General features: G+C 64.7%; 45 protein-coding genes and 2 pseudogenes. 22 read left to right on the top strand and 25 right to left on the bottom strand.

Going from position 1 to position 44,661, the window contains the following annotated elements; genetic code table 11:
• The 6 genes from K0M74_RS03135 to K0M74_RS03160 form a co-directional block, all read right to left on the bottom strand.
• The coding region (locus K0M74_RS03135) for a UTP--glucose-1-phosphate uridylyltransferase (protein ID WP_293967861.1) at nucleotides 1-743 on the bottom strand (743 nt) is incomplete at its 3' end.
• 67 nt (nucleotides 744-810) lie between these two features.
• Nucleotides 811-1,308: an OmpA family protein gene (locus K0M74_RS03140; RefSeq protein ID WP_293967864.1), complete on the bottom strand. Its 498-nt coding sequence runs from the start codon at nucleotides 1,306-1,308 to the stop codon at nucleotides 811-813.
• Between the two features lie 16 nt (nucleotides 1,309-1,324).
• Nucleotides 1,325-2,542, bottom strand: a complete 1,218-nt coding sequence (locus K0M74_RS03145) for a diguanylate cyclase (RefSeq protein ID WP_293967867.1) — start codon at nucleotides 2,540-2,542, stop codon at nucleotides 1,325-1,327.
• Complete coding sequence (locus tag K0M74_RS03150) at nucleotides 2,539-3,084, bottom strand: YfiR family protein (protein WP_293967870.1); 546 nt, start codon at nucleotides 3,082-3,084, stop codon at nucleotides 2,539-2,541. The genes K0M74_RS03145 and K0M74_RS03150 overlap by 4 nt, the downstream gene beginning before the upstream one ends.
• Before the next feature lie 178 nt (nucleotides 3,085-3,262).
• Nucleotides 3,263-3,796, bottom strand: coding sequence for a peptide-methionine (S)-S-oxide reductase MsrA (msrA, locus tag K0M74_RS03155; protein ID WP_293967873.1), 534 nt, complete (start codon nucleotides 3,794-3,796; stop codon nucleotides 3,263-3,265).
• Nucleotides 3,797-3,852: 56 nt separating this feature from the next.
• On the bottom strand, nucleotides 3,853-4,845 hold the full coding sequence (locus K0M74_RS03160; RefSeq protein ID WP_293967876.1) for a M48 family metallopeptidase: 993 nt from the start codon (nucleotides 4,843-4,845) through the stop codon (nucleotides 3,853-3,855).
• Between the two features lie 104 nt (nucleotides 4,846-4,949).
• Here K0M74_RS03160 and K0M74_RS03165 point away from each other — a divergent pair, with 104 nt between their 5' ends.
• Nucleotides 4,950-5,999, top strand: coding sequence for a COX15/CtaA family protein (locus K0M74_RS03165; protein WP_293967879.1), 1,050 nt, complete (start codon nucleotides 4,950-4,952; stop codon nucleotides 5,997-5,999).
• A 40-nt stretch (nucleotides 6,000-6,039) separates the two neighbouring features.
• Here the strand turns inward: K0M74_RS03165 and K0M74_RS03170 are convergent, their stop codons facing one another.
• Nucleotides 6,040-6,405: a hypothetical protein gene (locus tag K0M74_RS03170; protein WP_293967882.1), complete on the bottom strand. Its 366-nt coding sequence runs from the start codon at nucleotides 6,403-6,405 to the stop codon at nucleotides 6,040-6,042.
• A gap of 310 nt (nucleotides 6,406-6,715) precedes the next feature.
• On the opposite strand from K0M74_RS03170, the gene rplM reads away from it, so the two are divergent.
• The 3 genes from rplM (at nucleotide 6,716) to K0M74_RS03185 (ending at nucleotide 8,400) form a co-directional block, all read left to right on the top strand.
• A complete protein-coding gene (gene rplM, locus K0M74_RS03175; protein WP_293967975.1) occupies nucleotides 6,716-7,195 on the top strand; it encodes a 50S ribosomal protein L13 in 480 nt (159 codons plus the stop codon).
• Entirely contained in the window at nucleotides 7,195-7,692 is a 498-nt protein-coding gene (gene rpsI, locus K0M74_RS03180) for a 30S ribosomal protein S9 (protein ID WP_088440281.1), read from the top strand. Before rplM ends, rpsI begins: the two co-directional genes overlap by 1 nt.
• A gap of 147 nt (nucleotides 7,693-7,839) precedes the next feature.
• On the top strand, nucleotides 7,840-8,400 hold the full coding sequence (locus K0M74_RS03185) for a type 1 glutamine amidotransferase domain-containing protein (RefSeq protein WP_293967886.1): 561 nt from the start codon (nucleotides 7,840-7,842) through the stop codon (nucleotides 8,398-8,400).
• 11 nt (nucleotides 8,401-8,411) lie between these two features.
• Here the strand turns inward: K0M74_RS03185 and K0M74_RS03190 are convergent, their stop codons facing one another.
• The 4 genes from K0M74_RS03190 to K0M74_RS03205 form a co-directional block, all read right to left on the bottom strand.
• Nucleotides 8,412-9,452, bottom strand: a complete 1,041-nt coding sequence (locus tag K0M74_RS03190; protein WP_293967889.1) for an aminoglycoside phosphotransferase family protein — start codon at nucleotides 9,450-9,452, stop codon at nucleotides 8,412-8,414.
• Nucleotides 9,449-10,537 carry a hypothetical protein gene (locus K0M74_RS03195; protein WP_293967893.1) on the bottom strand — a complete coding sequence of 363 codons (1,089 nt, stop codon included), beginning with the start codon at nucleotides 10,535-10,537 and terminating at the stop codon, nucleotides 9,449-9,451. Before K0M74_RS03195 ends, K0M74_RS03190 begins: the two co-directional genes overlap by 4 nt.
• A gap of 65 nt (nucleotides 10,538-10,602) precedes the next feature.
• On the bottom strand, nucleotides 10,603-11,451 hold the full coding sequence (locus K0M74_RS03200) for a metallophosphoesterase (protein ID WP_293967895.1): 849 nt from the start codon (nucleotides 11,449-11,451) through the stop codon (nucleotides 10,603-10,605).
• A complete protein-coding gene (locus K0M74_RS03205) occupies nucleotides 11,448-12,278 on the bottom strand; it encodes a diacylglycerol kinase family protein (RefSeq protein ID WP_293967898.1) in 831 nt (276 codons plus the stop codon). Before K0M74_RS03205 ends, K0M74_RS03200 begins: the two co-directional genes overlap by 4 nt.
• A 123-nt stretch (nucleotides 12,279-12,401) precedes the next feature.
• Here K0M74_RS03205 and K0M74_RS03210 point away from each other — a divergent pair, with 123 nt between their 5' ends.
• From K0M74_RS03210 to K0M74_RS03220, 3 genes are read left to right on the top strand one after another with little or no spacing between them, the layout of a single operon-like run.
• Complete coding sequence (locus K0M74_RS03210) at nucleotides 12,402-13,355, top strand: alpha/beta hydrolase (RefSeq protein WP_293967901.1); 954 nt, start codon at nucleotides 12,402-12,404, stop codon at nucleotides 13,353-13,355.
• Nucleotides 13,352-14,137: a nucleotidyltransferase family protein gene (locus tag K0M74_RS03215; protein ID WP_293967904.1), complete on the top strand. Its 786-nt coding sequence runs from the start codon at nucleotides 13,352-13,354 to the stop codon at nucleotides 14,135-14,137. Before K0M74_RS03210 ends, K0M74_RS03215 begins: the two co-directional genes overlap by 4 nt.
• The gene (locus tag K0M74_RS03220) at nucleotides 14,134-14,898 is read left to right on the top strand and encodes a phosphocholine cytidylyltransferase family protein (protein WP_293967907.1); all 765 of its coding nucleotides are present in this window, start codon (nucleotides 14,134-14,136) and stop codon (nucleotides 14,896-14,898) included. Before K0M74_RS03215 ends, K0M74_RS03220 begins: the two co-directional genes overlap by 4 nt.
• On the opposite strand, the gene K0M74_RS03225 is transcribed toward K0M74_RS03220, so the two are convergent.
• From K0M74_RS03225 to K0M74_RS03240, 4 genes are all read right to left on the bottom strand, one after another.
• A complete protein-coding gene (locus tag K0M74_RS03225) occupies nucleotides 14,886-15,314 on the bottom strand; it encodes an HIT family protein (RefSeq protein ID WP_293967910.1) in 429 nt (142 codons plus the stop codon). The genes K0M74_RS03220 and K0M74_RS03225 overlap by 13 nt on opposite strands.
• Nucleotides 15,311-16,399: a CDP-alcohol phosphatidyltransferase family protein gene (locus tag K0M74_RS03230; RefSeq protein WP_293967913.1), complete on the bottom strand. Its 1,089-nt coding sequence runs from the start codon at nucleotides 16,397-16,399 to the stop codon at nucleotides 15,311-15,313. The genes K0M74_RS03225 and K0M74_RS03230 overlap by 4 nt, the downstream gene beginning before the upstream one ends.
• Nucleotides 16,400-16,527: 128 nt before the next feature.
• Nucleotides 16,528-17,241 carry an HAD-IB family phosphatase gene (locus K0M74_RS03235; RefSeq protein WP_293967916.1) on the bottom strand — a complete coding sequence of 238 codons (714 nt, stop codon included), beginning with the start codon at nucleotides 17,239-17,241 and terminating at the stop codon, nucleotides 16,528-16,530.
• Nucleotides 17,238-18,782, bottom strand: a complete 1,545-nt coding sequence (locus K0M74_RS03240; RefSeq protein ID WP_293967918.1) for an oligosaccharide flippase family protein — start codon at nucleotides 18,780-18,782, stop codon at nucleotides 17,238-17,240. Before K0M74_RS03240 ends, K0M74_RS03235 begins: the two co-directional genes overlap by 4 nt.
• Before the next feature lie 128 nt (nucleotides 18,783-18,910).
• Between K0M74_RS03240 and K0M74_RS03245 the strand changes: the two genes are divergently transcribed.
• From K0M74_RS03245 to zapE, 3 genes are read left to right on the top strand one after another with little or no spacing between them, the layout of a single operon-like run.
• Entirely contained in the window at nucleotides 18,911-19,693 is a 783-nt protein-coding gene (locus tag K0M74_RS03245; RefSeq protein ID WP_293967921.1) for a succinate dehydrogenase iron-sulfur subunit, read from the top strand.
• Entirely contained in the window at nucleotides 19,690-20,187 is a 498-nt protein-coding gene (locus tag K0M74_RS03250; RefSeq protein WP_293967924.1) for a PaaI family thioesterase, read from the top strand. Before K0M74_RS03245 ends, K0M74_RS03250 begins: the two co-directional genes overlap by 4 nt.
• Nucleotides 20,184-21,323, top strand: coding sequence for a cell division protein ZapE (gene zapE / locus K0M74_RS03255; RefSeq protein ID WP_293967978.1), 1,140 nt, complete (start codon nucleotides 20,184-20,186; stop codon nucleotides 21,321-21,323). Before K0M74_RS03250 ends, zapE begins: the two co-directional genes overlap by 4 nt.
• On the opposite strand, the gene K0M74_RS03260 is transcribed toward zapE, so the two are convergent.
• Nucleotides 21,276-22,319 (bottom strand): hypothetical protein, encoded by a 1,044-nt coding sequence (locus K0M74_RS03260; RefSeq protein ID WP_293967927.1) that lies wholly within the window; start codon nucleotides 22,317-22,319, stop codon nucleotides 21,276-21,278. The genes zapE and K0M74_RS03260 overlap by 48 nt on opposite strands.
• Nucleotides 22,320-22,630: 311 nt before the next feature.
• Here K0M74_RS03260 and mdh point away from each other — a divergent pair, with 311 nt between their 5' ends.
• The 8 genes from mdh (at nucleotide 22,631) to K0M74_RS03300 (ending at nucleotide 33,213) form a co-directional block, all read left to right on the top strand.
• Nucleotides 22,631-23,593: a malate dehydrogenase gene (mdh, locus tag K0M74_RS03265; protein WP_293967929.1), complete on the top strand. Its 963-nt coding sequence runs from the start codon at nucleotides 22,631-22,633 to the stop codon at nucleotides 23,591-23,593.
• A 62-nt stretch (nucleotides 23,594-23,655) separates the two neighbouring features.
• Complete coding sequence (gene sucD / locus K0M74_RS03270) at nucleotides 23,656-24,546, top strand: succinate--CoA ligase subunit alpha (protein WP_293967932.1); 891 nt, start codon at nucleotides 23,656-23,658, stop codon at nucleotides 24,544-24,546.
• Nucleotides 24,547-24,637: 91 nt separating this feature from the next.
• A complete protein-coding gene (locus K0M74_RS03275) occupies nucleotides 24,638-27,460 on the top strand; it encodes a 2-oxoglutarate dehydrogenase E1 component (RefSeq protein WP_293967935.1) in 2,823 nt (940 codons plus the stop codon).
• A gap of 32 nt (nucleotides 27,461-27,492) precedes the next feature.
• Nucleotides 27,493-28,734 carry a 2-oxoglutarate dehydrogenase complex dihydrolipoyllysine-residue succinyltransferase gene (gene odhB, locus K0M74_RS03280; RefSeq protein WP_293967938.1) on the top strand — a complete coding sequence of 414 codons (1,242 nt, stop codon included), beginning with the start codon at nucleotides 27,493-27,495 and terminating at the stop codon, nucleotides 28,732-28,734.
• A gap of 98 nt (nucleotides 28,735-28,832) precedes the next feature.
• Complete coding sequence (lpdA, locus tag K0M74_RS03285) at nucleotides 28,833-30,242, top strand: dihydrolipoyl dehydrogenase (RefSeq protein ID WP_293967941.1); 1,410 nt, start codon at nucleotides 28,833-28,835, stop codon at nucleotides 30,240-30,242.
• A 24-nt stretch (nucleotides 30,243-30,266) separates the two neighbouring features.
• Nucleotides 30,267-31,604 (top strand): amidohydrolase, encoded by a 1,338-nt coding sequence (locus tag K0M74_RS03290; RefSeq protein WP_293967944.1) that lies wholly within the window; start codon nucleotides 30,267-30,269, stop codon nucleotides 31,602-31,604.
• Nucleotides 31,605-31,610: 6 nt separating this feature from the next.
• On the top strand, nucleotides 31,611-32,243 hold the full coding sequence (locus K0M74_RS03295; protein ID WP_293967947.1) for a trimeric intracellular cation channel family protein: 633 nt from the start codon (nucleotides 31,611-31,613) through the stop codon (nucleotides 32,241-32,243).
• A gap of 67 nt (nucleotides 32,244-32,310) precedes the next feature.
• Entirely contained in the window at nucleotides 32,311-33,213 is a 903-nt protein-coding gene (locus tag K0M74_RS03300) for an alpha/beta fold hydrolase (RefSeq protein WP_293967949.1), read from the top strand.
• Between the two features lie 129 nt (nucleotides 33,214-33,342).
• Here the strand turns inward: K0M74_RS03300 and sppA are convergent, their stop codons facing one another.
• The 6 genes and pseudogenes from sppA to obgE form a co-directional block, all read right to left on the bottom strand.
• Nucleotides 33,343-35,325 carry a signal peptide peptidase SppA gene (gene sppA, locus K0M74_RS03305; protein ID WP_293967952.1) on the bottom strand — a complete coding sequence of 661 codons (1,983 nt, stop codon included), beginning with the start codon at nucleotides 35,323-35,325 and terminating at the stop codon, nucleotides 33,343-33,345.
• Between the two features lie 77 nt (nucleotides 35,326-35,402).
• Nucleotides 35,403-36,302, bottom strand: a complete 900-nt coding sequence (locus tag K0M74_RS03310; RefSeq protein WP_293967980.1) for an NAD(P)-dependent oxidoreductase — start codon at nucleotides 36,300-36,302, stop codon at nucleotides 35,403-35,405.
• A 178-nt stretch (nucleotides 36,303-36,480) separates the two neighbouring features.
• The gene (gene proB, locus K0M74_RS03315; RefSeq protein ID WP_293967983.1) at nucleotides 36,481-37,587 is read right to left on the bottom strand and encodes a glutamate 5-kinase; all 1,107 of its coding nucleotides are present in this window, start codon (nucleotides 37,585-37,587) and stop codon (nucleotides 36,481-36,483) included.
• A gap of 256 nt (nucleotides 37,588-37,843) precedes the next feature.
• Nucleotides 37,844-38,038: pseudogene (locus tag K0M74_RS19795) on the bottom strand (DUF2059 domain-containing protein); the annotation flags it as partial.
• Between the two features lie 408 nt (nucleotides 38,039-38,446).
• On the bottom strand, nucleotides 38,447-39,253 hold the full coding sequence (locus K0M74_RS03320) for a MipA/OmpV family protein (RefSeq protein WP_293967954.1): 807 nt from the start codon (nucleotides 39,251-39,253) through the stop codon (nucleotides 38,447-38,449).
• 50 nt (nucleotides 39,254-39,303) lie between these two features.
• On the bottom strand, nucleotides 39,304-40,353 hold the full coding sequence (obgE, locus tag K0M74_RS03325) for a GTPase ObgE (protein WP_088444065.1): 1,050 nt from the start codon (nucleotides 40,351-40,353) through the stop codon (nucleotides 39,304-39,306).
• Between the two features lie 299 nt (nucleotides 40,354-40,652).
• On the opposite strand from obgE, the gene K0M74_RS03330 reads away from it, so the two are divergent.
• Nucleotides 40,653-41,108, top strand: coding sequence for a PA2169 family four-helix-bundle protein (locus tag K0M74_RS03330; protein ID WP_293967958.1), 456 nt, complete (start codon nucleotides 40,653-40,655; stop codon nucleotides 41,106-41,108).
• 64 nt (nucleotides 41,109-41,172) lie between these two features.
• Here K0M74_RS03330 and K0M74_RS03335 read toward each other — a convergent pair whose 3' ends face one another.
• Entirely contained in the window at nucleotides 41,173-41,772 is a 600-nt protein-coding gene (locus K0M74_RS03335; protein ID WP_293967961.1) for a TetR family transcriptional regulator, read from the bottom strand.
• Nucleotides 41,773-41,829: 57 nt separating this feature from the next.
• On the opposite strand from K0M74_RS03335, the gene K0M74_RS03340 reads away from it, so the two are divergent.
• Complete coding sequence (locus K0M74_RS03340) at nucleotides 41,830-42,720, top strand: metal-dependent hydrolase (RefSeq protein ID WP_293967964.1); 891 nt, start codon at nucleotides 41,830-41,832, stop codon at nucleotides 42,718-42,720.
• A 3-nt stretch (nucleotides 42,721-42,723) separates the two neighbouring features.
• Here K0M74_RS03340 and K0M74_RS03345 read toward each other — a convergent pair whose 3' ends face one another.
• A complete protein-coding gene (locus K0M74_RS03345) occupies nucleotides 42,724-43,119 on the bottom strand; it encodes a hypothetical protein (protein ID WP_293967966.1) in 396 nt (131 codons plus the stop codon).
• 103 nt (nucleotides 43,120-43,222) lie between these two features.
• Between K0M74_RS03345 and K0M74_RS03350 the strand changes: the two genes are divergently transcribed.
• Together K0M74_RS03350 and K0M74_RS03355 are read left to right on the top strand one after the other, a co-directional pair.
• Nucleotides 43,223-43,771 (top strand): hypothetical protein, encoded by a 549-nt coding sequence (locus K0M74_RS03350; RefSeq protein WP_293967969.1) that lies wholly within the window; start codon nucleotides 43,223-43,225, stop codon nucleotides 43,769-43,771.
• A gap of 31 nt (nucleotides 43,772-43,802) precedes the next feature.
• Nucleotides 43,803-44,339, top strand: coding sequence for a GNAT family N-acetyltransferase (locus K0M74_RS03355; RefSeq protein ID WP_293967972.1), 537 nt, complete (start codon nucleotides 43,803-43,805; stop codon nucleotides 44,337-44,339).
• Nucleotides 44,340-44,387: 48 nt separating this feature from the next.
• On the opposite strand, the pseudogene K0M74_RS03360 reads toward K0M74_RS03355, so the two are convergent.
• Nucleotides 44,388-44,661 (bottom strand): annotated as a pseudogene (locus tag K0M74_RS03360) (3-dehydroquinate synthase); the annotation flags it as partial.

Consider the following 44,661-nt stretch of genomic DNA (forward strand, 5'->3'; position numbering starts at 1 on the left):
TCAAAGGTCACCGCGTGGAACGGCTGGGTGCCGATCATCGTCGCCATCGCGTCGGTCAGCTGGATCTCGCCGCCCGCACCCTTCTCCTGCCCTTCGAGCACGCGCATCACTTCGGGCTGGAGGATATAGCGGCCCGAGATGATCAGGTTCGACGGCGCATCGGCAACCGAGGGCTTCTCGACCAGCCCCGTGACTTCGGTCAGCGAGCCGTCGCGCGCGCCGGGCGCAATCACGCCATAGGAGGACACCTGGTCGCGCGGCACTTCGAGCACCGAGATCAGATTGCCGCCGACCTGGTTGTAGGCATCGACCATCTGCTTCATGCAGCCGGGCGATCCGTGCATGAACTCGTCGGGCAGGAAGATCGCAAAGGGTTCGTCACCGACGATCGCGCGCGCACACCAGATCGCGTGGCCGAGGCCCAGCGGCTCCTGCTGGCGGACATAGGCGCAGTTGCCAGGGCCAAGCCGTGTCGGCTCGAGCACCGACAGATCCTTGCCGCGTTCGGACATCGTCTTTTCCAGCTCGAACGCGATGTCGAAATGATCCTCGATCGCGCTCTTGCCGCGGCCGGTGACAAAGATCATCTGCTCGATCCCCGCCTCGCGCGCCTCGTCGACAGCGTACTGGATCAGCGGGCGATCGACGATCGGCAGCATCTCCTTCGGGATCGCCTTGGTCGCCGGCAAAAAGCGGGTGCCGAGACCGGCGACGGGAAAGACGGCTTTGCGGATCGGTTTCATGGGCGGGGGCATAGCCGCGATGAGCGCACAAGAAAAGCGGCGCGGCTGAGTTGATTCATCGGGTCTATTACGGTGTCACGATCACCACGACCCGGCGATTGTCCTGGCGGCCTGCTTCGGTGTCGTTGCTGGACATCGGCACGGCTTCGCCGCGGCCGATTATCTGGTCGGGGGTGAGCTGCATCCCACCCGCTTGCATAGGCGCGGCGACGGCCTGCGCGCGCGCCTCAGACAGCGTGAGGTTATAGACGGCGGTTCCCGTTGAATCGGTATGGCCTTCGACGCGCGCAGTCGTGATGCCGACCGAGACAAGTTTGCTCGCGATGTCGGTGATCCGCGCCTGTTGCTCGGCCGGAACGCTGCTTTCATTGGTCGAAAACAGCAGCCGTTCGGGCATGCTCAGTGCCCAGCCGGGGCCATCTTCGACAAAGCCTTCGGCCTTCAGGACGGCGACTTGTTCGGCGGTGAATCCCCTCTGCTGCGGCACGCTCTGGCAGGCGGCGAGCAGCGACGCGCAGACGATAAGAAGCAGGCTTCTGATGGGGTGGGGGACAGGCTGTGTCACGGCGATACTCCGATGGTCATACGCGGGAACGGTTGCTCAATTTGTCGGCGTACATGGCGGCGTCGGCGGCGGTGAGCAGCGCTGTCGCATCGCTTCCGTCGTCGGGATAAACGGCGCCGCCAACGCTGACCGACGCACGATAGGTTTCGCCGCCGGGCAGCACGACGGGTTGCGCCACGCAGGCCCGGATTTGCTGCGCCAGATCGCCGGGGACGGTGTCGGGGTCGAGCGGATCGACGATGACGATGAATTCGTCGCCGCCGATGCGCGCCGCGAAGTCGCTTTTGCGCAGCGTGTCCTTGATGCATGCCGACAGCGCGACCAGCACCGCGTCGCCCGCAGCGTGACCGAAACTGTCGTTCGCCACCTTGAAATTGTCCGCGTCGATAAACAGCAGGGCAAAGCGCTGGCCGCGTGCGTCGGCGGCGGCGATGCGCTGTGCGAGCTGCTCGTCAAAGGCATCGCGGTTCGGCATGGCGGTCAGCGTATCGTGCGAGGCGCGGTGAGCCAGCAGCGCTCGCTCGCTTTCCATGTTTCCTTGCCAGCCCTGCAATTCGTCGAGCAACGCATTGATGTCGCCGCCCAGCCGGTCGAGCTCGGCAATCCCCAAAGGTTTGACGCGCTTGTCGAACCGGCGATGCAGGCGGACGTCATGCGCGACGGTGGCAATCTCGTTGAGTGGCTTGACCAGCTCATATTCGAACCGCCGCGCCAGAAAGATCGTGCCGAGCGCGGTGATGAGCAGGCAACCGAGTCCGGCGAGAAACCCGATGCGGACATAGTCGATCAACGTCGAGCTATCGCCCCACACCTCGATCGTGCCGATCCCGGATCCGTTGCGCTGAATGGTCACCGCGAAGGGGCGCGGGAAAAACATGCGGGTCAGCAGTGGGGCGGGGTCGGCCATCGGCGAGGTCCATTGGGTGAGCTTCTGGCCGCGATCATTGAGCACGCGCAGCCGGGCGATCCCGGGAATGCGGGTCAGCGGCTCCAACCCTTCGCGCGCCGCCTGCGGGTCATTGAACACTAGCGCGGGTTCGACGCCATAGGCGCCGAGTTGCGCGGCCAGTTCCATATTGCGATCGGCATAACCGCGAAGCGCCGACACGCCGGCGAGCAAAATGGTCAGGCCCGACAGCGCGACCGCGAACAGGGTGATGCCGAAATGAAAGCGCGACAGAAGCTTTTGCAGCGTCGTGCGCGCGCCGATCCGTTCGGTGGTCTGGCCCGTCATGTGGGGCCTCCGGCGCTGCGGCCGATGCTCAGCACCCGCGGGTCGATCCGCAGCGGACCGCGCCCGATGGCGTCGAGATTGACCGAAAAGCTGAGGCTCGCCGCGCGATTGCTCAGGCAGAACATGGCGCCATAGATACACGCCGCATCGTCGTCGGTGATCGTCAGGATCGGACGGCCGCGAACCCACGCGATCAGTTGCCGCCGGTCGGCCATCGCCATGCGACCGAGGAACAGGATGTCGCAGTCGGAGCGGCCAGTCACCGTAGCTGCGTTCAACCGGCGCACCAGCACCGATGTGGCGCCGGGGCCGTCGGGTGCCATGCGATTGGTCAGCCGCGGAGTGCCGATCACGCACATCACGCGCGTTGCATCGGGCGATCCGTCGGGCCAGCGCGCATAGCTGACGATGCCGCCGACCATCCGGTTGACCGCGCGCGCCATGCCGTCGTCGCTGTCTTCAACAATCGTCTGGCTTGCGGCCTGAGCCGACATCTGGGGCGTCGTCAGCGACGCGCCAATCAGAAACAGCGATGCCAGCACTTTGCAGCGACCCCCCACCTGCGCCTGACGTTAGCTTGCTCCAGCGCGGGGGCGTCCGCTAGTCAAAAGGATTGGAAAGTCAATGAAAAGTGACGTCATGCGGCCATTTGGCAAACGTCGACCCGACCCGAAGGGCGAGCCATCACACTCTACTTCGCCGGGATGACGACCCGATAACTCAGGTGCGCAACCGGTCGGCAAATCCCTTGCGCAGTTTCGCCAGCTTTGGCGGAATAACCGCCATGCAGTACGGATTGCGCTGGCCTTCGCCGTCCCAATAGGATTGGTGATAATCCTCGGCCGGGTACCAGTCGGACACCGGCTCGATCGTGGTGACGACCGGCGTCGGCCAGTCGCCCTCGGCCCGTTCGATGCCCGCCCGTGCCGCGTCGCCCTGCGCGGCGTTGAGCGGGAACAGTGCGCTGCGATATTGGGTGCCGACGTCGTTACCCTGGCGGTTGAGCGTCGTCGGGTCATGGGTGGCAAAATGGACGTCGAGCAGGTCGTCATAGCTGATGACCGCTGGATCGAAGGTGATGCGGATCGCCTCAGCATGGCCGGTTTCGCCGCCGCACACCTGCTTGTAGGTCGGATCGGCGACATGGCCGCCGATATAACCGCTTTCGACTGTCTCGACGCCGGCGAGCGATTGGAACACCGCTTCGGTACACCAGAAGCAGCCTCCGGCAAAAATGGCGGTTTCTTGGGTCATGGCGTCGATCCTTGGACTGGAGAAGCAGGTGCCCCCAAAATAGGAGGAGCGCGGCGCTATTCCAAGGGCGCCGGAGCGTCGATCAGCGGTGGGTGCAGCGGCTGGCCCGCTGCGCGCGCCGCAGCGATCAGCGCGGCTTCGGCTTCGAGCGCAGCGACACGGTCGCGCCAACCCGGATGGGATGCCGCCTGAAACATCGGGCGGCCCTTGCGCTGACCGAACTTCTGCCAGAAACGGGCGGCGGCGCCGGGATCATAGTCGGCCCCCGCAAGCAGCCACACCGACAGCCGGTCGGCCTCGACCTCGGTCTGCTTGAACAGCCGCGCGCTGCGCCCAAACTGTTTACCCAACCCGCGATCGACCCCCACAGCATCAAGGCGCGCCCGGTGGCGCAGGATATTGTGCGCCAGCTCGTGCGCGATTGCCGCGGCCAACTCATCATCGTCCTGCGCAAATTGGGCCAACCCCTGATTCACCAGCACCATCCGCCCATCGGCGACGGCCCCCGCTTTCTCGCTCGCCTCGACGCGAAAATCGCTGACGCAGCCAGCGATGGGGGTGAGGGTCAGCGCGCGCGCATCGCCGGTGTCGAGCCTGAGCGGAGCAGTGTGCGGGAGCGCCGCGAGCGATGTCTCAATTGCGGTAATCCGCGCAAAAGGATGAGCATCCGCCCCATCGGGCACGGCGCCGCCTTGCATCCCGATGACAGCGACGCCGACGCGCATCCCGACCGTAGCTGCAGGCGAGGTCGGCGCAATCGCCGCAATAAACGGGTCGTCGCGGTCCACCGCGCCATAGGCGGCGAGTGCTTCGGGCCGTCGTTCCGCATCATAAAGGCGCGGGTCGCCCCAGATCCAGCCGAACTGCGGCTGCTGCACCGGGCACCATGCGGCATTGGCGGTGGTCAGGCGAAATCCGATCGCCGCAACGCGTGCCTCCAGCGCCGCAAACGACACATAGGGCGACCGATCGGGGGGCGTCGCGGCACCCGCTGGCACGGCGACCAGCAGCGACAGAGCGACAACAAGGGCGGAAGCAGAATGCAGCATCGGTCCCGCTTATCAACGCGCGCCTGTCGCGGCCATGAATTTCCTATTGTTCGCATTTGCCCAGCGCTTGCCTATCGACGGCCAAGCGGCGATAGGGCGGAGCGATGACGCACGCCTCAACCTTGTCCTCGCCCGCCGCCCACCAACCCCGCCCCGCCGCGCTTGCGCGCTGGCTGTGGGCAGTCGCTTTGTTGGTGGTCATCGTGGTCGGGGTCGGCGGGATCACGCGTCTGACCGAATCAGGGCTGTCGATTACGGAATGGCGGCCGGTCTCGGGCGTGCTGCCGCCGCTCAACGAGGCCGACTGGATCGCGGAATTCGAGAAATACAAGCAGATCCCCGAATATAAAGAGATCAACCTCGGCATGACGCTGGCGGGGTTCAAGGCGATCTTTTTCTGGGAATGGCTGCACCGCATCCTGGGGCGCGTGGTCGGCATGGCGATGGTCGTGCCGCTGGCCTGGTACGCTTGGCGCCGCGCGATCCCGGCGGGTTATGGCGTGCGCCTGTTCGCGCTGACGTCGATCGTCGGACTACAAGGCGCGCTCGGGTGGTGGATGGTCGCGTCGGGACTGGAGTATCGCACCGATGTCAGCCATTTCCGTCTTGCAGCGCATTTGTTAACCGCATTGTTCTTGCTTGCGGGTCTGGTCTGGACCGCGCGCGACCTTGATGCGCTGGCACGGGATCCGGGCGCGCGGCCCGCGCGGCTCACCGGGGGTGGCATCGCGGTCATCGCCATCCTGTTCATCCAGCTGTTGCTTGGCGCTTGGGTTGCCGGACTGAACGCCGGGTTCGTCGCCAGCAGCTGGCCATTGATGAACGATCATTTCGTCCCCGAAGGCATCGACTTGGCGGGCGGCCCATGGTTGGCGCTGACCAATGATCCCTTCTTGATCCACTTCTTGCATCGCTGGTGGTCGTGGATTGCGGCGCTGGCGCTGTTGCTGCTCGCGCGCAGCGTGTCGCGGTTCGGGGCCAAACGTGAGGCCGGGCTGCTGGTCGCGGTGGTTGCGGTGCAGATGCTGCTGGGGATCTGGACCGTGGTGTCGGGCGTATCGATGTGGGTCGCCGTCGCGCATCAGGTGGTGGGGGCCATCCTCGTTGCTATCGCCGCCGCGTCGCTGCACCGGCTGGGCCGCACCGCCGCATGATGCTGCTCGGCGGTTTCGGCAGCGCGCTGCTGTTGGTCGCTCAGCCCTTGCCCGCGTAAGGCGATGTCCTCGGAACAGGCAGCGGCAGCCGCATCGACTTGGTCGATCCAGACGGCCTGTGGGAAGGGGCGACGGCGCGGATCGAGACGACGGGCGCCAGGGTGACCGCGCCGAGGCCAAACAGCTGGCGCAGATAATTGCCGCACTGCCAGCGGCCGAACCCGACCGGCTGGCGGCCGCTGATGCGCGCGCGCTGGTAGCGGCGGCAAATGATGCGATCGTCGCAGCCGCTGCGGCCGATGGCGCCGGCGTTTCCATGCTGCACGGCGGAACGCTCCGGACGGTCGCGAACGTCGAACAGGATTCGGGGGCCGGCGAGGGCGCCCCGCCGTTCCAGATAGACCATCTGTGCACCGTCGCTACCGCCACCGGGCTGGTGATGCGGGAACGGGGACAGACATGGATTGTCGAGCCCAAAGGCGCGGGACGGACGCGCGTCGAAGAGCGTGTACGGGCGCTCGTGCCTGCTCCGTGAAGCATAGGGTATCATAATACCTGTCAGCAAAGCCGCGATCTGCTTGACTTTCCGCCCGCTTGACGTCATTGGCCCGCTCCGAAGCGCCGCTGCGTCCATCATGGATCAGGCGGCGCGGTTTGTTTCGGGCCTTGGAGCATCGCTCCATCGCCCAGTCCCATCTGTCAAGGAGCGTGCCATGATGAAGGCGCTGACCAAGACGACCGTATCGGCGAACGCTGCCACGGTCGAAAAGAAATGGGTGCTGATCGACGCCGAGGGTCTCGTTGTGGGCCGCGTTGCATCGATCATCGCCAACATCCTGCGCGGCAAGCACAAGCCGTCGTTCACCCCCCACGTCGATTGCGGTGACAATGTCATCGTCATCAACGCGGAGAAGGTGGCGTTCACCGGCAAGAAATTGCAGGACAAGCGTTACTATAAGCACACCGGCTATGCCGGCGGCATCAAGGAAACCAGCCCGGCGAAGATCCTCGAAGGCCGTTTCCCCGAGCGCGTGCTCGAAAAGGCCATCGAACGCATGATCCCGCGTGGCCCGCTCGGCCGGCAGCAGATGCGCAACCTGCGCATTTTCGCCGGCAGCGAACATCCGCATGAAGGGCAGAGCCCCGAAGTGATCGACGTCGCGTCGATGAACCGCAAGAACAAGGTGGGTGCATAATGGCTGACGAACAGACCATGACCGATCTCAAGGATCTCGGCGGCGCCGTTGAAGGCACTGTCGCAGCTCCGGTCTCGACCACGCCGCTGCGTGAGAAGATCGTCGACAAGCAGGGCCGCGCTTATGCGACCGGCCGCCGCAAGGACGCCGTTGCCCGCGTGTGGCTGAAGCCCGGCACGGGCAAGATCACGATCAACGGCCGCGACCAGGAAGTGTATTTTGCACGGCCGACGCTGCGCCTCGTGATCAACCAGCCTTTCGGTCTGACCGATCGCATCGGCAGCTATGACATTGTCGCCACCGTCAAGGGCGGCGGCCTGTCGGGTCAGGCGGGCGCCGTGTTGCACGGTATCTCGCAGGCGCTGACCCGTTTCGAACCCGCGCTGCGCGGCGTGGTGAAGTCGGCCGGCTTCCTGACCCGTGACAGCCGCACCGTCGAGCGTAAGAAGTACGGCAAGGCCAAGGCCCGCCGCAGCTTCCAGTTCTCGAAGCGTTAAACGACTTTCCTCGATCGACGGATCGGGAAACGGGAAGGGCGGTCCAGCGATGGGCCGCCCTTTTTGCATGGCGCGGCGATGGCGGCAGGATGCAACATCCGGGTCGCGGGCGGCGTTGAGGATACTCCAGTATGAAAGGATTATCCCATGGCAAACGCCGAGCCGCTCGCCTCGCACCGCATTCTCATCATGGCCACCGACGGCTTCGAGCAATCCGAACTTGAGGTGCCGCTTGAACGACTCCAGGCGGCCGGTGCAGAGGTCGACATCGCGTCGCTCAAATCGGATGACATTACCGGCTGGGACGGCGATGATTGGGGCGACGACGTCGAGGTCGATCTGAAGATCGCCGACGTCAATATCGCTGATTATGCTGCGCTTGTTCTGCCCGGCGGCCAGATCAACCCCGATTTATTGCGCGTCGATGATGCCGCGGTGGCGCTGATCCGCGACTTCGACCACGCTGGAAAACCAATTGCGGCGATCTGTCATGCTCCGTGGCTCTTGATCGAGGCGGGGCTTGCCAAGAGCAAGCGGCTGACCAGTTACAAGTCCATCCGTATCGACGTGATCAATGCGGGCGCCGAATATGTCGATGAGGCAGTCGTGGTTGACGGCAATATCATCACCAGCCGCTGTCCCGACGACCTGCCCGCCTTTTGCGATGCGATTATCGAGGCTGTGGCTGAGAGCCGGGTCGAGGCCTAGTTACGCAATCGTCAAAGCAAATCCAAACTTCCGAGCGCCAGCGCCTGCCGCGCCGGGCGCTCGGCCATGACCGCGAACATTTCGTCGCCGCGGTCAGTGCGTTCGACATTCATCGACGCAAAAACAGCCATGAAATAGCCGCTGAGCGCCCCGATGCGGTAATCGTCCCACAGCGCCCGCGGGTCGGGAGCAATGCCTCGCGCGCGCAACGCCGCGATCCAATGGTCGAAGGCCGGGCGGTCGGCGGCGGCGCGGTCCAACGGGTCGGCGATGCTGGTGCCGACCAGATAGGCGAGATCGGCGGCGCCGCTGCCGCGCCCCAGCGTCTGCCAGTCGACAAGCCAGCAGGCGTTGCCGTCGGGCGCGAACAGGATGTTGTCGATGCGAAGGTCGCCATGGACGAGCGTCCGTGCAGCGGGCTCGCGCGACAGATAAGCGTCGAGCTGCGCGACGATGCCCGCGCCAACGTCGAGGATTTCGGGCGCCAGGCGGGCGGCATATCGCTCGCGAAATCCCAGATAAAGCTGCGGGAACAGCACCCTGACCAGATCACCATTGTCGCGGGCAAGCCACGGCATTTGCGCGAGGCGCGGATCGTTCCAGAGGTAGGCGTGGAGGCTGGCCGCAGCGTCGATGCACGGCACGAGGCCGTTGAGGCCAAGTCCTGCCAGCTGATCGCCCTGCCGCGCCGGGGCGAGGTCGGAGAGGATGAGGATGAAGCCGACCTCATCGTCGGCAATCTCCGAATGATGGCAGCGCGGCGCCGGAACGCCGCTCGCGGCAGCGAGCTCGCGATACCAGCTGACTTCTTTGACATAAGTGCCAGTGAGCTTTGCGATATTGCGGCTCGCGTCGTCATGGCTCGGGCATTTTGCGACCACGGTCGCGGGGGCTTCGGTGTTGTCCTGCCAGTCGAGCGTAAGGCGATAGCTGTCGCACATTTGCCCGGTGCCAACTTTGGTCGCGGTGAAACCTTTAAGCCTTCCTTGCTGCCCGAGCACCACGCCGAGCCAATCGGCAGACATCGCCTCGGGCGACGTCGGAAAGGTCATGCGGCTGGATCCATCAGCCCGGAGAGGCCAGTAGGTGCGTGCGGGCCGACAAACAATTGTTCGAGCACCCCCACCCCGACATCGGTCCGGTCGCCATCGGTCAGCTCGGCGCTAACCAGTGCCTGGACGTGCATTGCGAGCGGATTGCCCCACTGCCGCTTGGCCTCAGCGAGGCTGTCATGCGCGACTTCCAGCTCACCATGATCGAAGCCGTGGCCCCAGACGGGATGGGTGTACCCGAGCCCGCTCATCGCGAACAATGGTCCGCTGGGGGTGAGGGTCAGACGCGTGCTCCCGTCGAAATCGGCGGTCAATTTGTTCAGGCGCCGCGTTCCCGGCTGCCATTCGGCGGCAAAGGCCGGATCGGCGAAATGGCGTTCAGCGCCCGTGCCGATCACCACCACCGCTCGCCGGTTCCACGGGCTGCCCTCGCCATCGTCGTTGCTGTGAAAGAACAACGAGCGATCGGCGAAATTGCACGGCGTCCACAGCCAGAAGAATTGGTGAAAATTGCCCTGCGGCGGCGGTTGCGGTTCGGCGGCCCCGACGGGGCGGATGCCCCAGCTGCGGTCGCGTGTCCCGGCCCAGTCGGACCCGACATCAACGCGCGCGCCATCGACCGCCAGCCAGCCCGACCAATGGCCGTTCTGGGTCATGCGGGTATAGTCCATGAAGAGGCGGGTGCCGGTGCGGCGCGTGAAGCGCGGTTCCTCGATCGGGAAATGGCGCGCCGTGAAATGCAGCTCGCCGGTGAGCGGGCCGTCGTTGGCGGAGACGGTCAGCGTCAGCCGCTCCAGCGGCTCGTCGATGCGGATCACGATCGGACCGACCGCCAAGTTCAGCCGCTCCCCCCCCGAGCGGCGGCTGGCGCGCAAGTTATACTGCACCCCGTCGATAAGGATGCAAAAGGCAGCATCGACGATCCCGAGCTGCGGATAAAATCCCATCGCGGCGGCAAAGAACACCGATCCGTCGGGCGCATAACCGTTGAAGAAATAGCGGTCGTAAAAATTGCGATCGGTGCCCGCAAAGGCGATCGGCTCGGCGCTCTGGTGCAGCGGGAAATCGTCGCCCTTGGTCAGCATTGTCGTTCCTCATCCCGTTTTTTCTTGCAACCTAACGGGATGGCCAAGGGCGTCAATGGGCGGCGTCAATGCACCGGCGGATCAACCGGCGGGACGGCGTGGATGGGTGCCACCGGTTCGCCGGGGTCGCGCGGCGGCAGGGCGTCGGTAGGAATATCGGTGATCTGCATGTCGGGGGTGGGGACGGCCGCGACATTGCGGACGCGGACTTCGACCTCGCCATCCTTGATCCGCAGTTCGTTGAAGCTGGGCGGGGTCGAACGGATGCGCTGCGACAAGGTACCAGCGCCAATCATGCGGATGAGACCCGCGGTGGTGGGCGCGACCAGGTCGAACGCGTCATGGACGTGGCCGGTCAGCACCGCCGCTACACCGCGCGATGCCAGCGCCTCAAGCGCCCGCGCGCCGCCGCGGGTCAGCGCGCGTCCTTTTGTTCCGGCTTCGACCAGCGGATGATGGGCGGTGACGAGCGCGGTGACCCCGCTCGGCAGCGCGTCGATCGCGGTCAGCGTCTTGGCGAGCGCATCGCGCGTCACCCAGCCTTTCGACCAGTCCAGCCGCCACTGCGCGCGTGCGGTGGTCTTGAGCGGCACCACCGCGACATGGGTAAAATCAAGCTCGCGTTCAACCAGCCGCTCGATTCGCCGGATGCGGCGATAGGGCCAGAAAAAGCGCGCGAACGGGTTGAAATAGGGCAGGTCGTGGTTGCCGACTTCGACCGTGACCGGCACGTCGAGCGCCTCGATCCAATCGCACGCGGCGGCAAATTCATGGCTACGCGCGCGCATCGTCAGGTCGCCGGTGATCAGCACCGCGTCGGGTTGTTCGCGGCGGACGCATTCGCGGAACCAGTCAAGCGCGGCGCGATCCTCCAACCCGAAATGCAGATCGCTGATATGGAACAGCCGCGTCATGCCGTCGCGACGAAATCGACCGCGCTGGTGCCGATCGAAAAGCGGGCCGGCGACGCCATCTCTCCGAGCTCGCCGTCGAACTCGAGACAGATGGTCTCGTCGCTTTCGAGAGCGAGCGTCACGCCGGTTGCGATCGGCTCGCTCGGCCCGTCGCGGAAGTCGCCGCCGAGCCACGCGAGGCCGTGACGCAGCACATCACCGGTGCCTTCGGTCAATATGCCATCGGCGCGGATGCCGGTTGGCGTCGGGGTCAGGATCACTGCCGGATAGGTTTTGCCGTCGGCACCTACGCGGACGCCCGGGGCGTTCATCATCTCGTCGAGCGCCTCGGGCGCGGCGCGGCTTGCCTCGATGATCCCGTCCTGCCGCATCGTCTCGCGCACCTCGGCCCAGCGCGTTGCCGGACCAGCGACGACGGTGATGAAGGCGGTGCCGGTGTCGGACCGGATCGTCGGGATCGCGCTGCGCCGCATTTTGCCTTGCAGCGCATCGGTCAGGATTTCGGGTGCCGACCGGTCGCCGTGCAGCGCCTTCGACAACAGGTTGAGCGTCCCGCCGGGCAACACCAGGATTGCGCCATCCCAACCCGCCGCCTGCGTCGCCGCGGCGTTGATTGTGCCGTCGCCGGTCCATACCAGCAGCAGGTCGATGCGTTGCAGCTTCAATTGGGTCGCATCGGGAATGTCGCCCTCGGGCAAGGCAAAGGTCGCGACCAGCGGCGTCCCGTGGTCGCGGCAGAGCATTTCGATCTGTTCGCGCACAGCCTCGTCGTGGCCGCCGCTCTGGGTGTTGCAGATCAGGGCCGGGCGGGAGAAATGGCTGGTCATTGTCCTGTTCTACGCACGAGCGCGAAAAAGGTGGCGGATATCATCGCGGCTCTTTCGCCATACCGATCGGACCGGGCGGGGCGGCGTCTTGTCGCACCCCGCGCTGCCATGTAGGGCGCAATCATGGCAGCAGAGATTTCCAAGGGACGGCGATTGATCAAATATCTGGTGGTGGCCGTCCTGCTCGTGCTGCTGTTCGGTGGTGCGGCGCGGATGATCGTCGCGGGCGGCGCTAAATCGCTGAATTTTGGCGACCGGTTTCTGGGTGATAGTGACGGCGCGACGTTGCTGGTCGCGGGGCAGCCCTATGGCGAAGGGCCGCGCAACAAACTCAACATCTGGGTACCGACGGGGACCAAGAAGACCGACAAGTTGCCGGTGCTCGTCTTCCACTATGGTGGCGGCTGGTACAGCGGCGCGCGCGACGATTATGGCTTTGCCGGGCGCGCCTTTGCCAAGCAGGGCTTTGTCGTCGTCATCCCCGATTATCGTATTGTGCCCGAAGGTCATTGGCCTGATTTCCTGCACGACAGCGCCGCCGCGGTGGCGTGGACCGACGCGCATATCGCGAATTATGGCGGCGACCGCGATCGCATCGCGCTGTCGGGCCATTCGGCGGGTGCCTATAACGCGGTGATGCTGGCGCTCGACCCACAGTGGATGAAGGCGGCAGGCAGTGACGCGTCGGTGATCCGCGGCGTCGCGGCGCTCGCCGGGCCCTATGACTTCTACCCCTTCGAAAAGGGTGGCCGCGCCGATGTCGCGATGGGCGATATCCGCCCGGTTGAGAAGACACAGCCGATCACTTTCGTGAGCTCCGATGCGCCGCCGCTGTGGTTGGGTCACGGCACCGCCGACACCGTGGTGCGAGTCCGCAACAGCCGCCGACTGGCGGCAGCGATGCACAAGGTCGGCGGTTCGGCGACGCTGCGCGAATATGACGGGCTGAGCCACAATGACCTGGTCATGGCCCTGACCAAACCACTTGCGTACAAAGGGCCGATCCTGCCCGAGATGACCGATTTCCTGCGCGGCGTCACCGCGCGCCCCGTTGCCCCCGCGCCTCGTCCCGAATGATCCCGGCGATCGTCCTCGCGGGTAGCCGCCCCGGCCCCGACCCGCTGCTGACCGGCAGCGGAGCATCTACCAAGGCGTTGCTGCCGATCACGGGGCAGCCGATGCTTGTCCACGTGGTGCGCGCCCTTCGGGCATCGCCGCTCGTCGGGCCGATCACGGTGCTGGCGCAAAACAGCGCCGAACTGGCGGCGAAACCGGAACTCGCCGCGTTCGCCGAGCTGCACTTTGCCGACTCTGGTCAGGGGATCAGCAGCTCGCTCGCCGCCGCGCTACCGCCGGGTGATGCGCCCGTGCTGGTCACGACCGCCGACAATGTCCTGCTGACGCCGTCAATGATTGCCGAATTTCTGGCGGGAGCCGAAGCCAGCGATGTTGCAGTGGCCATGGTCGAACGTGATGTGCTGTTTTCGCGTTACCCGCAGTCGAAACGTACCTGGCTTAAATTCCGCGGCGGTTGGTGGTCGGGGGCCAATATGTTTCGGCTGCGCGGGCGGCGGGTGCTGCCGCTGCTCGATTTCTGGGGCCGGATCGAGCGTGATCGCAAAAAGGGGTTGAAGATCGTTGCCGCGTTCGGCCCGTGGTTGCTGATCGGGGCGTTGCTTCGTCTATTCACGATCCAGCAGGGTGTTGCACGCGCCGGGCTGCGCTTCGGGCTGAAAGCGAGGATCGTGCCGATGTCCGAAGCCGAGGCGTGCATCGACGCCGATAAGCCATCCGACATTGAGCTGATCGAGCGGATATTTGCCGCGCGGCGGCAAGCCGCTATAGGGCAGCCGCTATGACCATCGAAAAAGCCATCATCCTGTCGGCCGGGCAGGGTTCGCGCCTGCTGCCGCTGACCCGCGACATTCCCAAATGCCTGATCGACCTCAACGGTCGCACGCTGATCGGTTGGCAGGTCGCGGCGCTCGCCGCGAACGGCATCAAGGACATCGTCGTCGTCACCGGGTTTCGCACCGAGCGTGTCGAGGATCATGCGCTGCAGCTCTATCGCGACACCGGGGTGCGCATTCGCACGCTGTTCAATCCTTTCTTTCAGGTCGCCGACAATCTCGGCACCTGCTGGATCGCGCGCGAGGAGATGGACCGCGATTTCATCATTCTCAACGGTGACACCATCATTTCGGACGACATCGTCGCGAAGCTGATCGCGGGCGCCAACGAGCCGATTACCGTCACCGTCGACGTCAAGACCGACTATGACGACGACGATATGAAGGTGAACCGCGACGCCGAAGGGCGTCTGCATCACATCGGCAAACGCTTGCTGCCCCCCGACACCAACGCCGAATCGATCGGGATGCTGGCGTTTGTCGGCGACGGTCCGTCGATCTTTCGCAACCAGGTCGACCAGATGATGCGCACCCCCGAAGGGGTCGAACGCTGGTATCTGCGCGCGATCGACGTGATCGCCAAGGGCAACCGCGTCGGCACGGTGTCGATCGAGGGGCTGGAGTGGCAGGAAGTCGATTTCCCGCAGGATGTCGAAGCCGCCGATACGCTCACCGCCAAATGGGCGGCGGAAGGGCTTTACGCGAAATAGGGCTTGAGCCAGCCGGTCAGCGCCGCGATCTGCGCCTCGTCCAGCTTCACCGCCTGCGCCAGATTGGGCTGCCCCGGCCAACCGGCGTCGGCAACCGTCAGGCCCGCCCCCGACCGTTCGCCGTCGTAGCGCGGCAGGACGTGAAAATGGACGTGCGGGTCGACCATCATCAGCATCAGATAGTTGATCTTTGCATAGCCGACCGCGCCGGTCAGCGCCGCCTCGATCGCGGCCGTCGCGACCTTGAGTTCGGTGTGCGCCGCGGCAGGCAAATCGCCGAATGCCGTCGCGTCGGATTTCGCCGCCAGCACCAGCGCGCCGAGCGTCGACTGTGCGGGGCGGATCAGCACGACCCAATGATCATATTCGGCAATCAGCGTCGCGGGGTGGCCGAATTTGGTGATGGTTTCGTTCATGCGGCTTCCATCCAGCTGACGATGAGATGCCCTGCGCGCTTGGTCGCGTAGGCCTGTACGAGTCGAACGGTATGGACGATCAGCGAGATCAAAATCCATCCAGCGAGCGCGATCAGCCCGATGTCGGGGCGTCCGGCGAGCAGCGCAACGAACAGGATGACCATATTCGGATTGCGCCGCGCGGTGATCAGGCGGAAGCGGCTGTCGAAGGGTTGCCAAGTATGCATGTCGATGCCGAAGTAACGGATATAGACGCCCTCGATCACCCGTTGCAGGATATAGCCGACGACTACGACGATCATCACTGCTGCGAAGACTTCACTGGAGAGCGCAAGCCCCCAGGTACCGAGCCCGACGCCCCAGAAATACCACCAGAACGGCGGGTGGATCAGATCGACGCCATGGTCGGCGACATTGCCCCATTTCGATGAGGTGATGGTGCAGCGCGCCAGTTTTCCATCGACCGTGTCGAGCACCATGAAGGTGAATCCCGCGAGCATACCCGCCCAATAATGGCCGTGGGCGAAGAGATAGGTGGCATAAACGCAGGCCGCAGCGCCAATTGCCGTCACCATGTTTGGCGTCATGCCGATGCTGGCGGCGATCCGCGTCAGCCAGAGTGCCAGTTCGGGCCACAGATATTTGGTCAGCAGATCGGTGACACCCTTATAGGCACCGAAATAGCTTTTGCGCTCGATCTCGCGCCGGGTGGCGGGGGTCAGCTCCCTGACGAACGGTTGGTCGAGCTTGCGAAGCTGGCGATTGTACAATTTGCGCCCATCGGCCAGGTCGGTGACAGCAGCGGCCATCGGATCGCTGCCGGCCGGGATTTGCCCGACGACGGGGACGCCGTTCCAAGCAAAGACGCTGGCTGGTGTTTCGAGCACCACGCGCAGCAACATCGGGTCAAAGGCAAAGGCCAGGTTGACGACAAGTTCCTGGCCATCCGCCAGCCGGCTGCCATCTTTTGCCGCGCTTTCTGCCAAGCGACGGCAACGCTCTGAATTGGCCATGCCCCAAATAGGGGTCTCATTGTCGCCGAGCAGCCGGACCGGCCCCAGGGCGGTTGGGATTGTTTGGGTCATGCATAGCCCCGGACAAAACAGGCAATTGGGCGTGCGGCGCGTCGGGCGGCGAATGTCGATAATCGGTCGAGGGAGGTCAACATGGCCGCCTCTTGAGCATCAACAGGATGCGGTTGCAACCCCGGTGCTCAGTCAACCGGCGGATCTTCGACTTCAAAGTCGATCATCCGCCAGCCGCTCCGCGCTGCGAGATCGGCCAGTTTGCGGCTACGCCCAACCAGCCAAGCCTCGTCCGCGATGGCAAACAGCGGTGCGTCGCTGGCATGGTCGGAATAGGCGCGGACGTGGCGCGTCGTGCCCGGCATGTGGGTATCCAGCCATGCGCTGACCCGGCGCGCCTTTTCCACACCATAGCAGTTCACGCCGTCGATGGCGGGTAGCCAGTTGGCGTCGGCATCGCGATGATGGCGCGTTGCGACAAGGTCGTGAAAGTCGAGCGCGTCGGCGATTGCCCCTGCGTAAAATTCGGGTGCTGCGGTTGCCATGACCAGGCGATAGCCTTGCGCGCGATCGCGCGCGATACTGGCACGCGCACCCTGCGGCACGTCGCCGGACACGCGCCAGAAAGCAAACCGCTTGGCGAGATCATTCATCAAGTTGCGCGGTATGGTGGCGCCCAGCATCAGGCGGATGGCGAAAGGCTTGAACCGGTCACGCCCATAAAAATTGAGGCCATGCCCGATCGCCAGGCCAGCCAGCAGCGGCAGCAAGAGCAGCCGCCACGGCGCGGCGCGCCACGTCGCCCAAAGCAGAAACAGCGTGAAGGTCGGCGTCCGCAACACGGTGCGGTCCAGATCGTAGATCGCCACCCGATTGCATGACAGCGCCGCATTTTGGTTCATGGCGGCGCTCGTTTATAGAGCCGCAATCGTCGGCCCGTCTTGCCCAGCGACGCTCGGTCGGCGATGGGCAGCGCAAAGCGCATCGATAGCCATATCGCGACGACGGCGACCAGGATGATGGTTGGCAGGGCAATAGGGTCGGCAAGGCGGCTTGCCAGCAGAGCGACACCCCCCGCCGCCAGCATGATACTGATCCCGCGCAGCGCGACGATTGGAAACTGGTGGTCAAACGGGTGAAGTTTTTCGTTGGCCGCGAGTTGGATCATCGGGACCGCCGCCATCACGACAATGCCGATCGCCGTGGCGAGCGTCACCCCGGTAAGTGCATCCAAACGCCCGACGATCAGCCAGCCGGCGACGACCGCCACGGCGACGCCAAAGATGCTTGCGGTCAATTGGTGGCGAAAGGCCGAGACGACTTGCAGCACCGGCGAAGAAATACCAAGCACGGCTTCGGCGGCGCGCGCGAACAGCAAGATGACCAGCGCCGCCTTTGCCGCCTGGGCCTGCGCGCCGAACAGGCTGAGCAGCGAAGCGCTGCCTGCCGCCAGCACCGCGGCGAGCGGCAGCGCGATTGCCGAGATCAGGCGCGTCGCATAGGCGTAGATGTCGGCAACCTGCGCTCGATCTTCGCGCTCGGCGCTGGCGGCGAGCGGTGCCATCACATAGACGAATGCGATGCGGACGAGTTGGACTACGCTCGACAGCTTGCGCGCGATGGTGAACAGCCCCGCTGCCGCGGCGCCCGCGGCGCCCGGCAGCAACAGGTTGAGTATCAACGCCGGAGCGTCACCGAACAGCCGCGCGATGATGTTCGACGGCAGGATCGACAGCCCGGCCCAGAAAGTGTTGCCCGTCGTTTCAGTGGACCCGGAGCCTCGCCAGAATTCCGCTAGGTCATAATGTTGAGCAAGCAAGCGGACGCACAGGAATGCAGTGATCGCCAGCGAGCAGAGATGCGCGATGAACAGGCCTTTGAGTCCCAGTCCGCCGGCAAAGAACAGCCCCGCGAACACCAGCCGCAACACCTGTTCCCACACGATCCGCAGCCGGATTTCGGCGCCGAACACCATGCGCGCGCGCAGCGCCGAGGTCGCAATCTCGACAAAAGCCCAGAGCGGTAGCGCCCAGACGAAGACGCGGATCGCCGGGGTTACGAGGGCGCGGTCCTGCGCCGCAACATTGAGCAGCGAGCCAAGGTCGGCGGCGAAGGCCGCGATCAGCGCCGCGACGATGATGCACGGCCCGACGCCAAAAATCATCGCGGTGCGCAGCGCCGCCGCCGCCTCGGCATCGCTCGCCGATTGCGGTACGGTGCGCTGCATCGCGCTGGTCATGCCAAGGTCGAAGATGTTTTCGAGCAGGTTGATCGTCGCCCACAGCACTGCGTAAAGGCCATAGCCTGCGAGGCCGAACATCAGCACATAGAGCGGCTGCGCAACGATTTCGACGACCGCGCCCAGCCGCGCGAGCACCGTGGTGCCAAGCCCGCGGGCGACGCTGCGGCTCGTGACGGCGGGTTGGGCGGCGCTTTCGCTCATCGCTGCCGCCCTAGCGCCTTGCCCGCGCGGCTGCCAGCGGCTTTCGCGCTTTCAACCCCCCATCACCCCCTTGTCGTGTCTGTCAATCGGGTCTAGTCAGCCCGCAATCGCTAAGGGAGCCTCGCGACATGGCCGAATTCCGCCTGCCCAAGAACAGCCGCCCGCAAAAGACCGGCAAGGTCCACAAGGCCGAGGGGGCGGCTGCGGTCAAGACGTTCAAAGTCTATCGCTATGATCCCGATAGCGGCCAGAATCCGCGCTTCGATACCTTCGAGGTCGACACCGAAAAATGCGGCCCGATGGTACTCGACGCGCTGATCAAGATGAAGAGCGAGCAGGACAGCTCGCTGACCTTCCGCCGGTCGTGCCGCGAGGGCATTTGCGGCAGCTGTTCGATGAACATGAACGGCAAGAACGGCCTCGCCTGCACCACAGCGATCGAGGATCTGAAGGGCGACATCACGATCACCCCGCTGCCCGCGATGGATGTCATCAAGGACCTGGTCCCCGACTTCACCCATTTCTACGCGCAATATGCGTCGATCGAACCGTGGCTGAAGACGAAGACGACGACGCCGAGCGGCAAGGAACGCCTCCAGTCGCCTGCCGAGCGCGAAAAGCTCGACGGACTGTATGAGTGCATCCTGTGCGCCTGCTGCTCGACCAGCTGCCCCAGTTACTGGTGGAACAGCGACAAGTTCCTCGGTCCGGCGATCCTGCTTCAGGCGTATCGCTGGCTCGCCGACAGCCGCGACGAGATGACCGGCGAGCGGCTCGATGAGCTCGAGGATCCCTTCCGCCTCTATCGCTGCCACACGATCATGAATTGCGCCAACGCCTGCCCGAAGGGGCTCAACCCGGCGCGCGCGATCGCCGAGATCAAGAAGCTCGAGGCCGAGCGGCAGGTGTGAACGACGGGATCGAGGAGCCGCGCCGCGCCGACCATTTTAGCGCCGAAGAAACGGGCGATGGCTGGCTCAGCTGGGATCTGAAAGACGCTACGCGGTTCAACAGCTTCATCGAGCCGCTGACGGTCCGGGTCGAGCCACCCACCGCGGATGGCCGCCCCTGTGCTCGGGTCCGGATGATCCCAGAGCGCAAGCACAGCAACCTGGGCAACAACGTCCATGGCGCGGTGACACTGGCACTGGTCGATATCGCGCTGTTCGCGGCGTCGCATCAGTTCGGTTCGCTCAACGCCGGCCATTCGGTGACGCTCGATCTGTCGACGCAATTTGTCGGCGCGGGGCGGGTCGGCGAGCCGCTTGATGCGGTCGTGGAGCTGGTGCGCGAGACGGGCCGCCTGATCTTCCTGCGCGGGCTGGTGGTGCAGGGCGAAGACGACAACCATATCGTGCTGAGCTTCGCCGGCACCATTCGCAAGGCGAGCAAGGATCGCGGCTGATGTCGGTGCTGGCGGCCTATGACGCGCTCGTCGCGGGCGGCGAGCTCCGCCCTGATCCCGAACAGCGTGTCGCCGCCGAGCGGTTGAACGCAGTGCAGGCCGAACTCGAGACGGTGCCGCCGCGCGGCAGCCTGCTGTGGCGGCTGACCGGGCGCAAGCCCGACGCGCCGCGCGGCGTCTATCTGTGGGGCGCGGTCGGGCGCGGCAAGTCGATGCTGATGGACCTGTTCTACGACCAGCTGCACATCCAGCGCAAACGGCGGGTGCATTTCCATGCCTTCATGCTCGACGTCCATGCGCGGATGCGCGAGGTGCGCAAAAGCGAGGCGGGCGACCCGATCCCGCTGGTTGCCGATGCACTGGTTGCGGACATTCGCTGTCTGGCTTTCGATGAGATGGTGGTGAACAACAGCGCTGATGCGATGATCCTCTCGCGCCTGTTCACCGCGCTGATCGATCGCGGGGTGACGGTGGTTGCGACCTCGAACCGTCCGCCGTCGGATCTGTACAAGGACGGGCTCAACCGCGAGCATTTCCTGCCCTTCATCGCGCTGGTCGAGGCGAAGCTAGACGTCATGGGACTGAACGGCCCCACCGACTATCGCCGCGACCGGCTGGGTGACGGGGCGCGCTGGTTCGTCCCCGCCGACGGGGCGGCGAGCGCGGCGCTGTCGGCGGCCTTCTTCCGCCTGACCGATTACCCGCCCGAGGATCGCGCGCATGTGCCAACACTCGATCTCGATCTGGGCGGAGGGCGGACGTTGCATGTCCCGAAAGCGCTGAAAGGCGTTGCGGTTTTTTCGTTCAAGCGGCTGTGCGCTGCAGCGCGCGGGGCGTCCGACTATCTGGCGGTGGCGCGCCATTTCCACAGCGTTATCATCGTCGGTATCCCGCGCATGGGGCCGGAGAACCGCAACGAAGCGGCGCGCTTCGTGACGCTGATCGACGCGCTCTACGAATATAAGGTCAAGCTACTCGCGAGCGCCGCTGCGATGCCTGACCAGTTGTATATAGCGGGCGACGGCGCATTCGAATTCGAGCGCACCGCGAGCCGCCTCGCCGAAATGCAGTCGGACGATTACCTCAGCCTAGGCCATGGCCAGCAGGACGCCGCTGGCAATCTTTCCCCAGCGTGACGAGTTGATCGTCACCGCAATCAAGTTGCGAACATAGCGCACCTCATGGGCAAGATGCCCGAACCCCTGTTGAATGACCCGGCGCAGCGTGCGCAGCGGACGCGGGGCGGGAACATGGATTCGCGCCGGACGCGCCGGCGGCGCAGGCATGGTGGCTAGTCCGCCGCTGGTCACCCGCGGGTCGTCGGCAACGGCGCGGCACAGCGCCTCCATCCGCGAAATCGCGAGCCGGTTGGCGACCTTGCGATCACGGCTGAGCAACTCAAAGCTATGGCTGAACGCCGAAAACTGTATCGAGCCGCTGGCCGCCGCATGATCCAGCGCATCGCGCATCTCCTCTTCGGACATCGCGCATAGCTGTGCGGGGCGGAAGCGGCTGGCGCGGTCCATCAGCCCGCTGACCGGCACTTCGGCCACGCCATGATGCTCGCGCATGCCGAGATTGCCCGCGTCGAGCGAGATCGAGCAGCCGCGGCCCAGATACGCCCCGTTGAAACTACAGTCGAAGCGGAAGCCGAGCGACGCCAGCGCGCGCAGCGTGTCGTCGTTGGCGCCGAAATTGCCGGCGCGAAAGGCGGTTGGTCTCGGCGCTCCTGCGCCAACCAGGATCTCTCGCGCAAGTGAGATGAGCTTTTTTTGCGCCGCCAGCGGAAAGTCGCCGATGTTGCGCCCGGTCAGGCGGCCGACCGGGCTAAAGCGCGCAAAGGCCAGCCATTCAGTATGGATATGCACCTGAACCTCGTGACCGCGTTCGACGACGGGGCGCACGATCGCATCGATGACCTCGGGGCCATATACCAGCGCCGGCATCGGATCGATAAAGAACACCCCGGTCAGGCCGTGGCGTTCGAGCATGTCCATCTGGAAATGGATGCCGAAATCGCCGTCGCGGCAGCGGCCGAGGATCGAGCTTTCGAAATTCGCGCGCACATCGGCGCCGCGCTGGTAGAGCCCAGCCGACAATTCGGTGTCGAAACTGATGATCGCCCTCGTCATCCCCTCGCGCCTACCACCCCAGCGATAAGGGAGGGTTAACTCATCGATTCGGGGCTGCCCTCCGGGAAAAACCTGTCATGCCCTTGCGACATTGTCCACCAATTCCCAATTCAAGCTGTGCGTCGGCGGGGCTTATTGGTATTGCGAACTAATTGCAAAAAAAGGCGGATTTTCCAGCTTTTCGCGGTTGTTTCGTTAAGGGAATCGGCGTAGGGGCGACCCCAGTCTTGGGATCGGCATGGCACTTTAGCCCGTGTGCCGCCGGTCTGTGAAGCATTGCCGGGCTTGCCAGGAAGGGAGTGCCGCGCGCCATGGGACGCAAGAAGATCGCATTGATCGGAGCCGGAAATATCGGCGGGACGCTGGCGCTGCTCGCCGCGCAAAAGGAACTCGGGGATGTCGTCCTGTTCGACGTGGTCGAAGGCGTGCCGCAAGGCAAGGCACTCGATCTCTCGCAGGTTGGTCCGATCGCGGGCTTCGACGCGAAGATCACCGGCTCGAACGACTATAAGGAAATCGCGGGCGCCGACGTCATCATCGTCACCGCCGGGGTCGCCCGCAAGCCGGGGATGAGCCGCGACGACCTGCTCGGCATCAACCTGAAGGTCATGAAGGCCGTCGGCGAAGGTATCAAGGCCAACGCTCCCGACGCCTTCGTCATCTGCATCACCAATCCCTTGGACGCGATGGTGTGGGCGCTGCGCGAATTTTCGGGCCTGCCGCACAACAAGGTCGTGGGCATGGCCGGCGTGCTCGACTCGGCGCGCTTCAGCCACTTCGTCGCCGACGAATTCGACGTGTCGGTCAAGGATGTGAACACCTTCGTGCTCGGCGGCCACGGCGACACGATGGTTCCTGTCGTTCGCTACTCGACCGTCAATGGCATCCCCGTCCCCGACCTCGTCAAGATGGGCCTGTCGTCGCAGGACAAGATCGACGCGATCGTCAAGCGTACCCGCGGCGGCGGCGGCGAAATCGTCGCGCTGCTTGGCACCGGTTCGGCCTTCTATGCGCCCGCAGCCTCGGGCATCGCGATGGCGGAAGCTTATCTGGGCGATCAGAAGCGCATCCTGCCCTGCGCCGCTTTTGTCGATGGCCAGTATGGCCTCGACGGCCTGTACGTCGGCGTGCCGGTGATGATCGGCGCCGGCGGGGTCGAGAAGATCGTCGAGATCGAACTCGACGATGCCGACAAGGCGGGCCTGCAGGTTTCGGTCGACGCGGTCAAGGAACTGCTCGACGCGTGCAAGGCGCTGGATTCGAGCCTCGCTTGATTTTTTTGGCTGCGCCCGGTGCTTGCGCCGGGCGGGCTGACTCTCCCCAGGAGAATTAGAATATGTCCATTCTCATCGACAAAAACACCAAAGTCATCACGCAAGGGATGACCGGTGCGACCGGCACCTTTCACACCGAACAAGCGCTGGCTTACGGCACGCAAATGGTCGGCGGCGTGACGCCGGGCAAGGGCGGCACGACGCATATTGGCCTGCCGAACTTCAACACCGTCGAGGAGGCCAAGGCGGCGACTGGCGCGACCGCGAGCTGCATCTATGTGCCGCCCCCCTTCGCTGCTGACTCGATCCTTGAGGCGATCGATGCCGAGATGGAGCTGATCGTCTGTATCACTGAGGGCATTCCGGTGCTCGACATGGTCAAGGTGAAGCGCGCCCTCAGCGGTTCGAAATCGCGCTTGATTGGCCCGAACTGCCCCGGCGTTCTGACCCCCGGCGAATGCAAGATCGGCATCATGCCGGGCAGCATCTTTTCAAAGGGCAGTGTCGGCGTCGTCTCGCGCTCGGGCACGCTGACCTATGAAGCGGTGTTCCAGACGACCAATGCAGGCCTGGGCCAGACGACCGCGGTCGGCATCGGCGGCGATCCGGTCAACGGCACCAACTTCATCGACGTGCTCGAACTGTTCCTCGCCGACGAAGCGACCAAATCGATCATCATGATCGGCGAAATCGGCGGCGACGCCGAAGAGCAGGCAGCGCAGTTCCTGATCGACGAAGCCAAGCGCGGCCGCAAAAAGCCGATGGCGGGCTTCATCGCGGGCCGTACCGCGCCGCCGGGGCGCCGCATGGGACATGCCGGCGCGATCGTGTCCGGCGGCAAGGGCGATGCCGAAAGCAAGATTGCGGCGATGGAAGCTGCGGGCATCACGATGTCGGCCAGCCCCTCCGAACTCGGCACGACCCTGGTCGAAGTGCTGAAAGAACGCGTGTGATTTAAGCGCCCGCTGGCAACAGTCGTTGTCAGCGGGCGTTGCTCCCCATATCCTCCCCGGAGCCATTTCTCTTTCGAGAATGGAAATGACAATGAACCTCGAACGACAAAGCTTTGACATCGATGAGCCGCAGGCCGGTCCCAGCTGGGCGCCGAAAAACTGGCCGCCGGTCGACAGCGACGACCTGACCGCCGCGCTCGACCCGCAGCAGATGCAGGTCGCCGTCAAGGCCGCCGCCGCGAAGGGCGGTGCGCCGCTGTCGAACGCCGAAGTCGAACGTGCGGCGAATGATTCGATCCGCGCCATGATGCTGATCCGCACCTATCGCGTGCGCGGGCACCTCGCCGCTAATCTCGACCCGCTGGGGCTGAGCCAGCGCGAGTTGCCGGCAGACCTGACCCCCGAATATCATGGCTTTGTCGGTGCCGATCAGGACCGGCCGGTCTGGCTCGGCGGCACTTTGGGTTTTGAGCGTGCGACGGTGCGGGAGCTCGTAACTGTCCTACGCGCCAATTATTGCGGCAATGTCGGCCTCGAATATATGCACATCGCTGACCTGAAGGAGCGCCAGTTCCTGCAGGAACGGATGGAAGGCGCCGACAAGATCATCGAATTTTCGGTCGAGGGCAAACGCGCCATCCTGAACAAGGTGATCGAGGCGGAGGAGTGGGAGAAATTCCTCGCCAAAAAATATGTCGGGACCAAGCGTTTCGGCCTCGACGGCGGCGAATCCATGATCCCCGCGATGGAAGCCATCATCAAATATGGCGGCCAGTACGGGGTCAAGGAAATCGTCTATGGCATGGCGCACCGCGGGCGTCTGAACATGCTCGCGAACGTGATGGCGAAGCCGTATAAGATCATCTTCCACGAATTTGCCGGCGGATCGGCGAACCCCGATGACATCGGCGGTTCGGGCGACGTCAAATATCACCTCGGCACCTCGACCGACCGCGAGTTTGGCGGCGCTTCGGTGCATATGTCGCTGGTCCCCAACCCTTCGCACCTCGAAGCCGTCGATCCCGTCGTGCTCGGCAAGGTGCGCGCGCAGCAGGTGGTGCGCGACGATTTGACCAAGCATGAGCAGGTGCTGCCGGTGCTGATTCACGGCGATGCGGCGTTTGCGGGCCAGGGGATCGTCTGGGAATGCCTCGGCTTCTCCGGCATCCGCGGATACAATACCGGCGGTTGCATCCACTTCATCGTCAACAACCAGATCGGCTTTACCACCAGCCCGCAGTTCGCGCGCTCGTCGCCCTATCCTTCCGACGTTGCAAAGGGCGTGATGGCGCCGATCCTCCACGTCAACGGCGACGATCCCGAAGCGGTGACCTTTGCGTGCAAGCTCGCGATCGATTTCCGCCAGCAGTTCAAGCGCGACGTAGTCATCGATATGTGGTGCTATCGCCGCTTCGGTCACAACGAAGGCGACGAGCCCTCGTTCACCCAGCCCCTGATGTACGCGCGCATCCGCCAGCATCCGCCGGTGTCGCAGCTATGCGCCGCGAAGCTGGAAAGCGAAGGCGTGATCGACGCCGGGTGGGCCGATGCCCGCCGCGCCGAGTTCATCGCGCGGCTCGAAGATGATTTCGAGGGCGCCAAGAGCTACAAGCCGAACAAGGCGGACTGGTTTGCCGGGCGCTGGTCGGGGTTGCACGCCCCCGCCGACCCCGAAAATTCGCGGCGCAATATCGCGACCGGGGTCAGCGAGAAGCTGTTCGACTCAATCGGCCGGATCATGACGACGGTTCCCGACGACCTCGACATCCACAAGACGCTGCGCCGCGTCATCGACGCGCGCGGTGCGATGTTCGCCGACAAGAGCGACAAGGAAGTATTCGACTGGGCGACTGCCGAAAGCCTCGCCTTCGGTACCTTGCTCAGCGAGGGCTATCAGGTCCGTCTATCTGGGCAGGATTCGGGGCGCGGCACCTTCAGCCAGCGCCACGCCGTCTGGGTCGATCAAAAAGACGAGCGCAAATATGTGCCGCTGACCACCGTCCCGCATGGCCGGTTCGAAGTGCTCGACAGCCCGCTGTCCGAATATGGCGTGCTCGGGTTCGAATATGGCTATGCGATGGCCGACCCGAAGTCACTGGTTCTTTGGGAAGCGCAATTCGGCGATTTCGCCAATGGTGCGCAGATCATGATCGACCAGTTCATCGCATCGGGCGAGGCCAAATGGCTGCGCGCCAACGGGCTCGTGATGCTGTTGCCGCATGGGTACGAAGGGCAGGGGCCCGAGCATAGCTCGGCGCGCCTCGAACGCTTCCTGCAACTGTGCGCGGGCGACAATATCCAGGTGTGCAATATTTCGACCCCGTCGAACTATTTCCACGTCCTGCGCCGCCAGATGCTGCGTCCATTCCGCAAGCCGCTGGTCCTCATGACTCCCAAGTCGCTGCTCCGCCACAAGCTGGCGGTGTCACAGCGGAGCGACTTCATCGGCGAGGCGCATTTCCGCCGCATCATGTCCGACCGCGCCGTGCTCGAAGATAAGGACGTCAAGCGCGTCGTGCTCTGTTCGGGCAAGGTCGGCTATGACCTGATGGAAGCGCGCGACGCCGCGGGGCTGACCGACACGACGGTCATCCGCATCGAACAGCTTTATCCCTTCCCAGGCGAAGCACTGAGCGTGCGGCTGAAGCGTATGCCGAAGCTGGAAGACGTGGTGTGGGCGCAGGAAGAACCGCGCAACAACGGCGGTTGGTCCTTCGTCGAACCCTTTATCGAGGACGCGCTGACCGATGCCGGAAAAAAGGGCATGCGCCCGCGCTACGCCGGCCGCACCGCCGCGGCATCGCCCGCGACGGGCCTGATGAGCCGTCACCAGACCGAGCAGGCGGCGCTTGTCGCCGACGCGCTCGGCCTGAGCGTCCGCGCCGAAATCCGCCGCAGCAAGAACAAAGCCTGATCCAAGCTTAAGCCCCCCAAGGAACTGCACTTATGAGCACCGAAGTCAAAGTCCCCACGCTGGGCGAAAGCGTCACCGAAGCGACGATCGGCGAATGGCTGAAACAGCCGGGTGACGCGGTCGCGCTCGACGAGCCGATCGCCAGCCTTGAGACCGACAAGGTCGCGGTCGAAGTTCCGTCGCCCGTCGCCGGGGTGATGGGCCAGCAGGTCGCCGCGGTCGGCGACACCGTCAATGTCGGCGCGACGATCGCAACGATCGAAGCGGGTGACGGCAAGGCCGCCGCGCCCGCGACTGCTCCCGCCGCAAAAGCCGAAGCAGCCGCTCCGGCTCCCGCCGCGACCGCTCCAGCGCCCGCAACCGAGGACAGCGGCGACGGCGTCACCACCCTGTCGCCCGCGGTGCGCCGTCTCGTGCTCGAGCATGGTCTCGACCCGAGCCGGATCAAAGGCACTGGCAAGGATGGCCGCCTGACGAAGGAAGACGTCCTTGCGGCCGCCAATGCGGCGCCCGAAGCAGCGCCCGCCGTTGCGGCTGCGCCGGCGGCAACGCCCGCCGCATCAGGCGCGCCTGGCCGCCGCGAGGAACGCGTCAAGATGACGCGGATGCGTCAGACGATCGCCAAGCGCCTCAAAGCGGCGCAGGATACCGCCGCGATGCTGACGACGTTCAACGATGTCGACATGTCGGCGGTGATGGCGACGCGCGACAAATATCGCGAGACGTTCGAGAAAAAGCATGGCGTCCGCCTCGGCTTCATGAGCTTTTTCACCAAGGCGGTCGCGCTCGCCGCGCACGATATTCCGGCGGTCAACGCGCGCATCGACGGCGATGAGATCGTCTATCACGACTATCTGGACTTGTCGGTCGCGGTCAGCGCGCCGAACGGGCTGGTCGTGCCGGTCGTCCGCAACGCCGACGACCTGAGCTTCGCCGAAATCGAAAAGGCTATCGCCGACCTTGGCAAGCGCGCCAAGGACGGCACGCTGACGATGGACGACATGACCGGCGGCACCTTCACCATCTCGAACGGCGGCGTGTTCGGCGGCCTGATGTCGACCCCGATCATCAACCCGCCGCAGTCGGCGGTGCTCGGCCTCCATCGCATCGAGGATCGCCCCGTCGTGCGGAGCGGCGAAATCGTGATCCGCCCGATGATGTATCTGGCGCTCAGCTACGACCACCGCCTGATCGACGGACGCGAGGCGGTGACCTTCCTCAAGACGATCAAGGAAGCGATCGAGGATCCGACGCGGTTGCTGATCGATTTGTAATACTGTCGCCCCAGCGAAAGCTGGGGCCGCTATCCCCTGGCGTCGCTCTTGGCAGCCAGCGATCCCAGCTTTCGCTGGGATGACGAACGGAGTTTGAAATGGCTGATTACGACTACGACGTTCTTGTCATCGGTTCCGGCCCCGGCGGTTATGTCGCGGCTATCCGCGCTGCGCAGCTTGGGCTCAAAACCGCGTGCGCCGACGGCCGCGCGACGCTCGGCGGTACGTGCCTCAATGTCGGGTGCATCCCGTCGAAGGCGATGCTGCACGCGTCCGAATATTATGATGCCGCGGCCAACGGCATGATGGCCAAGATGGGGATCGATGTGAGCCCCAAGCTGAACCTGCCCGCGATGCACGCGCAGCGCGTCGACGCGGTCAAGGGGCTGACCGGCGGCATCGAATTCCTGTTCAAAAAGAACAAGGTCGACTGGCTGAAGGGCTATGCCGCCTTCACCAGCAAGGACAGCGTCGAAATCGCGGGCAAAACCTATCGTGCCAAGAACATCATCATCGCCACCGGTTCGTCGGTGACCCCGCTGCCGGGCGTCGATGTCGATAACGACAAGCAGATCATTGTCGATTCCACCGGCGCGCTCGAACTGGCCAAGGTGCCGGATCATATGGTCGTCATCGTCGGCGGCGTTTTCGGGCTCGTGCTGGGCAGCGTGTGGCGCCGCCTGGGCGCCAAGGTCACCTGCGTCGAATTTCTTGACCAGATCCTGCCCGGCATGGACGCGGATATCCGCAAGGATGCGAACCGCATCTTCAAGAAGCAGGGCATCGAATTCAAGCTGAAGACCAAGGTCACCGGCGCGGCGGTCAAGGGCAAGAAAGCCGTCCTGACGCTCGAACCCGCAGCAGGCGGCGACGCGGAAACGCTCGAAGCCGATGTCGTGCTGGTGTCGATCGGGCGGCGCCCGAACACCGACGGGCTGGCGCTCGACAAGGCGGGCCTTTCGGTCAACGCGCGCGGTCAGATTGAAACCGGTCATGATTTCGGCACCCTGGTTCCCGGTATCTGGGCGATCGGCGACGTCATTCCCGGCCCGATGCTCGCGCACAAGGCCGAGGACGAAGGCATCGCCTGCGCCGAGAATATCGCGGGCCAGACGGGCATCGTGAACCACGACGTCATCCCGTCGGTTGTTTACACCTGGCCTGAAATCGCCGGGGTCGGCCTGACCGAAGAGCAGGCGAAGGAAAGGGCCCAAAGTCCTGAAGGCATCAAGGTCGGCAAATTCCCGATGGCGGGCAACAGTCGCGCCAAGACCAACCATGAGCCCGACGGCTTTGTGAAGATCATCGCCGATGCCAAGACCGACCGCGTCTTGGGCGTCTGGTGCATCGCCAGCGTTGCCGGAACGATGATCGCGCAGGCGGCGCAGGCGATGGAATTCGGCGCGACGTCCGAAGACATCGCTTACACCTGTCACGCGCACCCGACGCACAGCGAGGCGATCAAGGAAGCGGCAATGGCGGTGACGGGCAAGCCAATCCACGTCTGATTGGGATCAAAGGGGAGAGAGATTATGGCGAAGCATTGGCTCTGGGCAGCGGCTTCGCTGGCCCTCTCCCTCACCGCGACGAGCGCGCAGGCGGCGCCCGACCTCAATGCCGCCAACGCGCGGCTGACCGCGCTGCTCGACAAAAATTATCCGGCGCTCGACGCGCTGTACCGCGATCTGCATCAGAACCCTGAACTCGGGATGCAGGAGGTGCGCACCGCGGGCATATTGGCGCAACAGCTGCGCAAGGCGGGCTTCACCGTGACCGAAAAGGTCGGCGGCACCGGCGTCGTCGGCGTGCTGAAGAATGGCGACGGCCCGACGATCCTGATCCGCGCCGACATGGACGCCCTGCCGATGGAGGAAAAGACCGGCCTCGCCTGGGCGAGCAAGGCGCGGGCGACTTATGAAGGCAAGGATGTGCCGGTCATGCACGCGTGCGGCCATGACACCCACGTCGCCTATCTGGTCGGCGTCGCGCAGGCGCTCGCCGCGATGCGCGACAGCTGGTCGGGGACGGTCGTCCTGATCGGTCAGCCCGCAGAGGAAATATTGAAGGGCGCAAAAGCGATGCTCGAAGACGGACTGCTGACGCGCTTTCCCAAGCCCGACTATGGCTTTGCCGCGCATGTGCTGAACGGCCCGACGGGGACGGTGGGGATCAAGGCTGGCACCGCATTCTCGGCCTCCGACAGCTATTCGATTACCTTTCATGGCCGCGGTGGTCATGGCTCGATGCCGTCGGCGACGCTCGACCCGATCCCGATCGCGGCGCGCTTCGTCACCGATGTGCAGACCGTCATCAGTCGCGAAAAAGACCCCTATGCCTTCGGCGTGTTGACGATCGGTGCGATCAATGCGGGCAGCGCTCCCAACATCATTCCCGACAGCGCCGAGGTGAAGGTCAACATCCGTTCGCTGACCCCTGAGGTGCGCCAGTTGCTGCGTTCAGGCGCCGAGCGTTCGGCCAAGGCGGCGGCGATGATGGGCAATGCGCCCGCACCGACGATCACCTATCTGACCGGCACCGCAAGCCTGGTGAACGATGAAACGATGGCCGCCAATGGCTTTGAAATCCTCAAGCCGGTGTTCGGCGAAAAATTGCTGTTCGCGCCCGCCAGCGCGCCGCCGGTGTCGGCGAGCGAGGATTATTCGGAATTTGTCGGCGCGGGCATCCCGTCGCTCTATTTCGCGATCGGCGGCTATGACCCCGCGATGCTCGCCGATCTGAAGGTGAAGGGTCAGCCCATCCCGACCAACCATTCGCCCTTCTTTGCCCCCCAGGCTGAGCCGGTGATCCGCGGCGCGGTTTCGGCGATCGTCCTGTCGGTCATCGGCGGGGTGCGGCCGGGGACGAAATAGGCGCCGATGTTCGATTTCGACAATGCGCTGATCGTCCGCCTTCTCGACCTGGCGGGCATCGGCGTGTTCGCGCTGTCAGGCGCGCTGATGGCGGTGCGGCTGCGCCAGACGCTCGTCACTGCGAGCTTCTTTGCGCTGCTCACGGGGGTTGGTGGCGGCAGCGTGCGCGATCTGCTGATCGGCGCCCCGGTGTTCTGGGTGCAGGACGAGGCGATCTCCGTGGTTTGCATCGCGATCGCGCTGATCGTCTGGTCGACGCCTGAGCGTTGGTGGCAGGGGCGCTTGCTCGAATGGGCCGATGCGGTCGGCCTCGCCGCGTACAGCGTGTTCGGAACCGCCAAGGCGATGGCGTGGGGCGTGCCGCCGATGCCTGCATTGCTGATGGGGGTGATCACCGGCTGCGTCGGCGGGATCATCCGCGACGTTTTGGCGGGGGTGCCGTCGATCATTGTGCGCCCCGAAATCTACGTGACCGCGGCGGCGCTCGCGTCGGGCCTGTTCCTGCTGCTGCTCTGGTTCGGCGTCGGCACCCCGGTTGCGGCGGTGATCGGTGCGGTTGCCGGGTTCATCCTGCGCGGCGCGGCGATCCGCTGGTCGCTCGCACTCCCTGCCTATCGCGATCCTAAAACCGGCGGTTAGGCACCCGACTTGACGTTCGCGTCAACTGCGCCATGGTGCAGCAAATCGGCCAAAGGATTTCCGCAGCATGACCATCGCGCAGACGACCGCCAACGGCATCAATATCACCTATGAAGACAAGGGGCCGCGCGACGCGCCCGCGATCCTGCTGGTGATGGGGCTGGGCGGGCAGCTGACATTGTGGCCCGACGAGTTCGTCGACGCGCTGAACACCCACGGATTCCGAACCGTCCGCTATGATAATCGCGACGTCGGGCTGTCGACGCGCTTCGAGGCAGCGGGGGTGCCGAACCTGAAATGGATGTTTGTGAAGGCGGCGATCGGCTTGCCGGTGCGTCCCGCCTATACGCTCGCCGACATGGCCGCCGACGGTATGGCGCTGCTCGATCATCTGGGGATCGACCGCGCGCATATCGTCGGGGCGTCGATGGGCGGGATGATTTCGCAGCATATCGCGGCGCGCTATCCCGATCGCACCCTGTCGCTGACCTCGATCATGTCGAGCACCGGCAACCGCCGCCTGCCGCGGGCGCGCAAGGAAGCGATGCAGGTGCTGGCGAACCGCCCGATGAGGGGCGATCCTGAGGATATGATCGCCTATTCGGTCCGCGCCGCGCGGGTGATCGGTAGTCCGGGTTACCCCGCGGCCGAGGAGCGATTACAGCGCCGCGTCCGCGCCGATTTCGAACGCGGCTGGTATCCGCAGGGCGTCGCACGCCAGATGGCGGCGATTGTTGCCGATGGCGACCGGCGGGCGCTGCTGAAATCGATCACCGCGCCGACGCTGGTTGTGCATGGCGAGGATGATCCGCTGGTGCCGCTGGCTGCGGGACGGGACACCGCCGACAATGTCGCCGGGGCGCGGCTGCTGACGATCCCCGGCATGGGGCATGACCTGCCGCTCGCGCTGGTCGATACGCTGGCCGACGCAATTGCGGGGCATGCAAAGGCTGGGGTCGTCGCGGCGTAACGAACGCACAACTTTCAAAGAGCGTCATTGCGAGCGAAGCGGGCCGAAGGCGGCCGTAGGCCAACCAATCCAAGGCAGTTTACGCTACTCTCGATTGCCGCGTCGCTTCGCTCCTCGCAATGACGACGACTACTTCAGGAGCAGCGCCATCGTCGCAAAGAACCCCTTCGCCTCGGCCTTGCCCGGACGCGGCACGGCGGGCAGATAGCCGCGGCAGTCGAGGCATGATGCCTGCACCGACCCGGTTTGGGTGAGCAGCGCCATATCCTGCATCAGCCGCCTTTCGGTCAGCTGGCGGTTCATCGCCGCGATGCCGAACCAGCCACGCGGCGCGGCGGCGGTTTCTTCTTCGCCCCTGCCCCAGCTGGCGAGCATTTTCGAAAATGCGCTCGGTTCGTCCTCATAATATTTGGCGTGGAAGTCGCCATCGACCTTGGCGAGTTTCGCCGCCGCCGCCAGCGCATCGGGCAGGCCGCCGAACTGATCGACCAGGCCCAGCTGGCGCGCGGTGCCGCCCGCCCATACGCGTCCTTCGGCGATTGCCTGCACCTTCTCCAGCGGCTGTTTGCGGCTTTTCGCGACCAGTCCGGTGAAGCGGGCATAGACGTCCTCGACGCTCGCCTGCGCCAGCGCGTTGAATTCGTCGTTGACGCCGCCGAACACGTCGGGCTGGCCCGACAGCGGCGTCGTCGCGATGCCGTCAGCGGTGACCCCGATCTTGGCGAGCGCCTGATCGAAGCTGGGCAGGATACCGAAAACCCCGATCGACCCGGTGATCGTATCAGGCTCGGCAAAAATGCGGTCGGCAGGGGTAGACACCCAGTAGCCGCCCGACGCCGCGACATTGGCCATCGACACGACGATCGGCAATTTCTTCGCCTTCGCGGCGAGCAAGGCCTGGCGAATTTCTTCGGACGCCAGCACCGACCCGCCGGGCGAATCGACGCGCAGGACAATCGCCTTGGTGCTGCTGTCAGACGCGGCGTCGAGGATATGCTGGGCGACGGTGGTGCCGCCAGCGATGCCGGTCGGTGCCTCGCCATCGACGATCTCGCCGACGACGGGGACAACCGCGATCGCGCTGCCCTTCAGTTCGGGCGGGTTCGCCCCGACCCAGTTTTCGAGCGGGATCGCATTATATTCCCATGGCTTGCTGTCGTCATAAGCGCCGCTGATTTCGGCGACGCGGGTGTTGAACGCCATGCGGCTGCCGAGCTTGTCGACCAACCCGGCGTCGAGCGATGCCTTGGACAGGTCATTGCCCGCCGCGCGCACCGCGCCCGCTGTATCGGCGATATAGGCGTCGATCTTGGCCGCCGGACGCGCCTTTTTGACGTCGGTCAGCCAATTGTCCCACAGCACGCTGGCGTAAGCGAGATTGGCTTCTTTCGCTTCGGGCGACTGATCGCCGCGCAGGAAGGGTTCGACCGCGCTTTTGAAGGTGCCGACGCGGTAGATGTTCGCGGTAATGCCCAAGCGGTCCATCAGGCCCTTGTAATAAAGCCGCGATCCGCCGGGGCCGGCGATCGCAACGCCACCGATGCTGTCGGCCCACACTTCGCTGGCGTGCGAGGCGATCTGATAGCTGTCGGTGGTGTAGGCGGTGGCAAAAGCCAGCACCGGCTTTTTCTTGGCGCGAACCTTGTCGATCGCGCTGCCGATTTCGGCGAGCGAGACCTGCCCGCCGCCGAGGAAGCGGTCGAGATCAAGCACGACGGAGGTCACGCGCTTGTCATTTGCGGCGGTTTCCAGCGCATGAACGACATCGCGGACGCGGATTTCCTTGAGCTGGTCGCTGCCCGACAATGCGGTGAAGGTATCGACTTCGGCAGGCTGTTCGCTGACCACGCCGTCGAGTTCGATCAGAAGCGCGCCTTCGCTGACCGGCAAGCCCGCGTTGGGGCGTCCGGCGAGGAGGCCGAACAGCGCGACGAAGAACAGCAGCAGGAAGATCAGTGCCAGCGCGTCCTTGATCCCGACGAGCAGGTTCCACACTTTGCGCGGAAAGCTGGTCCTCGACCGTGGCTTGTCGTCGCCGGGGAGCGGGCGGCGCACAGGGATCGCCCAGGGGCCGGCGGGATCGTTCGGGGTGGTGGCGGTGGTTTCGGTCATGTCGCAGATCTAGGGATGCGGCTCGCCGTTGGCAATGCACGCTTCGACCGGCGGGTCATGTGGCCCTATCGGCGACATCACAGCCAGCCTTCGCGGCGGTACCAGCGCACGGTTTCGGCGAGCGCGTCGTCGGTTTCCCGCTCTGGGCGCCACAGATCGGCAGGCGGGTGCGCGCCCGCGGTCGCGACCCAGTCGGGGTGCGCGATATAGCGCGCGCGGTCGGGGGTCAGCTTGGCGCGGCCGCGGCGGACGAGTTTGTCGATCTGCCCACCCGCTTTGAGCACGGACCGTGGGACTGCGAGGGTCGAAACATGGCTGCGTCCCACCGCACGCCCGATCGCGCGGGCAAAGCTGCGGTGCGACCAGCCGGTGGGCTTGCCGTCGTCGGGTTCGTAAACTGCACCAATGCTGGCATCGCGATCGGCGGCGAGCGCAACGAGCAGGCGCGCGAGGTCATCGACATAGATCGCCGAGATGCGGCCGGTGGGCGGCAACAGCGCGATGCCGCGCCGTGCCATGCGGAACAGGTCGAGCATTTCGGTATCGCCCGGTCCGAAGACCGCGGGCGGGCGGACGATCGTCCAATCGAGGCCGCTGTCGCGCACGATGATTTCGGCGCATTCCTTCGACCAGCCATAGTTGGAAAGGCCGGGCTCGCGCGCCGCCAGCGACGAGACATGGATGAAGCGTGTTACGCTGGCGCCGCGTGCGGCATCGATGACTTGGCGGGTCGCGGTGGCGTTGCCCGCCTCGAACGCAGCACGCGTCGGGACGTTGACCACCCCCGCAATGTGCATCACGACGTCGCTGCCCGCGGCCATTTCGGCAAGGCTGTCGGGCTTGTCGAGCGCGCCCGCGATCCATGTCACGCCTGCGCGCTCGGGCTGGGGGCGGCGGGTGAGGGCTCGGACATGCCAGCCTTGCTCGACCGCTTGCCGCATCGTCGCGCCGCCGACGAAACCGGTTGCCCCGGTCATCGCCAGGACAGCGGTCAAATTTCGATCCTCCCCGCTCGCGGGGAGGTGGCAGCGGCGTAGCCGCTGACGGAGGGGGGGCGCGTGTGCGCGCGACGTTGAGAAAGGACGTCAAATCCCTCCACCACCGCTTCCCGCCAGGTCCCCTGCCCACAAGTGGGGAGGGTCTGGAAGTGGATTTTCACAGTAGCACCATATGGTCGCGGTGGACCATCGCGCTGCGCGGTGCATAGCCGAGCGCTGCTTCCTGCGCGTCGCGGCCGAGGCCGACAATCGTCGCGGCATCGGTTGCGGGATATTCGGAAAGCCCGCGCGCAATCACGACACCGTCGGAACCGACGATATCGAGGACGTCGCCGCGCGCGAAGCTGCCCGTTGCGGTCTGCACCCCCGCAGCGAGCAGGCTGGCGCCGCCGCGCAGCGCGCGGGCAGCCCCGGCGTCGATCGTCAGCCGCCCCTTGGCGGTGAGCCCGCCCGCGAGCCACGCCTTGCGCGCGCTCGCGCCTTTTTCGGCGACGAACAGGCTGTGCCGCGCGGCGGTCGACAGCGGCCGGTCGATGCGTCCCGAGGCGATCGCCAGATGCGCGCCCGCGGCATTGGCGATGCGTGCCGCAGCGATTTTTGACACCATGCCGCCCGATCCCATGCCCGACGCCGATCCGGTATCGGCCATCGCCTCGATCGCGGCATCGATGCGTTCGACCCGCTCGATATGTTTGGCGCCCGACAGTGCCGGGTTTTTGTCGTAAAGTCCGTCGATGTCAGACAGCAGCACCACACCGCCCGCCCCCGCCGCCTGCGCGACGCGCGCCGCCAGACGGTCGTTGTCGCCAAAACGGATTTCCTCGGTCGCGACGCTGTCATTTTCGTTGATGATTGGCACGACGCCCAGACTGAGCAGCCGGTCGAGCGTCGCCGCGGCATTCAGATAACGCCGCCGGTCCTCCAGATCGTCGAGCGTCACCAATATCTGCGCCGCGGTCAGCCCTTCGGCCGCCAGTACCTCGGCCCACACCTGCGACAGCGCAATCTGCCCAGTCGCTGCGGCCGCCTGTGCATCTTCCAATGTGCCGCGTCCACCCTTCGCCAGTCCCAGCCGCCGCGCGCCGAGTGCGATCGCGCCCGACGAAACAACGGCGACCTGCTGTCTGGCGCGGGTCCGTTCGGCAATGTCGGCAGCGATGCCCGCCAGCCAGTCACGCCGCACCGCACCATCTGGATCGACGAGCAGTGCCGACCCGATCTTGACGATCAGACGCGAACAGGTGGCGGGGGGAAACAGGCTCATCGCGCCGCCGATAGCGCGATGCACCGTCGTCGCCAATGCGAATGTCATGATGGCGTCGGTTGACGTAATTTACTTCCAAAGTTGTCGAACTTGTCTCTGCATCGACCCCGCAAGGACCAGACCGGCGCGGGCGCCGGGAATGGCGGGCAGAGTGCGGCAGCTTGTTGTGGAGATTATGTCACCGGAATAATGTAGGAAAGCACTAATTTTGCGGGTGGGGATGTCTGTTTTGGGGGTGGCAAGCTGACCGAATGTCCTATCGGGTCCGATAGAGCTCAACCGCCTGTCTTACGAGCAATTCTTCGGTCTCTTCCATATTGGTGCCCGTGTAAGCCTCCATTCGCCATGTTCCGTCGAGATAGTGCTCGCCGAGTGGTGACTCCAAAAAGCTCACGATTCCGCGCAGCTCTTCCTCGGTGAATTCCCAGTTGATATGGCTCTCATATGCTTCCTGATATTGAGGGCGATATTTCTCATAGGCCCTTTCAGCGCGTCAATGGGGCCGGTCCACTGCTCAATCAGTGTGCTGTTCCGTGGAGCATTTTCAGTGCCTTGCGCCCATCCCAGCTCGGGCATGAAAGCGTATCTTTCTAGAAAACTCCCTGTGTCGATCCGGCCTTGAAGGCCAGATGCCTTCATAAACTTATGAATCAGAACCGACTTCTCTGCGCTTGGCGGGGAGGATTCCTGTGCGGACGGCGCAATCATCGCTTGGGAACTTTGCGGCTCCGCGTTAGCCGGCGAATTAAGGCCGAGGGTCAGCAGAGCAATGCAAATTAGCCTTTTCATTCAGGCACTATGACATCTTTGCCGACGGCCGCAATCGGTCGATTACGGCCGTCACGGCAGGCAAGGCTGATTAGCGGCTGCCGCCGAAGGTGTAGCTGAAGGCGACACCGACCGACGGCTGGCCGCGGCTGCCGAGTTGACGCGTCACCGGCGAGTCTGCCGCATCGCCGACCAGCCGGTCATAGCGGCCATATACGGCGATGCCCCAGTTCCGCCCGAGCATCCGGTGATAGCCGGCGGTCGCGCCGATCGACTGGACCCCGCCGTCGGCATCATAGGCGGGCAGGCCGGAGGTCGCGGCGGCGGCGGGGGTCACGCCGAAATAGGCGTTGGTGTATTTGGCATCGCCCAGCGTCACGCGCGGGCCGATCGAGAAAAGCCAGTCGTCGCCCTCGCGCGCGATATAATCGGCGCTCACTTCGCCAACCCAGCCCTTGTGGCCGCTCAGTGCTTTGCGGCCTTCGACGCGGACGCGAATTGCGGGCGTGAGGGACACCTGTGCAAAACCGCCGGCTTCAAACGAGAAGCCAACCTTTGGTAGATCGGCGCCAATGTCGGCGACGGTACGTTTGCCGATCAAGCCCAGCGCCGGCCCGAAAGCAAAGTTCCCGGACTGAATGAGCGGTCCGCCAAAGCTCTCGTCGGCGGCCTCGAAGGTGAAGTCGGTTCCGACGCGCTCGCGCGAGACATCGATATAGGGGCCGAACGACAGATCTTTCGATCCGGGCCATGACGGTGACAGCTGCGGCCCAAGGATAACGCGGGTTCGCTTTTCGGAGCCGCTGGCCGCTTCCTGCGCATGGGCAGGAAGGGCGGCGACGCCGAGAATGGGGGCAGCGCAGAGCAGAAACTTGATCGCACGACGGGGAGAGAACATCCGGAATCCCTTGTTGTTTATGCTACAAGGCGCGCGCCCCGTTTAAGTTCCTAAACCGGCGACCAGTCGGTCGTTTCTTCGCCCTCGTCGTTGCGCACGACGGGGCGCTTTTCGGGGCCGATGATTTCAAGCAGCTTGTCGAGGATCGCGGGCACGCCCGCACCGCTCGCGCCCGACAGCGCCATCACCGGCGCGCCGCTTGCTTCGGCAAGCTCGGCCGACAGCGCCGCAACCAGTTCATCGTCGAGCGTGTCGATCTTGTTGAGCGCGACGATCACCGGCTTATCGATAAGATCGGCGCCATAGGCTTCGAGCTCGTCGCGGACGATGCGGTAGCTGGTGGCGACATCCTCGTCATTGGCGTCGACGAGATGGAGAAGCACGCGGCAGCGTTCGATATGGCCGAGGAATCGGTCGCCGACCCCGGCGCCGTCGGCGGCGCCCTCAATCAGGCCGGGGATGTCGGCGACGACAAACTCATTGCCCTTGTGGCTGACCACCCCGAGTTGCGGGCGCAGGGTAGTAAAGGCGTAAGCGCCGACCTTCGCCTGCGCGTTGGTGACGCCGTTGATGAAGGTGGATTTGCCCGCGTTGGGCAGCCCGACGAGGCCCGCGTCGGCGAGCAGCTTGAGCCGCAGCCACACCCACTTCTCCTCGCCCGGCCAACCGGGGCCGTGCTGGCGCGGGGCGCGGTTGGTGCTCGTCTTGTACGATGCGTTGCCGCGCCCGCCGTCGCCGCCGCGCAGGAAGACGAGCGTCTCGCCTTCCTTGGTCAGGTCGGCGAGCAGACTGCGGTCCTCGTCGTCGTCGAGGATCTGGGTGCCGATCGGAACCTGAATGACGAGGTCGGGTCCGCCCGCGCCGGTGCGATCGCGCCCCGCGCCGGGGGTACCGCGCTTGGCCTTGAAATGCTGCGTGTAGCGAAAGTCGATCAGCGTGTTGAGCCCGGCGACGGCTTCGAAGATGATGTCGCCGCCCTTGCCGCCATTGCCCCCGTCGGGGCCGCCATATTCGACATATTTTTCGCGCCGGAAGCTGACCGCACCGGGGCCGCCGTCGCCGGACTTGATGTAGATTTTTGCTTGGTCGAGGAAATGCATGGGAAGCCTTCGGAGCGGAAAACATCGCGTTCGCATCGCGTGAAGCGGCGTCGGCGATGGTCCTTATTCATGTGGCGGCGTCACCTTTGGCGACGTCGCTCGGCACGAACTGTGTGGTTGGGTTGCGCACCCCTTAGTCGCAGCGCGCCGAAATGGCCAGTTTTGTGATGCATCCGCGATCGGTTCGACGAAATGCGCTGGCGCAGCGCCAAGCCGACGCAACTTTACGGGCGGGTGCTCGTTGGGTGGGTAAGGCATCGCACGATGCTCGACCCGGAATTTTCCCGAAAGGATTTCAAATGTTTGACAACAAGAATGTCAGCACGCTCAATTCGCTGATCGCCACCACGCTCGACAGCGTCGATGGCTATCGCAAAGCCGCCGAAGAGGCGAACGCGGCGCAGTTTCGCGACATCTTTCTCAACCGTGCCAATGAGCGCCAGACGATCGTCACCGCCTTTCAGACCAAGGTTCGCGAACTTGGCGGCAATCCCGAAGACGATGGTACTGTGCTCGCATCGGCGCACCGCGCGTTCCTGGGTCTGCGCGACGCGCTGACCGGTGACCGCAACGATTCGGCGGTTGTTGCCGAGGTCGAGCGCGGCGAGGATCACATCAAGGCGAAGTTTGAAAGCGCGCTGAAGGACGGCGATCTTGATCCGGCCGTGCAGCAGCTGATCCAGAGCAGCTTTGCCTCGGTCCGCGACGGCCATGACCAGATGTCGGCGCTGAAGCATCAGCTTAACGCCAGCTAAGACCTTCTCCCGCCCTCCCGGAGAAGCATGGAAACGGCGGTCCCGATAATCGGGGCCGCCGTTTTTATTTGGGGTTTTGCGCCGCCCAGAAATTCGCGATGCGGCCGGTGATGAGCTCGCACGCCAGCGCGCGCGCGGTATCGCGCGGCAGTCCGAGCGCTTCGGCCATTGCGCCGCCGAGCTGAGCGTCGCCGAGCGCCATCAGCACCAGCGCCAGCGTGTCTTCATGCATCAGGCGCTTTTCGTGCGCGTCGGGCGCCATGCCGTCGATCAGCTTATGGATCGCATCGACGATCGGATCGAGCGCATCCTCGTTGCCCGTCGCCGCCATCCATGTGGCGAGCGCACCCGCGCCGCCGCTGTCGAACGCGTCAAACGCCAGGTCGACGATCTCGCGCACATTGCGCTCGCCCGGGGGGGATGCGGCCATTTTTTCGCCGATCGTCGCGCACACGGTTTCGGCGAGATAGGCGGCGAGCGCCTTTTGCAGCCCCGCCGCGCTGCCGAAATGGTGGAGCAGATTGGCGTGGGTGCGGTCGATGCGCCCCGCGACCGCCTTCAGCGTCACCGCCGCCGGCCCGGTTTCGATCAATATTTCGCGCGCGGCCTGAAGGGCAACGAACCGGCTCTCCTCAGGACTCAGGCGCTTCTTCACTATTGACATGCTTGTAAGTAAACCCTAGATATTTCCCCATCGCCCCTTTTCGACGGTATGAACCATATGTCCAGCCTTTCCCTCTCCCCGACCCCCGCCGACCTGTCGATCACGCCGCGCGACATGCGCTTTGGCCGTGAGGACAAGCAGGGCCGCTGGTGGCTGAACGGCGACCCGATCGCCTCGGCTTTCCACACCGCGCTGTCGGTAACCTTCCCGCGCGGCGAGGCGATGTTCATCGAAGCGGTCAAGGCGCACCGTGACGGCGTGCCCGACAAGCTGGCGCGCGAAATCCGCGCCTTTACGCAGCAGGAAGTGATCCACAGCCGCGAGCATGTCGTGTTCAACAAGAAAGCGGCCGAAGCGGGTTACGACCTCAGCGAGCTGGAAGCCGACGTCAACCAGGTGCTCGACCTGATCAAGCAGCGCCCCCAGATCGTCAACCTGATGGCGACGATCGCGCTGGAACATTATACCGCGATGATGGCATCGGTGATGCTGCGCGACGAAAGCATGTATGCGGGCGCCGAGCCCGAATGGGCAGCGCTGTGGAAATGGCACGCGATCGAAGAGATCGAGCATAAGGGCGTCGCCTACGACACCTGGCTGCACGCGACCAAAGACTGGAGCCGGTTCAAGCGCTGGCGCGCCAAGTCGATCATGATGCTGCTCGTCACCAGCCGCTTCTGGCCGAAGCGGATCAAGGGCATGAAGAATCTGCTCAAGCAGGACGGGCTGACCGGCTGGCGCGTCACCGCGCGTATCTGGTGGTATCTGCTCGGGTCGCCGGGGGTGCTGCGCAAGAGCTTCCTGCCGTGGCTCAGCTATTTCCTGCCCGGTTTCCACCCGTGGAACCACGACGATCGCGCGCTGATCCAGAAATATGAAAGCGACTATGCAGACGCGGTGATGCCGGCGCATGCGTCGGGGCCGGATTTGGTCGCCGCTGCGGCTTGAGGATCAGTCGTCGGTAGCGACGAGCGCCCGCGGTGCAATGCGGTAGCCCCAGACGCACAGCCCGAGCATGAACAGGTTCGAGACGAGGTCGATCGCCATCAAACGCGTCATCACCGGCACGACAAACACGAAATAATAGTTGAACCAGAAAAAGGGCAGCAGCGCCGCGCCGTAGATGACGAAGGTGCTGCGGGTCCAGCGGCTGAACGCGATGAACAGCCCGCCGAGCACCGCCTGTGCCCCGAAACAGCCCAACAAGAGCGCGCTCGTCGTGCTGAGATGCTGATATTCGGGACTGATCCCCAGGCGTTCGACCATGTGCGGCGTGACGAGGCACCAGGCGCCGAGGATCAGAAAGGGCAGGGCAAGCAGGCGCTGCGGCCAGAGGGGCGTCAACATGACGCGATATTATCAGCCTGGCGCGCGCCCGCCAATGCCGGGCTGGACGCGCTGGCCGTGGTCCCATATCCCCCTGCGGGTGGAGGGGACCATGCAACCACAAATGACCGCTGCGGAAGTCACGCAGCTCGAGCTACAGTTGGCAGGACTATCGTCACTGCTCGAATTCGGCTGCGGCGGCAGCACGCTGGTCGCGGCGCGGCAGGTGCGGCGGATCGTCAGTGTCGACAGCGATCCCGCTTGGTTGGCCAAAGTGCAGGCGGACATTGCGGGCGAAGCGGTGGAGTTCACGGCGTTCCACGCCGACATCGGGGCGGTCGGCGAATGGGGTTATCCGACCGACGAAAGCCGCCTGCGCGACTGGCCGCGCTATCACAGCCAGATCTGGCGCGGGATGAGCGGCAGCCCCGATGCGGTGCTGATCGACGGGCGCTTTCGCGTCGCATGCCTGTTGCAGGCGATCATCCACTGCAAACCCGACTGCATCCTGCTGTTTCACGACTTTCCGGACCGGCCCTATTATCAGGCGGTGCTTAAGCATGTCGATGTGCTGGCGCGCGTCGATACGCTCGCGGTGATGCGGACGAAGGCGCAGGTCGATGGCACTGCCGTGCTGCACGACCTGTTCGATCATTTTCTCAACCCCGATTGACCCGCCCGCCGCGCTTCGGCACATCCGCGCCATGCCTGTCGTCGCACCTGTCATCGAAACTGCCCGCCTCCGCCTGCGCTCCGGGCGGCTGGCCGATAAGCATAATCATGTCGCCATGTGGGCCGATGAACGGGTCACGCGCTTTATCGGCGGCGAACCGCGCGCGCCCGATGTCAGTTGGGGGAAGTTTTTGAGCGCGGCCGGATTGTGGCCGGTGATGGGCTTTGGTTATTGGGTATTCGCCGACAAGGCGACCGACGCGCTCGTCGGAATGGGTGGCCTGTCCTATTTCGGGCGCGGCATAGCCGAGCTGGAGGGATTGCCCGAGGCAGGTTGGGCGTTAGATGCCGATCACTGGGGTGCCGGATTTGCGACCGAAGCGATGACCGCTGCATTGGGGTGGGCGGACGCCAACCTTGATGCGCCCGAGGTGCGGTGCATTATCGATGCCGGCAATGATGCGTCCGAGCGCGTCGCTGCCAAGCTCGGATTCCGGTGCATCGGCGAAAGCGATACGCTGGGGCATGTCGTGGCGATCTATTCGCGGAGGCGCGGCGGGTCGCTTTAGCCCGGATTGCCAACGGCTTCATACGGCCCAAGGTTTCGCCTGGCGGTGCTAGCGTGTCCGTTCCCGTTCCAGAAATTCGCCGACGACTTTCAGTCCAAATTCGTCGGTGACGAAGCTCTGGCCGATGCCGCGGGTCAGAATCAGCGGCAATTTGCCGCCGCGCACCTTCTTGTCATGCGCCATATGCGCGGCCAGCGCCGCGCCGTCGGCTTCGACCCCCGCGCTTGCCAGATCGTTCGGCAAGCCGACCGCGGCGAGATGCGCGCCCCCCCGGGGGGCGGGCGGGCGCGGGGGCCGACCATTGAAATGCGCAAAAAGGAGG

This window comes from Sphingopyxis sp. (genome assembly GCF_019459305.1).
Taxonomy (GTDB): domain Bacteria; phylum Pseudomonadota; class Alphaproteobacteria; order Sphingomonadales; family Sphingomonadaceae; genus Sphingopyxis.

Bases quoted from the DNA above. Each gene is read 5' to 3' on its own strand.
- K0M74_RS03145 (WP_293967867.1), bottom strand. From the start codon at position 2,542: ATGACGGGCCAGACCACCGAACGGATCGGCGCGCGCACGACGCTGCAA.
- msrA (WP_293967873.1), bottom strand. From the start codon at position 3,796: ATGACCCAAGAAACCGCCATTTTTGCCGGAGGCTGCTTCTGGTGTACC.
- K0M74_RS03160 (WP_293967876.1), bottom strand. From the start codon at position 4,845: ATGCTGCATTCTGCTTCCGCCCTTGTTGTCGCTCTGTCGCTGCTGGTC.
- K0M74_RS03165 (WP_293967879.1), top strand. From the start codon at position 4,950: ATGACGCACGCCTCAACCTTGTCCTCGCCCGCCGCCCACCAACCCCGC.
- K0M74_RS03170 (WP_293967882.1), bottom strand. From the start codon at position 6,405: ATGGTCTATCTGGAACGGCGGGGCGCCCTCGCCGGCCCCCGAATCCTG.
- rplM (WP_293967975.1), top strand. From the start codon at position 6,716: ATGAAGGCGCTGACCAAGACGACCGTATCGGCGAACGCTGCCACGGTC.
- rpsI (WP_088440281.1), top strand. From the start codon at position 7,195: ATGGCTGACGAACAGACCATGACCGATCTCAAGGATCTCGGCGGCGCC.
- K0M74_RS03185 (WP_293967886.1), top strand. From the start codon at position 7,840: ATGGCAAACGCCGAGCCGCTCGCCTCGCACCGCATTCTCATCATGGCC.
- K0M74_RS03190 (WP_293967889.1), bottom strand. From the start codon at position 9,452: ATGACCTTTCCGACGTCGCCCGAGGCGATGTCTGCCGATTGGCTCGGC.
- K0M74_RS03195 (WP_293967893.1), bottom strand. From the start codon at position 10,537: ATGCTGACCAAGGGCGACGATTTCCCGCTGCACCAGAGCGCCGAGCCG.
- K0M74_RS03200 (WP_293967895.1), bottom strand. From the start codon at position 11,451: ATGACGCGGCTGTTCCATATCAGCGATCTGCATTTCGGGTTGGAGGAT.
- K0M74_RS03205 (WP_293967898.1), bottom strand. From the start codon at position 12,278: ATGACCAGCCATTTCTCCCGCCCGGCCCTGATCTGCAACACCCAGAGC.
- K0M74_RS03210 (WP_293967901.1), top strand. From the start codon at position 12,402: ATGGCAGCAGAGATTTCCAAGGGACGGCGATTGATCAAATATCTGGTG.
- K0M74_RS03215 (WP_293967904.1), top strand. From the start codon at position 13,352: ATGATCCCGGCGATCGTCCTCGCGGGTAGCCGCCCCGGCCCCGACCCG.
- K0M74_RS03220 (WP_293967907.1), top strand. From the start codon at position 14,134: ATGACCATCGAAAAAGCCATCATCCTGTCGGCCGGGCAGGGTTCGCGC.
- K0M74_RS03225 (WP_293967910.1), bottom strand. From the start codon at position 15,314: ATGAACGAAACCATCACCAAATTCGGCCACCCCGCGACGCTGATTGCC.
- K0M74_RS03230 (WP_293967913.1), bottom strand. From the start codon at position 16,399: ATGACCCAAACAATCCCAACCGCCCTGGGGCCGGTCCGGCTGCTCGGC.
- K0M74_RS03235 (WP_293967916.1), bottom strand. From the start codon at position 17,241: ATGAACCAAAATGCGGCGCTGTCATGCAATCGGGTGGCGATCTACGAT.
- K0M74_RS03240 (WP_293967918.1), bottom strand. From the start codon at position 18,782: ATGAGCGAAAGCGCCGCCCAACCCGCCGTCACGAGCCGCAGCGTCGCC.
- K0M74_RS03245 (WP_293967921.1), top strand. From the start codon at position 18,911: ATGGCCGAATTCCGCCTGCCCAAGAACAGCCGCCCGCAAAAGACCGGC.
- K0M74_RS03260 (WP_293967927.1), bottom strand. From the start codon at position 22,319: ATGACGAGGGCGATCATCAGTTTCGACACCGAATTGTCGGCTGGGCTC.
- mdh (WP_293967929.1), top strand. From the start codon at position 22,631: ATGGGACGCAAGAAGATCGCATTGATCGGAGCCGGAAATATCGGCGGG.
- sucD (WP_293967932.1), top strand. From the start codon at position 23,656: ATGTCCATTCTCATCGACAAAAACACCAAAGTCATCACGCAAGGGATG.
- K0M74_RS03275 (WP_293967935.1), top strand. From the start codon at position 24,638: ATGAACCTCGAACGACAAAGCTTTGACATCGATGAGCCGCAGGCCGGT.
- odhB (WP_293967938.1), top strand. From the start codon at position 27,493: ATGAGCACCGAAGTCAAAGTCCCCACGCTGGGCGAAAGCGTCACCGAA.
- lpdA (WP_293967941.1), top strand. From the start codon at position 28,833: ATGGCTGATTACGACTACGACGTTCTTGTCATCGGTTCCGGCCCCGGC.
- K0M74_RS03290 (WP_293967944.1), top strand. From the start codon at position 30,267: ATGGCGAAGCATTGGCTCTGGGCAGCGGCTTCGCTGGCCCTCTCCCTC.
- K0M74_RS03295 (WP_293967947.1), top strand. From the start codon at position 31,611: ATGTTCGATTTCGACAATGCGCTGATCGTCCGCCTTCTCGACCTGGCG.
- K0M74_RS03300 (WP_293967949.1), top strand. From the start codon at position 32,311: ATGACCATCGCGCAGACGACCGCCAACGGCATCAATATCACCTATGAA.
- sppA (WP_293967952.1), bottom strand. From the start codon at position 35,325: ATGACCGAAACCACCGCCACCACCCCGAACGATCCCGCCGGCCCCTGG.
- K0M74_RS03310 (WP_293967980.1), bottom strand. From the start codon at position 36,302: ATGACCGGGGCAACCGGTTTCGTCGGCGGCGCGACGATGCGGCAAGCG.
- proB (WP_293967983.1), bottom strand. From the start codon at position 37,587: ATGAGCCTGTTTCCCCCCGCCACCTGTTCGCGTCTGATCGTCAAGATC.
- K0M74_RS03320 (WP_293967954.1), bottom strand. From the start codon at position 39,253: ATGTTCTCTCCCCGTCGTGCGATCAAGTTTCTGCTCTGCGCTGCCCCC.
- obgE (WP_088444065.1), bottom strand. From the start codon at position 40,353: ATGCATTTCCTCGACCAAGCAAAAATCTACATCAAGTCCGGCGACGGC.
- K0M74_RS03330 (WP_293967958.1), top strand. From the start codon at position 40,653: ATGTTTGACAACAAGAATGTCAGCACGCTCAATTCGCTGATCGCCACC.
- K0M74_RS03335 (WP_293967961.1), bottom strand. From the start codon at position 41,772: ATGTCAATAGTGAAGAAGCGCCTGAGTCCTGAGGAGAGCCGGTTCGTT.
- K0M74_RS03340 (WP_293967964.1), top strand. From the start codon at position 41,830: ATGTCCAGCCTTTCCCTCTCCCCGACCCCCGCCGACCTGTCGATCACG.
- K0M74_RS03345 (WP_293967966.1), bottom strand. From the start codon at position 43,119: ATGTTGACGCCCCTCTGGCCGCAGCGCCTGCTTGCCCTGCCCTTTCTG.
- K0M74_RS03350 (WP_293967969.1), top strand. From the start codon at position 43,223: ATGACCGCTGCGGAAGTCACGCAGCTCGAGCTACAGTTGGCAGGACTA.
- K0M74_RS03355 (WP_293967972.1), top strand. From the start codon at position 43,803: ATGCCTGTCGTCGCACCTGTCATCGAAACTGCCCGCCTCCGCCTGCGC.